The sequence below is a fragment of the Pseudomonas parafulva NBRC 16636 = DSM 17004 genome, from assembly GCF_000730645.1.
In the GTDB taxonomy this organism is placed as follows: domain Bacteria; phylum Pseudomonadota; class Gammaproteobacteria; order Pseudomonadales; family Pseudomonadaceae; genus Aquipseudomonas; species Aquipseudomonas parafulva.
In genome coordinates this window covers 1-57,671 of the sequence record NZ_BBIU01000006.1, presented here as the reverse complement: position 1 = coordinate 57,671, position 57,671 = coordinate 1, and the positions used below count along the sequence as shown (strand labels likewise).

Here is a 57,671-nt window from a genome sequence, read left to right as displayed (position 1 = left end):
CTTGGCTCGACGGCCAACTGCGTCGCCTCACCGACGAGATTGACCGCGACGAAAAGCGCCAGCGTGCCCTGCTCGCCCTGCAAAAGGATGCAGCGCAGCTGACCCAGCAGCTACACGCCGCTCAAGAAGCCCAGCAGCAGGCACAGCGCCACCTGGCCGAGCAGCACCAGGCACTGGCCGCTGACCAGCAGCAGCTGGAGCAAGGGCTGAGCGACCTGGCCAGCGTGCTGCCTACCAGCACCGTGAAAGCCCTGCAGGAAGACCCCGCCAATGCCTTCCTCGTCCTCGACCAGCAGATTGCCCAGCGCCTGGAGCAGGTCGAGCGGCGCAAGGACGAACAGCAGGACCTGCAAACCCGCCAGGCCGAACTCGACAAGCTGAACGACCAGCAGCAAACGCGCATTGCGAGCCTGCAGCAGCAACAGCAGAAATTCGCCAGCCTGGATGCGCAGCGCCAGCAAGCCCAGGCATCGCTGAGTGAATTGCTAGCCTCCCACACCAGCGCTGAGGCCTGGCAGCAGCACATGGAAACCGCGGTGGAGCACGCCCGGGCGCTGGAGGCCGAAACCGCCCAGCGCCTGCAGGCCCTGCGCACCCAAGGCGTGCAGCTGGCCAGCGAACTTGGCGCCAACACTCAACAGCACCAGGCCCTCGAGGCGGAAACCCAGGCGTTGCAAACGCAGATCGAGCAGTGGCGCGGCGCCCATCCCGAGCTGGACGACAGCGGGCTGGAACGGCTACTGGGGATGGACGATGGGCAAGTCGATGCCTTGCGCACCCGTTTGCAGGCCTCTGAGAAGGCCGTTGAGCAGGGTCGTGTGCTCCAGCAGGAACGCCAACAACGCCTGCAACAGCATGCCGCGCAGATGGCGGTGGACAGCGCTGCCGAGGCGCTTGAACAGGCTTTGGGCGACGTGCAACAGCGTTTGGCCAGCCACGAACAGCAGTGCGCCGAACTGCGCGGGCAACAGGCCGATGACCAACGCCGTCAAGAGGCCCACCAGGCGCTGGCCGGGCAGATCGAGCAGGCCCGCCAGCAGTGGCAACGCTGGGCCCGGCTCAGCAGCCTGATCGGCTCGGCGTCCGGCGACGTATTCCGCAAGATCGCCCAGGGCTACAACCTCGACCTGCTGCTGCACCATGCCAATGCCCAGTTACGCCAGTTGGCGCGTCGCTACCGGCTCAAGCGTGGTGGCAGCGCGTTGGGCCTGCTGGTGCTCGACACCGAGATGGGTGATGAGCTGCGCTCGGTGCATTCGTTGTCAGGCGGTGAAACGTTCCTGGTGTCGCTGGCCCTGGCCCTGGGGCTGGCGTCGATGGCGTCCAGCACCTTGCGTATCGAATCGCTGTTCATCGATGAGGGCTTTGGCAGCCTCGACCCTGAGTCCCTGCAACTGGCCATGGATGCCCTCGATGGCCTGCAGGCCCAGGGCCGCAAGGTGGCGGTCATTTCCCATGTGCAGGAAATGCACGAGCGCATCCCGGTGCAGATCCAGGTTCGCCGCCAAGGCAATGGCCTCAGCGACGTAGAAGTGTGCGGCTAACGGCTAGGGAATGAACTTCAGGTCCGAGGGTGCGGGCTGGTGCAGTGTCTGCACCGCCTCGCCCAGCGTGCCGCTGAGCGGGTCGCGGTGCAGCACCACGATCTCGTTGCTTTTCTGGTTGGCGACCAGCAGGAAATTGCCGCTGGGGTCCAGGGTGAATTCACGGGGGTGGTCACCCTCTACGGAGCGGCGCTGCACCAGCGCCAGCCGACCATCATCCTTGCCCACCGCAAACACCACTATCTGGTTCACCGTGCCGCGATTGCTGACGTACAGGAACCGACCGTCGGCTGACAGGTGCAAACCGCCAGCGGCCTTGGCTGCTGCCTCAGGCCGCTCGGTCAATGGCAGGCGCTGGCGTTCCACCAGCGCGCCTTTTTGCACATCGAACACCACCACCTCGGCGCTCATCTCCAGCGTCAGGTAGGCATGGCTGCCCTTGGCATCGAATACCAGGTGACGGGGGCCGCTGCCGGGTGGCAAGGCAGCTGCCGGGGGAATGGCGGGGGACAAGGGGTGGCCCTGGCTGGCGCCGTCGTAGCGGTAGATGAACACCTTGTCTGCGCCCAGGTCACTGGCATACACATGCTGGCCATCCGGTGATGGCACCAAGGCATGCACATGGGCACCGGCCTGGCGTTCGGGGTTGACGCCACTGGGCACGTGCCGCTCCTGCTGCACCGCAGGCCCGAGCTTGCCGTGCTTGTCTACAGGGAGCACCACCAGGCTGCCGCCGGTTTCGGCACTGACCGAGTAATTGCCCACGAACAGGTAGCGCTGGTCCTGGCTGAGGCTGGCGTGGGTGGGCTCGTCACCCAGGCTGGACACCTGGTTGACGAAGGTGATGGCGCCGTCGCTGCCAACGGCAAAACTGCTCACATGGCCTTGGGGCGTTTCATTGACCGCGAACAGTTGCCGGTTGTCTTCCGAGAGCACCAGCCATGACGGGCTGACGCTCTCCACCACCTGCAGTGGCGCGGGGGTAATCCTGCCGGTGGTGGTATCGAATGCGTAGCGGTAGATGCCCTTGCTGGGGCTGTCGGTGTAGCTGCCCACCAGCAGCGTAGCCGCCTGGGCATTGAGCACCATGGGCATGAGGCTAGCGGTCAGCAGTGTCTTCCAGGTCCGGTTCATGGTCGTCTTCATCCGGTGCGCGAAATGCATCCAGGCAGGTGAGCCGATGCTCAGTTTCGGCAGCAGCGATACACCAGTCGTTCCCTTCACGGGAGGCTGCGGCCACCTGATCGGCGGTGAACACCCAGCGACGGAGCTGGCGGCCATCCATGCATTCGATGGTCAGGCCGTTTTCATCGCAGGTGAAGTCGAAGGCATGCAACCCATCGATGAGGATCATGTCACAGGTGGTCAAGGCGGTTGCGAGAGCAGACATGGGGGGCACCGGGGTAAAAGGGGGGAATTATAGCCCTAATCAAGCACCGCGGATTGCGGCTTCAGGAGGCTGGAGGCTCCTGAAGTCGCCGAGATCAAGCTCCATGGCAACAGCACGTCAGTGAGCGAAGATTGACCCCCCGGCCTTGCCTGCCATTTTTTCCGGTTTTATCAGGAACCGCGCCAGGGCGGGCAGTAGCCAAAGGGCGCCAAACATGTTCCACAGCAACATGAAGGTCAGCATCAGGCCCATGTCTGCCTGGAACTTGATGGCAGAGAAAATCCAGGTGCACACACCGATGGCCAGGCACAAACCGGTGAACAGCACCGCCTTGCCGGTGGAGCGCAGGGTCTGGTAGTACGCCTCCTGCAGCGGCAGGCCGGCCCGCAGGAAGCTCTCCAGGCGGCTGTAGATGTAGATGCCGTAGTCCACGCCAATACCTACACCGAGTGCCACCACCGGCAAGGTGGCGACTTTTACGCCGATGCCCATGTAGGCCATCAACGCATTGCCCAGCACCGAGGTGAGTACCAGCGGCAACACGATGCACAAGGTGGCGGCAAACGAACGGAACGTGATCAGGCACATGATGGCCACGCAGATGTACACCAGCACCAGGATGGTCAGCTCCGCCGACTTGATCACCTCGTTGGTCGCGGCCTCGATGCCGGCATTGCCCGCCGCCAGCAGGAACTGCAGGCCCTCCTTGTCGTGGCTTTCTGCAAATGCCTTGGCGGCCGCCGTGACCCGTTCCAGGGTTTCGGCCTTGTGGTCGTTGAGGAACACCAGCACAGGCGCCAGCGAACAGTCGCCGTTGTACAACCCGTCGGCACGGGCGATGGAGTTGTTGAGCACATCCGGGTTGCGCGAGAGGGTTTCCCACTTCAGGCTGCCCTCGTTCATGCCCTTGATCACCTGCTTGGACACGGTCACCAGGGAGATGGCCGATTGCACTCCCGGGGTGTTTTCCATCGTCCACATCAATTCGTCGATGGGCGCCAGGGTCGAGTAAACCGAGCAGTGCTCTGGCGGCGTCTTGACCATGACCACCAGCACGTCGGAACTGGTGGAATAGTTGCTGATGATGAAGTGGTTGTCCTGGTTGTAGCGCGAGTCGGGGCGCAATTCTGGCGCGCCCTGGTCGAGGTCACCGATTTTCAGGTTCTGGCTGTACCACAGCCCGCCGCCGAAGGCCAACAGCGCCAGGCCCACCGACACCGGCGCCACCTTGGCACTGGCGAAGTTCGACAACAGCCGCCAGAACGGGTGTTCACGGGTAGCGTCCCGTTTGCTGCGCTCGATGGCTTTCTTGTTGATACCCACGTAGGAGATGGCTACCGGCAGCAGGATCAGGTTGGTGAACACGATCACCGCCACGCCGATGGAGGCGCCAATGGCCAGCTCGCGGATGACGCCGATATCGATGATCAGCAAGGTGATGAAGCCCACGGCATCGGCCAGAATGGCGATCATGCCGGGCAGGAACAGCTGCCGGAAGGTGCGCCGCGCCGCCGTCAGGGCATTGTCGGCGTCGCTGGACTGCAGGGCGATGCCGTTGATTTTCTGCACCCCGTGGGAGATGCCGATGGCGAAGATCAGGAACGGCACCAGCATCGAATAAGGGTCCAGGCCAAAACCCACTGCATGCATCAGGCCGAGCTGCCAGACCACCGCCACCAAGGTAGTGACAAGCACGGCAATGGTGCTGCGGATGCACCAGGTGAACCAGTACAGCAGTACCCAGGTGATCGCCAACGCCACACCGAAGAACATGACCACCATCACTAACCCATCGATCAGGTCGCCGACTTTCTTGGCGAAGCCGACGATGTGAATCTTCACATTGGGGTTCTGGGCCTGGAACTTGTCGCGGATCTTTTCTTCAAGCTGGTGCGAGAACTGCTGGTAGTCGAGCTTGACCTGGCGGCCTGGGTCCTGCGGGTCCGGGTAGCTTTCGAGCAAGGGCACGTCGACGATACTCGACCTGAAGTTGTTGCCCACCAGCCGCCCAACCTGCCCGGAGCGCAGCACGTTGTCGCGCAGTGTATCGAGGCTGGCCTGCGAGCCGTCGTAGGTGTTGGGGATCACTTCGCCACCGGAGAAGCCCTCTTCGGTGACCTCACTCCAGCGCACGCTGGGGCTCCACAAAGACTTGAGCCCGGCACGGTCGACACCCGGCAGGTAGAACACTTCGTCATGGATCTGCCGCAAGGTCTCCATGTAGGCCTTGTCAAAGATGTCACCCTCGACCGCCTCCACGGAAATCCGCACGGTGTTACCCAGGTTCGCCAGGTCGTTGCGGTGCTCCATCATCTGCTCGATGAATGGGTGCTGCAGCGGGATCATCTTTTCGAAACTGGTGGAAGGGCGGATCTGCGTGGCCTGCCAGAACAGCAGGATGCTGACCAGCACGCACAAGGTAATGACCACGGGCCGGTTGTTGAAGATCAGGCGCTCGAGCAGTGTGGCCTTGTCCTGATGGTGCGGCTGCATGGGCAGGCTCTCCTTGCTGTTCATGGGCGCACCTCGCGGGGGGCACCGTCGGCGCCTTCGGCATTGGCCAGGTGCACACCACCCTGCCCTACCAGCAGCAGCCCGCCCTCGCCCGCAGCGCTGACGCCAGACAGGGCGATACGGTCGGCTCGGTTGTAGACCGTGAAGCGCTGGCCATCGTCGGTGCTGCGCAGCACGCTGCCGCCATTGCCCACCAGCACCACGGTGCCGTCATCCAGCAGTGTGGCGCTGGCCAGGCCGAACTGCAGCTCGCCACGGGCGGCTTTCAGTTCGATGGGCTGCCAGGTGTCGCCGAAGTCGGTGGAGCGGAACAGGTTGCCGCGCAGGCCGAACGCCAGCAGGGTACGGGGTTGCGCCGTACCAATCACGCCAAACAGCGACCCCTCGTAAGGGCCCTGCACCTTCGCCCAGCGCTGGCCGTTGTCTGCCGAGCGGTACATGCCGCCCTGCTCGCCGACAATGAACAGGCCGGCTTCGCGCACCTGGGTGATCGCGTTCAGGTGCAGCTGATCGGGGTTGTCGAGGCGCTCAGCCACATCCTGCCAGTGCTGGCCGCCATCGGTGGTTTCGAGGAATGCACCGTAGGCACCCACGGCGAACCCGTGCTGGGCATCGGTAAAGGCGACATCCAGCAGCGGGGCTTCGCGCGCCAAGTCTTCGAACTGCTTGCTCCAGGTGGCGCCGCCATCGGTACTGGCAAGAATCTGCGCATCGTGGCCTACCGCCCAGCCCCGCTTGTCATCGAGAAAAAACACGGCTGTAAGCAATTGCCGGGTCGGCACGCGGGCCTGGGTCCAGGTGGTGCCCTGGTCGTCCGAGAACAGGATATGGCCCCGATCACCGACCACCACCAGGCGCTTGCCGGCGTGCGTGGCATCGATCAGCAGGCTTTGAGTGGCCTGGGCCGACTCGGTGGAATATTCCTCGGCGGGGGCGGCAGTAACGGCGCCTGCCCCCCACAGCATCATCACTAGCGCACCCGCAATCGGCTTCAAGCTCATCCCTGCCCCCGTCGTTGTTATTGTTGGGTGGATCTGTGCGTTGCAGGCGCCGTGCAGCAGTTCGGGCCGAGGCCTGCAAGGGTTTGCGTGGATCGTAGGAGGGGGGGTGGCGGGGATGCAACGGGGGGGACGTTATGTTTTGTTAATTGCCCCCACACAAACCCCGTCATGCCCTGATTGGCATAAAAGGGTTTGCGCGGCGGGGGCACGGTTCAGGCCAGGCTCTTGCTCACCACTTCATACACATCACTGGACAGCTCACCAGAGGCGAGAATCCGCTGCAGCTCGGCCTTCATCAGCGCCTGGCGGGCGGCGTCGTACTTGCGCCAGCGGGTCAGCGGTGCCAATTGGCGCGAAGCAATCTGCGGGTTCAGCGCATTCAGCTCGATCACCAGATCCGCCAGGAAGCGGTAACCCGAACCGTCGGCAGCATGGAAGTTGACCAGGTTCTGCCCGGCAAACGCCCCCACCAGCGCGCGCACCTTGTTCGGGTTTTTCAGGGTGAACGCCGGGTGCTGCATCAGGGCTTTCACGCGTGCCAGGCCACCTGGCAAGGTGCTGCCTGCCTGCACGCTGAACCACTGGTCCATGACCAGCGGGTTGTCCTTGAAGTGTTCGGCGAACGTTTCCAGCGCCTTGGCCCGCTCAGCCTCGAACGGTGAGTTGACCAGCACTGCCAGTGCCGTCAGGCGTTCAGTCATGTTGTCACAGTGCTCGAACTGCTCGAGCGTAACCTGCAGCACCTCGGGCCGGCCAGTCTGCATCAGGTACGACAGGGCAATGTTCTGCAGGCTGCGGCGGGCGAAGTGCTCGGCAGAGGCAACGTACGCCGTGCGCCGGGAGATTTCGCGGTTCGCCTGGTAGCGCGCCCACAAGGCATCGAACAGCTGCTCGGCGATCTGCTGGCGCGCATATTCGCGTGCGGTATGAATGGCGTCCACATCCGCCACCTGGCTGATCTCGGTCAGGTAGGCCTCACCAGGGAGCGACAGCATTTCAGCCACCATGGCCGGGTCCAGCGAGGCGTCGCCCAGCACGGTGCCCAAGGCAGTGATCAGCCGTGGGTCCAGCGTCAAGGCTTCACCGCGCTGATGCTGGCCGATCAGTTCCTGCAGTACCTGCACCGACAACTGCTGGCCGGCCTCCCAGCGGTTGAAACCGTCGCTGTCGTGCTGCATCAGGAACATCAACTGGTTACGATCGTAGGGGTAGCTGAGCTTGACCGGCGCGCTGAAGCCTCGCAGCAACGACGGCAGTGGCTTGGCCTGTACGCCCTGGAAGGTGAAGGTCTGTTCGGCCTCGGTTACTGACAATACCCGCGTGGTGCCGCCCGCCGCAGGTTCCCCGGCCAGTTGCAGGGGCAGGTCGTTACCCTGGGCATCCAGCAGGCCCAGCTCGACCGGGATCACGAACGGCAGCTTCTCGGCCTTGTCCGGCGTCTGCGGGCAGCTCTGGCGGAAGGTCAGGCTGTACGTCTGCGCGGCGGCATCGTAGGCGTCGGTGGCCTCCACCCGTGGTGTACCGGCCTGGCTGTACCAGCGCTTGAACTGGGCCAGGTCTACCGCGTTCGCGTCCTCCATCGCCTTGATGAAGTCGTCGGTGGTCACCGCCTGGCCATCGTGACGCTCGAAGTACAGGTCACTGCCCTTGCGGAAGCCATCTGCCCCCAGCAAGGTACGCACCATGCGCACCATCTCCGCGCCCTTCTCGTACACCGTAAGGGTGTAGAAGTTGGAGATCTCGATGAAGCTGTCAGGGCGCACCGGATGGGCCATGGGGCCTGCGTCTTCGGCGAACTGGTGGGTGCGCAGGTAGGCGACGTCCTCGATACGCTTGACCGTGCGCGAGTTCATGTCGGCACTGAACTCGGCATCGCGGAACACCGTGAAGCCTTCCTTGAGCGACAGCTGGAACCAGTCACGGCAGGTGACACGGTTGCCCGACCAGTTGTGGAAGTATTCGTGGGCAACCACCCCTTCAACCCGCTGGTGCGCAGCATCCGTGGCGGTTTCGGCACGGGCCAGCACGCAGCTGGAGTTGAAGATGTTCAGGCCCTTGTTTTCCATGGCGCCCATGTTGAAGTCGTTCACGGCGACGATCATGAAGATGTCCAGGTCGTACTCGCGGCCGTACACCTCTTCATCCCAGCGCATGGATTTCTTCAGGCTGACCATGGCGTGGTCGCACTTGTCGATGTTCTCCGGCTCCACGTAGATGCGCAGGGTCAAGTCGCGGCCCGACTGGCGGGTGAAACTGTCCTCCACGCACCACAAGTCACCTGCCACCAGCGCGAACAGGTAGGCCGGTTTCATGAACGGGTCTTCCCAGGTGGCCCAGTGGCGGCCATCTTCTGCCGGGCCGCTGCCCACCGGGTTGCCGTTGGACAGCAGCACGGGGTAGCGGTGCTGCTCGGCAATCACCGTGGTGGTGAAGGTGCTCATGACATCGGGGCGGTCGAGGTAGTAGGTGATCTTGCGGAAGCCCTCGGCCTCGCACTGGGTGCAGAACATCTTGCCCGACTTGTACAGGCCTTCCAGCGCGGTGTTGCTCTCGGGGTGGATCTTGACGCTGGTGTCGAGGGTGAAACGCTCGGCCTTGGGCTGCACGGTCAGGCTGTCGGCGGCCAGCTGGTAATCACCTGGCTGCAACGCTTCGTCGTCCAGGGCTGCGCGCAGCAGTTCAAGCTGCTGGCCGTCGAGCTGCAAGGGCGGCAGGCCGGCGCCCTGCGCCGGGTTACGGCGCATCACCAGTTGCGCATGCACCAGGGTGTGGTCCTCGAACAGCTCGAAGGTCAGGTGCGTCTCGTCGATCAGGTAATCGGGCGCCTGGTAATCCTTGAGGTAGATCACTTGGGGTTGTTCGGTACGCATGTGCAGGTCCTTTTTACTGGAGCACGGCCAACTGATAGGCCGTGTACTTGCGAATATTGATCACGCCGGTATCAAAGATCAGGTACTGGCCCTTGATACCCAGCAGCGTGCCTTCAACGACCGGGTCTTTGTCCAGGTTGAAGCTGACGATCTTTTGCGGGTAGGCCTGTACCGGGTAGTTCATGTGCACCACTTCAGCATCGGTGAGCGGCTGAATGGCCTGCAAGCCGAAGCGCGCCTGCAGCTCGGCCAGGCCAGGCGCGCACGCCTCCAGCACCTGATCACGCACCGCCGGCAGGTCGAGCACCTCGGCATTGCCCTTGAGCAGTGCCCGCCAATTGGTGCGGTCAGGCACCTGGCTGCGCAGCAGGTCTTCGACCAGCCCCGACTGCTGGCGGGTCGCAACCCGCAGAATCGGCAGTGCCTGGCTGGCACCCTGGTCGAGCCAGCGGGCGGGCAGTTGAGTGGCGCGGGTGATGCCAACCTTGATGCCGGAGGAATTGGCCAGGTAGACCACGTGATCGGTCATGCAGAACTGCTCGCCCCAGGAGGGTTCGCGGCAGGTGCCTGCGTCGTAGTGGCAGCGCTCCGGCGCCATGATGCAGATGTCGCACTGGGCCAGCTTGGTCATGCACGGGTAGCAGTAACCCTGGCTGAAGCTGGTCTTGGTACGCTTGCCACAGTGGCTGCAGTGAATGGCGCCCAGGTACTCAAGGCGCACCCGCTGACCGATCAGCGGGTTGACCGGTACCTGGGTATCGCCCAGGCGAAAGCTGTACTGCACAACGGGGGCTGCAAGGCTGACAGCCATCTTGCTCAACGAGCCACGAGCGAGTTCGATCAATGTACCGAGTCCGACTTGAACAGGATGTTAGGGACAGGCGCGGACTTGGACGCGCATTCCTGCGGGCCCATGTAACCGGTACGCTGGTCCTCGGGCAGGTTTTTGATCTCCCAGGCGATGACCGCCTGCAACGACAGTTCTTTCTGTTCGGCGGTCAGCTTGCGCCCGTCGGACCATTTGCCGATTTCCACGGCCAGCTTCAGGCTTTCGTAGATTTCCGGTGTGATGTTTTCGATCATTTGCGCGAAAGTGGACATAGTGTCTCCTGATTCAAGCCGACAGTTTACGCCGGGCCAGCGCCCCGCCCAAGAGCCCGGTCAGGCATCCGATGAGCAACCCGCCCACGTGTGCCGCGTTGGCGATCTGGCCGAGGCCGAGCGTACCGACCACGCCGGTGAGGCATACCACCAGCCAGATGAGCATCATCACCAGAACGCCCTTGGGCAGGGCGAAGAAACGGTTGGGCGCCAGCCACTGGTACAACCAGATGTGCCCGAGCAGCCCGTACAGTACCCCTGACAAGCCGCCGAACAAGCCTGGCCCGCTGGTGAAGTGCTGTGCCAGGTTGGACACCACGCTGAACAGCAGGGTAAGGCCCAGCAGGGCCCCTGCCCCCTGGCGCAGCTCGATGCGTTTGCCCAGCTCCCAGAACCACAGGCTGTTCATGGCAAGGTGCAGCACACCGAAGTGCAGCAGCATGGGCGACACCAGCCGCCACCACTGGCCTTGCGCAAGGCCTTCGGCCAGCGGGCGGAAATACAGGTAATCACCCTGCACCCGGAAATCGAGGAAGGTGAACCAGCGCAGGGTGGTGAAGTTCTCGCCAAGGCCGGTCAGCCCGGCAACCACCAGGCACAGCAGCAAGGTCAGGGCGGTGACCTTGCAGGCCTTGGCCTGGGCAGCCAGGGATGGCTGTGCGGGCGCTCGTTCGCCTGCATCTGGCCCGTCGGCAGGGTCGGCCAGTTGCAGATCGGCATTGCCGTCCGGGTAGCGCTGGTACAGCTGTTGCACTTGCTCGGCCAGGGTATCGGGCGCCCAGAGTACCTGGCTCTCACCCTCCTCGCTGACCCGGTGCGGCACCTGCAGACGCTGCAGCAACTGGATGAAGCCGCTGAGGTCCACCGCCAGCGGCAGGCGCATCACTTCGATAATGTTCATTGGCTTGCCTGTGGTCGGTCGACATCCACCCACACGAACTTGTGCGGGTCGATACGGGTTTCGTCATCCAGCCGGTAGGCGACCAGCTTGCCGTACAGCACTGCACTGTAGTCGAGGCAGGCCAGGTTGCTGCGAATCGGCGCCGGGCGCCCGCTGCGCCAGTAGTGGCCGACGAACAGCAACGGCTCGTCCTCGGCATACCGCAACAAGGCGTTTTTCTGGCTGTGGCTGAGCGGCGTGCTGGCCACTTCGGCGGGCAGGGCATCGGGCTGGAACACGATGTCGCCGTAGGTTTTCGGGTCTTCTTCCCAGAACTTGGTACGGAAGAAGGCGCGTGTCAGGCCATCGCCCCCGGTCAGGGTAAGGCCGTCAGGCAGGCGCATGTCCGTACCGCGCAGCAGCCGGTTGCAGACATTGGCGGCAAAGCTGCCGCTCACCGCCGAGGCCTGGAGAAAGTGCTGGTCGATGCGACCATCCGGGTACTGCTGGCGCAGGGGGTCGATCAGGCTGGCGTCCCAACAGGCATGCACCAGGCGAAAACGGCCGGCGTCGATGAACAGGGGCAACTGATAGAACCAGTTGACGAACGCGTGCCAGTCGCCGGGGTGCTGGGCAAACTGGGTGAGGGTTTCGTCGATGAGGCGCGCATGGCGGGGTGTGTGCTCACGCACGAACGCCTTGCCACTGCCCGGCAGCGCCGGGGTCACCCAGCCCAGGGCGCTGTATTCGTGGTTGCCCATGATGCAGAACGCCTGCCCCGCCTCGACCATGCCATGGACGATATGCAGGGCCTCGCGAATGCGTGGGCCGCGGTCGACGATGTCGCCCAAGAACAGCGCCTGGCGCCGCGGGTGGCGCCATACGCCGCCGATGCGCTGGTAACCGAGGGTATCGAGCAAGCGTTCCAGGGTGTGGGCACAGCCGTGAACGTCACCGATGATGTCGAAACTGCGCGCCGGATCGAGCATCAGTCGTCCCTGCCCCCCAGGCGGCTGCCCCAACCGAGCTTGGTACGGCAGACCTCGTAGTAATTGTGGCCCAGGGGGTGGATCAGACGCAGTTTCTGCGGCTTCTTGCTTACGGTGATGGTGTCACCCGGGGCACAGGTGAAGTGGTTTTGCCCGTCGCAGGACACCTGCGGGTAGATCTGCAGGTCCTTGGCCACCACAATCTTCAGTTCGCTGTTGCCATCCACCACGATGGGCCGCCCAGACAGGGTATGCGGGTACATGGGCACGATCACGATGGCATCGAGCTTGGGGTGCATGATCGGGCCGCCTGCCGACAGCGCATAGGCCGTGGAGCCGGTAGGCGTGGCCACGATCAGGCCATCGGCCTTCTGGCTGCAGACGAACTGGCCATCGATGTAGATCTCGAACTCGATCATGCGGGTGGACTTGCCAGGGTGCAGCACCACATCGTTCAGGGCATCGCCCTGGCCGATGGCTTCATGGTGCCGGCGCACCTCGGCCTGCAGCAGGAAGCGGTTTTCCACCAGGTAGTGGCCATCGAGCACTTCGGCCACCTTCTCTTCGAGCTCGTCGGGGCGGATGTCGGTGAGGAAGCCCAGGTTGCCACGGTTGATGCCCAGTACCGGAATGTTGTGGCGTGCCAGCGCGCGGGCCGCGCCTAGCAGGCTGCCATCACCACCCACCACGATCACCAGGTCGCAGACCTCACCCAGCAGCTTGCGGGTAGACGTTTGCAGGCCATGGCCGGGCAGCACTTCTGCAATGGTGTCTTCGAGGATCACGTGCAGGTGGCGCTCGAGGAGAAACTGCTTCAGCCGGCGGATAGTGTCGAGCACCTGCGAGCTGCCAAGGCGACCGATGATACCGATATTGCGAAATTGCTCCATGGGGCTCCTGCAAGGCTCTGCGACGGGTGACGATGCAGCGATTATGGGCGAAACCACAGGGCAGCAGCAAACCGGCTATGCTCGCAGCATGATGCCATTTGCCCAGCTTGAACACCTGCCACGCCAGTTACGCCGCCCTGCCGTCCGCGACCTGGCCTGGACGCTGCTGTCGCCGCCGCTGCTCAGCGCCGCGCCTTGCCCCCAGCGCCATCCGCTGGCGGGCAGCCTGTGGGTGGACCATCCGCAGCAGCTCGAACATTGGCTGCGGGCACTGGACGCCGACGATGGCCCTCTGCAGGCATGGCTGGCAACCCTGACCAGCCGCCGCCTGGGCATGTATTACGAGCGGCTCTGGCAGTTTGCCTTGCACCATGCGCCAGGGGTGGAGCTGCTGGGTGCCAACCTGGCCATTCGCGAAGGGGGGCGCACACTGGGCGAGCTGGATGCAGTGGTGCGCGACCGCGACGGGGTGCACCACCTGGAACTTGCCATCAAGCTGTACCTCGGCCCGGAGGGAGCTGGCACTGACCGTGACGGCTGGCTGGGGCCAGGCTGCCATGACCGGCTGGGAAGCAAACTCGCCCACCTCGGGCATCACCAGCTGCCCATGTCGGCCAGTGCCCAGGGCCGGGCCAGGCTGGACAGCCTCGATGTGGGCGCGCTGCAGGCGCACGTGTGGATGGGCGGGTACCTGTTCTACCCATGGCCCGCGCACGCCGAGCCGCCTGAAGGGGCAAACCCGCACCATTTGCGCGGGCGCTGGGTGCGGCGCCCGGCGTGGTATACCCAAGCAGGTGACTGTTGGCAGCCATTGCCACGCCACGCCTGGCTGGCACCTGCGCGGGCGGAGGCCACCGATGTCTGGGGTACGGCGCGCTTCGCGGCCTGGTTGCACCTGCTGCCTGTCCATGCACCCGCGCAATTGCTGGTGCGCTTGGTGCCGGATGGCAACGGTGCCTGGCAGGAGGCCGAGCGCGTGTTCGTGGTGCCAGAGGGTTGGCCGTGCGCGCCGGCCGCTTGAGTAGCGATGCCCGACTACACAATTTTCACGGATTTGAAGCAAAGATCTGCCTGAGGTTGCCGGTACACTGGCACCCGAGCGCCATCAAGAGCGCCACCCCCGACCTGACGATGAGGAACACGCATGGTTTCATCCACTCCGGCGCCCCACTACGCGCGCGCGTCCATACTCCTGCACTGGCTGATGCTGGTGCTACTGGCTGCCGTCTATGCCTGCATCGAACTGCGCGGCCTGTTCCCGCGGGACAGCGCCGAACGCAACCTGATGAAAGACCTGCATTTCATGCTCGGCCTCAGCGTCTTCGTGCTGGTCTGGCTGCGCCTGGCCATGCGCCTGGTACACCCTACGCCGCCCATCCTGCCCAAGCCTCCCGCCTGGCAGACAGGCCTTGCACACCTGATGCACCTGTTGCTCTACGTGCTGATGATCGGCATGCCGTTGGCCGGCTGGCTGATCCTCAGCGCGGCCGACAAGCCTGTGCCCTTCTATGGGCTGGAACTGCCGCACCTGGTAGGCGCGGACCCCGACCAGGCCAAGTTCATCAAGGGCTGGCACGAACGTATCGGCACCTGGGGCTACTGGTTGATCGGCCTGCACGCCGTGGCCGGGCTGTATCACCACTACATCAAGCGCGATAACACCCTGTTGCGCATGCTGCCCTACAAATAACCCCGGCGCCCCTGCAGCCCCCCGGTATGCACGAAGACCAGCCGCGTGCCGGGGGCGAAGTAGCCGGCCTCTACCTTATCGCGCAACGCCAGCAACGCCTTGCCTGTGTAGAGGGCTTCCAGGGGTACGCCAGTGGCCTGTTCGCTGGCTTCGATAAAGGCCAGCAATTCGTCATCAAACTTGCCGAAGCCGCCACGGCACGCCTCATGCAACAGGTAGCCATGGTCGCCAGCCAGCGCCTGAACTGCCTGCGGCACGCCATACCCCAAAGGTACCGCCAGTGCCCCATGCACAGTGTGCCCCCCCGCCTCCGCCAGCACCAGGCCGGCCAGCGTGGTGCCCGTACCGGCAGCCAGCCACCAGGCGTCATAGCCGGCCCAGCCTATCGCCGAAAGCCCCGCATGTGCCTGCTGCATAATCAGCGCACAACCTTCGGCCCCCGCCAACCCACCGCCGCCCTCGGCAATGCAATGCCAGCCTGGGTACTGCGCCTGCCAAGGCGCCCAGAAACCAGGCTGGTGCCGTGCGCGGTAACCCTCGTAGCCCAGCCAGTGCAATTGCATACCCAAAGCCTGTAGATCGCGCACGGTGGGCGTGTCTTGCGGCTGGCCACGCAGCAGGCCAGCCGTGGCAAAACCGAAACGCCTGCCGGCAGCCGCCAAGGCGTGCAGGTGATTGGAGTGGTTGCCGCCCAGGCTGATCAGCCCCGGGGCCGCGCTGGCGTTGGCTTGCGCCAAGTGATGGCGCAGCTTGAACCATTTATTGCCGCTGATCAGCGGGTCGATCAGGTCAAGGCGCAACACAGCGACCTGCACCCTGGCACTGGCCAGCCAGGGCAGGTGCAGCGGTTGCAGGGGGGCTTGGGGGAGCTCGAAGCGCATGGGTCAAAGCCGCGCCGCCAACCTGGACCCTTGGTCGATCGCCCGCTTGGCATCCAGCTCTGCCGCCACGTCGGCGCCGCCAATCAGGTGCACCGACTGCCCTGCTGCCAGCAGCCCCGCCTGCAGTTCACGCAGTGGCTCCTGCCCGGCGCAGATCACGATATTGTCCACCGCAAGCACCTGGGGTTCGCCGTCTGCTACCCGCACGTGCAGGCCAGCGTCGTCGATGGCCAGGTACTCGACACTGTTCAACATCTGTACGTGCTTGTTCTTCAACCCGGCACGGTGGATCCAGCCGGTGGTCTTGCCCAGGCCGTCGCCTACCTTGGTCTTCTTGCGCTGCAACAGATAGACCTGGCGCGCCGGGGCGTGAGGCTCGGGCTTGATGCCTGCCACGCCGCCTCGCGCCTGCAGGTGCGTGTCGATGCCCCATTCCTTCCAGAAGGCCTCCCGGTCCTGACTGCTGGCCACACCTTGGTGCACCAGGTACTCGGATACGTCGAAGCCGATGCCCCCCGCACCGATGACCGCGACAGCCCTGCCCACCGGCTTGCGCTCCAGCAGCACGTCCAGGTAACTGAGCACCATCGGGTGTTCGATACCCGGGATGGCTGGCGTACGGGGCGCAATCCCCGTGGCCAGGATGATTTCGTCGTAGCCGCCCGCCAGCAGCGTCGATACATCAACGCGGGTGTTCAACTGCAGGTCAACGCCTGTACTACGCACCTTGTTGCCGAAGTACCGCAGCGTTTCGTAGAACTCCTCCTTGCCGGGCACCCGCTTGGCCACGTTGAATTGCCCGCCTATTTCACGGGCGGCGTCGTACAGCGTCACTGCATGCCCCCGCTCGGCGGCGACGGTGGCCGCTGCCAGGCCGGCCGGGCCTGCGCCCACCACGGCAATACGTTTGGCCGTTTGCACCGGCAGGTAGTTGAGTTCGGTTTCGTGACAGGCACGTGGGTTGACCAGGCAGCTGGTCAGCTTGCCGCCAAACGTGTGGTCCAGGCACGCCTGGTTGCAGCCGATACAGGTGTTGATTTCGTCCGCACGGCCCGCGGCTGCCTTGTTGACGAATGCCGGGTCCGCCAGGAATGGCCGCGCCATGGACACCATGTCTGCGTCACCCTCGGCCAGCACCCTTTCGGCCACTTCCGGTGTATTGATGCGGTTGGTGGTAATCAACGGGATGCCGACCGCCCCCCGCAGTTTGGCGGTAACCTTGGTGAATGCAGCGCGTGGGGCCTTGGTGGCAATCGTCGGAATGCGCGCCTCGTGCCAGCCAATACCGGTGTTGATCAACGTGGCGCCAGCCCGCTCGATGGCCTTGGCCAGTTGCTCGATTTCTTCCCAGCTACTGCCGCCTTCGACCAGGTCGAGCATGGACAGGCGGAAGATGATGATAAAGTTCGGGCCCACCGCCGCCCTTACCCGGGTGACGATTTCCACCGCCAGGCGCATGCGGTTTTCGTAGCTGCCACCCCAGCGGTCGGTGCGGTGATTGGTGTGGGCGGCCAGGAACTGGTTGATGAAGTAGCCCTCCGACCCCATCACCTCTACGCCGTCATACCCGGCACGCTGGGCCAGGACCGCGCAATTGACGAAGTCAGCGATCTGCTTCTCGATACCTGCCTCGTCCAGTGCTTGGGGTTTGAACGGGTTGATCGGCGCCTGGATCGCGCTGGGTGCCACCTGCCGCGGGCTGTAGGCATAGCGCCCGGCATGCAGAATCTGCAGGCAGATCTTGCCGCCTGCAGCATGCACCGCCTCGGTCACGATACGATGATTGTCGGCCTCTTCCTCGGTGCTCAGCTTGGCGGCACCGGCGTAAACCCCGCCCTCATCGTTGGGCGCTATACCGCCGGTCACCATCAAGCCGACACCGCCCCGGGCACGCTCTGCGAAGTAGGCAGCCATACGCTCGAAGCCACCCGGGCGTTCCTCCAGGCCAGTGTGCATGGAACCCATCAATGCACGGTTGGGCAGCGTGGTGAAGCCCAGGTCCAGCGGGGCCAGCAAGTGCGGGTAAAGGTCGGTTGCCATGGTTCGATTCCCAGGTGATCACGGTATGCGGGTACTTCGCCTTTGGCGGCACCGCTGTTGTATGCCCCCGACATTAAACAGCCGTTTGAACAGGCTCAATGACTGAAACTGACAAGTTATTGATCCTGACGTACAGCAGGGCTAATCTAAGCCTCCCCTGCTCTGAAGGCACCTTACAGCTTCATGCGAAAAATTCTGGCAAGCGCCCTGGCGCTGGTGATGGTTGCCGCCCTGTGCGGGTACGGTTTCTGGACGCAACAACGCCCGGAGGGCCATTACCTCTCTGACCTGCGCATTGAACTGGCGGTCGACCAAGGCGTGCCCGGCGACCGTGGCAACCTGCTTGGCGTTGAACCACTGCTTTATCCAGGTGATTACCAGAACCTGCAACGTCTGCACCGCAAACTTGCCGCCTATCTGGAGCAGGCACGCGCACTGGGGTTGGTGAATGCCAGAACGGTGGTGGTGCTGCCCGAGCACATTGGCACCTGGTTATGGGCACGGGGCGAGAAGAACGAGCTGTACCAGGTGACGCAAAGCCGTGAGGCCCTGCAATGGCTGGAACTGAGCAACCCGCTGCGCTACGGCCTGGCCATGCTTGCCGCCGAAGGCGATGACCGGCGCGCCGATGCGCACCTGCGCATGAAAGCAGAGCAAATGGCAACGGATTACCAGCAGCTGTTCGGCGGCCTGGCCAGGGAGTTCGGTGTCACCCTGGTAGCCGGGTCCATCGTACTGCCAGCGCCCTATGTCAAACAGGGCGCTCTGCATGCCGGGCGCGGCCCGCTGTTCAACAACAGCGTCGTGTTCGCAAGCGATGGCTCCCTGCTGGGCGAGCCTCAGCGCCAGCAGTATCCAGACAGCGAGAGCCGCCGCTACATCCACAACGGTCGGCAACAGCCCCTGCACGTTGTACAAACCCCGGCCGGCCGGCTGGGGGTGCTGCTGGGCAGCGACAGCTGGTACCCGCAAACCCACCAACAATTGGCCAGCCAGGCTGTGGAGCTGGTGGTGAACCCGGTGTACCTGCCGGGCAAGGGCAGCTGGCAATCACCCTGGCGGGGCAACCGTCATCAACCGGCGGCGACACACCTGCCGCTCAGGCGCGGGGAGGTCAGCGAGCAAGTGGCCTGGCATCGCCTCACCGACACTACGGGGCCGATGCTCGGCAGCATGAGCGTGTTCATGCGAGGTCAGTTCTGGGAGCAAGGGACGGATGGCCAGGGTTTTGCACGCCAGTCTGGGCAATTGTTCACCGGCGCTCCCAGTGCCGGCGCCCGCCTGCTCAACCTATGGCTGTAGGTGTATGGCCCGCCCTCGCGTGAGGCTTGGCGACCTGTCGGTAGGGTTCGTGCAGCCGTTGGCCGAAGCCGTCAGGGCGCTGGGCCATGACCCCGAACCACTCCTGCGCCGCTATGGCCTGGGGCCAGCCCGCCTGGCCGAAGCCGGTGCTCGCCTGTCGATCCCGCGGTACATGCACCTGGGTCACGCGGCCATAGAACTGTGCCAGGAGCCCGCACTGGGGCTGCACATGGGTTTGCGCAGCCGGCTGGCCCAGGCAGGGCTGGCTGGGGTGACTGCGGCTCAAGCCCCAACGCTGGGTGAGGCGGCACGCACGCTGCTGCGCTTCGAACCCCTGTATGCCGCCAATTACCGTGGGCACTCGAGTTTTCATGAAGACGCCAGCGGAGCATGGCTGCGTTTCTATTCCATTAGCCCCTACAACGCCTACAACCGCTTCGTGGTGGACTCTCTGCTTGCGGGTTGGCTGGCTCAACTGGCTGACCTGGCCGGCAAGCCTGTGCAGGCGGAGCGGTTGGAAATCGAGTTTACCGCACCCGCCTACGCCGGCCAGTACCAGGTGTTGTCCAGCACCCCGGTGCAATTCGGCGCTGCATACAACCAGCTAAGGCTTGGCCAGCAAACCTTGCGCCTACCCAACCCTGGGCACTGCCCGAGCACCTGGCAGCATTTGCAGCAGTTGTGTGAAGCCCAACTGCTGCAACTGACACGCGTGCGCAGCCTGGGCGAGCGTATTACCCACCTGCTCGGGCCGCTGCTCAGTGGGGGCCGTGAACCGGAGCTGGATGAGGTGGCCGTTGCGCTGCAACTGCCCACTTGGACGCTGCGCCGCAGGCTGGCCGAAGAAGGGACACGTTTCAGGGACTTGCTGAATGAGACCCGACGCGACCTGGCAGAAACCTACATACGCGATACAGAATTGGCCTTCGGGGAGATTGCCTATCTGTTGGGGTTCGCATCCGCCGAAGCCTTCCAGCGCGCATTCAAGCGCTGGACGCAGCTCACACCGGGGGAGTTTCGCCGCAATCAGCGGCGAGTCGTCTAAAGCTCGGTGGCGTCGTCTGCCGGTTCCGAGGTGTCCAGTTCATACGCCTGGAATTCGAGAAGTTCTTCCTGATAGTCGTCCATAGCTCTGCGTCCTGTTCTCATGATGTCTGTGTCGGTGCCGTCTTCAACCTAAGCAGGTGGGATGAAGAAATGATGACAAGCGTTTGAGAGATAAACGTAGCAGGTGTTCAAAAACTTATCGCAGGCCGTCTGTAACCGGGCATGTGCGCGGACTGCCGTGCTGAGCCACAACTAGCCAGCATCACTGGGCTGGCGTTGTCGCCTCGACTGGCTCGACCGCAGGCTGCACCTCGATGGGCGTGGTTTCAGCCGGCGGAGCCACCGGCTGCGACCCTTGGGTATCATCCGCCGCAGGCACCGCTGCCGGCGGGTTTACCGGCTCGCTCGCCGGCGCAGCAGGCGCTGCCTCCTGCAATGACGCTGGCGCAGCGGCGGGCGCCGCAGGCTGCTCAGGCAGGCCCAGAACAACCGCTGGTTTTTCAGCCTTCACCGGCGCTTCCTCCGCTTTGGCCTTGCTGACCTTGGCGGGCTTGGGTTTGGGTTTGGGCAGGTAGCTTTCTACCAGGGCAAAATAGCGGTCATAGAACTGCGCAGCCGTGACCGTCTCGCTTGCCACCTTCACCATCGAATCGTCACTGGACCCGATCGGCATCGACACAGAACCCAATACCCCAACACCCAGGCTTGCGGAGGTATTGGACTTTTTCAGGGCATACCGATCCTGCAGGGCGTTGGCGAACATGGTGGAGTGCTGGTCGTCACTGGCATCCGGGGCACAGGTGACGTTGAAGCTGATCTGCAGGTGGTTATCGCTGTTCTGCTGAAAGCTCTTGTTGCCCACCACCTGGTTCGCGCCACTGCTGGTGATGATATAGCCCTGGCTCAGCAGCGCCCTTCGCGCCGCCTCGCACGAGCTGGCATCGCCTACCGGAAAGCTGCGCGAGAACGTGCCCGAGTCGTCAAAGTTCTCATGCTCGTACACAGCAGCCTTTTTCGACGTGCAACCGGCCACACCGGCCAGCACAACGGCCAGCCCGAGCGCAGCAAAGACGGAAGATCTGGTCATTGCGGATTCCGGGTATCTCGACAGGGTGCCTATTGTGCAACACAGCGGGCAGGCACTGGAACCGCTGAAGGGTGAAGACTTGGTCAGGTTTCGGTAAAGGTGCATAAAGCCTGCAGCCAGCCCCATAAACGAAAAAAGCGACCCAAAGGTCGCTTTCACGTTGCTTAGAGGCGTTCATGGGGCCTCTGGGCGAAGATGGCGCAGCGGACGGGACTCGAACCCGCGACCCCCGGCGTGACAGGCCGGTATTCTAACCGACTGAACTACCGCTGCGTATCGTTCAGGCTTGCGCCCGATTGAAACTGGGATCAGCCCAAGGCGCTTGGCCTTGTGGCTTCAGACCGGTGCAAAGCACCCATCTGGTACTGGAAAATGGCGCAGCGGACGGGACTCGAACCCGCGACCCCCGGCGTGACAGGCCGGTATTCTAACCGACTGAACTACCGCTGCGCAGTGCGTTCCTCTCTGGCGTTAGGCCTCTTGCGAAACCTGAAGCGTCAGGAACTTCTCAGGAAGTGGTGGGTGATGACGGGATCGAACCGCCGACCCTCTGCTTGTAAGGCAGATGCTCTCCCGGCTGAGCTAATCACCCTCGCGATGTTGCCTGTTGCGTTTGCTTCGCTGAGGCCGCGAAATTTACGCAGGTGATGAAGCTAAGTCAATAGCCCCATTGGTTTTTTTCTCAAGAATGAAAGCTGCCAACCCCACTAGGCGTAAATCATCTTGCGGGTCATGCCGCCGTCAACCACGAACTCCTGCCCGGTGACGAACGCCGCCTGGCGTGACAGCAGCCAGGCCACCAGCGCGGCCACATCCTCGACCGCCCCTACCTTGCCGGACGGGTGTTGGGCGTGGTCTGCCTCGGTCAGTGGCTCGGCACGGCGCTGGGAGGGATCGCGGGCGTCAATCCAGCCGGGGCTTACCGCATTGACGCGTATTTCCGGGCCCAGGCTGATAGCCAGAGCATGGGTAAGCGCAACCAGGCCGCCTTTGCTTGCGGCGTAAGCCTCGGTGTCAGGCTCGGACTGCCTGGCCCTGGTCGACGCCAGGTTGACGATTGCCCCATTGTGCGCGCGCAGGTACGGGGCACAGTGCTTGGCCAACAGCATGGCGCCGCTCAGGTTCACCGCCAGTACCCGGTTCCATTGGGCAAGGCTCAGGCTTTCCAGGGTCTGGTTGTGCGGGTTGGCAATAGCCGCGTTGCACACCAGCGCATCCAGACGGCCAAACTGCCCCAGGACCTGGGACACGCCGGCGCTCACCTGTGCCTCGTCTGCCACATCCATTGTGATGAACCAGGCGTTGTCCCCAAGTGCCTTGGCCACCTTGGCGCCCCGTGGCCGGTCCACGTCGCTGAGCACCACCTGCCAACCTTCGCAGATCAACCAGGCGGCAATACCCAGGCCGATGCCGCGAGCGGCACCGGTAACCAGGGCAACACGGCCATTATGGCCGGGGGGAGCACCGCTGATTTCCATTACAACACCGCCAGCCCACGCGCCAGGTCAGCCTGCAGGTCGGCCACGTCTTCCAGGCCCACCGCAACCCGGATCAGGCTGTCGCGGATGCCCGCCGCCTCACGTTCCTGCGGCGTCAAACGCCCGTGGGAGGTGGTAGCCGGGTGCGCGATGGTGGTTTTGCTATCGCCCAGGTTGGTGGTGATGGACACCATCCGGGTGGCATCGATGAAGCGCCAGGCGCCTTCCTTGCCACCCTTGACCTCGAAGCTGACCACCGCACCGAAACCGCTCATCTGGCGTTTGGCCAGTTCGTGTTGCGGGTGGCTCGGGAGGCCAGCGTAGTGCACCTTCTCGATGCCGTCCTGCTGTTCCAGCCACTCGGCCAATGCCTGAGCGCTTTCACAGTGCGCGCGCATGCGCAGGCGCAAGGTCTCCAACCCCTTGGTGAAGATCCAGGCGTTGAACGGGCTCAGTGTCGGGCCTGCAGTGCGCAGGAAACCCACCACTTCCTTCATCTGCTCGGCACGGCCGGCCACCGCCCCGCCCATGCAACGGCCCTGGCCATCAATAAACTTGGTGGCCGAATGGAACACGATGTCGGCACCTAGCTTCAATGGCTGCTGCAATGCCGGTGTGCTGAAGCAGTTGTCCACCACCAGCATGGCGCCTTTGGCGTGGGCGATCTCGCTGAGGGCAGCGATGTCGACCAGTTCAGCCAAGGGGTTTGAAGGCGATTCAACGATCAACAGCTTGGTATTGGCCTTGATGGCCGCGTCCCAACCGGAAAGATCCACCAATGGTACGTAGTCCACCTGCAAGCCGAAGCGTTTGAAGTACTTCTCGAACAGGCTGATGGTGGAGCCGAATACGCTTTGCGACACCAGCACGTGGTCACCGGCACTGCACAGCGACATCACCACGGCCAGGATAGAGGCCATGCCGGTAGAGGTTGCCACGGCCTGCTCGGCGCCCTCCATGGCCGCTAGCCGTTCCTCGAAGGCACGCACCGACGGGTTGGTATAGCGCGAGTAGACATTGCCCGGTGTCTCGCCAGCGAACCGGGCGGCAGCGTCGGCCGCCGTGCGGAACACATAGCTGGAGGTGAGGAACAGCGCTTCGCTGTGCTCAGCCTCCGGTGAACGGTTTTGACCGGCGCGCACCGCCAGGGTGTCAAAACCGACACCCTCCAGATCGCTGTCCAGTCGCCCGGCATCCCATTGATCGGTCATGCCATCGCTCCCTGAAATCAGTTGTTATAGAGGTCGATGATTGCGCTGACAGCCTGGGTCTTGACCTTGGCCAGGTCGTTACGGGCCTGCTCGATGCGGTCAAGGTAGGCTTCGTCGATATCGCCGGTGACGTACTCACCGTTGAATACCGCGCAATCGAAATGCTCGATCTTGATCTTGCCGCCACCGACCGAATCGATCAGGTCCGGCAGGTCCTGATAGATCAGCCAATCGGCACCGATCAACTCGGCCACCTGCTCGGTGGTACGGTTGTGGGCGATCAGTTCGTGAGCGCTCGGCATGTCGATGCCGTAGACGTTGGGGTAGCGAACAGCAGGCGCTGCAGAGCAGAAGTACACATTCTTGGCCCCGGCTTCGCGCGCCATCTGGATGATCTGCTTGCAGGTGGTACCACGTACGATCGAGTCATCGACCAGCATGACGTTCTTGCCGCGGAATTCCAGCTCGATGGCATTGAGCTTCTGGCGAACCGATTTCTTGCGGGCCGCCTGGCCGGGCATGATGAAGGTACGGCCGATGTAACGGTTCTTGACGAAGCCTTCACGGAACTTCACGCCCAGGTGCTTGGCCAGTTCCAGGGCGGCAGTACGGCTGGTGTCAGGGATCGGGATGACCACGTCGATGTCATGTTCAGGGCGCTCGCGCTGGATTTTTTCCGCGAGTTTTTCACCCATGCGCAGGCGCGCCTTGTACACCGATACACCGTCCATGATGGAATCCGGGCGGGCCAGGTACACGTGCTCGAAGATGCAAGGCTGCAGCTTTGGCGCCTCGGCGCACTGCTTGGTGTACAGGCGGCCATCTTCGGTGATGTAAACCGCTTCACCCGGTGCCAGGTCGCGAATGAGGGTAAAGCCAAGCACGTCCAGGGCCACGCTTTCGGAGGCGATCATGTACTCGACGCCTTCGTCGGTGTGACGCTGGCCGAACACCACCGGGCGAATGCCGTTGGGGTCGCGGAAGCCGACGATGCCGTAACCGGTGATCATCGCCACCACGGCATAACCGCCCACGCAGCGGCTGTGCACATGGGACACGGCCGCGAACACGTCTTCTTCGGTAGGCTGCAGCTTGCCACGCACTGCGAGCTCATGGGCGAACACGTTGAGCAGCACTTCCGAATCGGAATTGGTGTTGACGTGGCGCAGGTCCGACTCGTAGATCTCCTTCGCCAACTGCTCGACGTTGGTGAGGTTGCCGTTGTGGGCCAGGGTGATGCCGTACGGCGAGTTGACGTAGAACGGCTGGGCTTCGGCCGAAGTCGAGCTGCCCGCAGTGGGGTAGCGCACGTGGCCGATGCCGATGGTGCCCACCAGACGCTGCATGTGGCGCTGCTGGAACACATCGCGCACCAGGCCATTATCCTTGCGCAGGAACAACCGGCCGTCATGGCTGGTCACGATACCGGCAGCGTCCTGGCCGCGGTGCTGGAGGACCGTAAGCGCGTCATACAGCGCCTGATTGACGTTCGACTTACCGACGATACCGACGATGCCACACATGCGACGCAACCCCTACTTTGACGAAACTTGAGTGAAAAGCCCTCAAGGCCTGGCTGGCCCGAGCAACTGTTCCTTGAACGGAAGGTCAGCGGGTGTGCTGACCCCGGCACTGGACATCCACTGGCTGGTGAAACCTAGAATCAGGTTTTTCGACCAGTCAGCGACCAGCAAAAACTGTGGTATCAGGCGTGACTCCTGCCACCAGGTGTCTTGTTGCACTGGCCCCAGGCTCAGCAGCCCGATGGCCACCACTACCAGCAAAGCCCCACGGGCAGCGCCAAAAGCCATGCCCAGAAAACGGTCCGTACCCGACAGCCCGGTGACACGAATCAGCTCGCCGACCAGGAAATTGAGCATTGCCCCGACCAGCAGGGTAGCCACGAAAAGTATGCCGCAGCCGGCAATGACGCGCATCGACGGCGTCTGGATATAGCTTTCAAGATACACCGCCAGCGATCCGCCGAACATCCAGGCGACCGCACCGGCAACGATCCATATGAGCAGGGACAGGGCTTCCTTGACAAAGCCGCGCTTGAGACTGATCAGTGTGGAGACGGCGATGATCGCAATGATCGCCCAATCAACCAGGGTAAATGCCACGGCGCTGCCTGCAGACGTTTGAGGCGGCGCATTTTACCAGAGCGGCGGGCTGGGGTTAAGCGGAATGTCGGACGATTCCGCCCACCACGGCAGGAGGGAGCGCAGCACGCGATGGGCCGCAAAGCGGCCCGACCCGCACAGCTTGAAGCAAATCAACCACGCTCAGGCTGGAACCGCACCACAATGCCCTTGAGGCTGTTCTGACGGTTTATGGCGTCGCGAGTACGCTCGGCCTCGGCACGCTCGATCAACGGGCCAACGAACACACGGTTCAGCCCACCCGCTGCGCGGATATAGGCGTTGTATCCCTGGCTGCGCAAGGTCTGCTGAAGCTTCTCCGCCCCTGCGCGGTTGGACAGGCTCGCCAACTGGATGGACCAACTGACCGGCAACCCGTTCACGTCGATCTTGGAGGGCGCAGCCCCTGGCACTGGCTTGGAAGCCGTGGCGGCTGGCGCTGCCGAAGCGGGCGCCTTGGGCTCAGGCTTTGCAGTGGCAGGCACTGGAGCTTGCGCCGGTGCCTGCACAGAAGGCGTGATGGGCTGGCGCGGCGCACTGGCAGGCGCCGTGGACTCATCGACGACCACGGGTGGCTGCTGCGTTTCGTCCGGGACGGGCTGGGGCTCAGGCACCGATACAGGGTCTACCTTAACCTCTGGCTGCGAAGGCATGGCCGGCGCCTGTGGAGCCTCCACATGCACCTGGCGCAACTCATCTTCGCGGGAAAACAGCATCGGTAAAAAAATCACTGCCAGCGCCACCAGCACCAGCGCACCGATCATGCGCTGCTTCATTCCTTTATCCAGCACTGCCATCTATTCCACCCTCCTGGGCGCGTCGCTCCAGCCATTCCAACGCCTGGGCAACACAGAAAAACGAACCGAACAGCAGTACCTGATCACCTGCCTGGGCCTTCGCGCACTGCCCCTCAAGGGCAGCGTCGACACTGGCATAGGACTGCACGGCTGCGCCGAGGTTCGTCAGTGCCGCAGCCAACGCTGCAGCTGGCCTGCTACGCGGGGTAGCGAGCGGGGCAACCGCCCAGTCGTCTACCAGCCCGTGCAGAGGCGCCACAACGCCCTCCAGGTCCTTGTCGGCAAGCAGCCCGAACACCGCCAGGCGGCGACCGGCCAGGGGCCGGGCTGCCAGGCGACGGGCCAGGTACTGGGCGGCATGCGGGTTATGCCCGACATCCAGCAGCAACTCCACCTGCCTACCCTGCCAACTGACTGTGCGACGGTCCAGCCGCCCGGTGATGCGTGTAGCGAGCAGCGCCTGGCGGATCACCGCGCCATCCCAAGGCAGGCCTGTCAGCAGGTAGGCCTGCAAGGCAAGCGCCGCGTTCTCCATGGGCAAGTCGAGCAGCGGTAAGCCATCCAATGCTACCTGGGTACCCTCAGCAGTGGTGCCGCGCCAGCGCCAGCCATCCTCTGCGACGCCCAGGTCGAAGTCCCGACCGCGCAGCAGCAGCGGCGCGCCCAACTCGGCGGCCTTGTCCAACAACGGCTGTGGGGGATCGAGATCACCACACACGGCCGGCTTGGCAGCACGGAAGATGCCGGCCTTTTCAAAGGCCACCAACTCGCGGGTATCCCCCAGGTAATCAACATGGTCAACGCCGATACTGGTCACCAGCGCAAGGTCTGCATCCACCACGTTGACCGTATCCAGGCGCCCACCCAGGCCAACTTCGAGCACTACGGCATCCAGCTGCGACTGGCGGAACAACCAGAACGCGGCCAGGGTGCCCATTTCAAAGTAAGTCAGGGAGGTGTCGCCCCGCGCTGCTTCCACAGCCGCGAACGCTTCACACAACTGCGCGTCGCTGGCTTCCTGGGCGTCGATGACGACCCGCTCGTTGTAACGGAGCAGGTGCGGCGAACTGTATACCCCTACCTTCAGCCCCTGGGTACGCAGCAACGATGCGACAAAGGCGCAGGTTGACCCCTTGCCGTTGGTGCCGGTTACCGTTACCACCCGCGGTGCCAGCTTGCCCAGCGCCAAGCGGGCAAATACCGCTTGCGAGCGTTCCAGGCCCATGTCGATGGCCGACGGGTGCAACTGCTCGAGATAGGCGAGCCACTCGCCCAGGGATCGTTGTGTCATCACGCGACAGCAGCCGCCTCAAGCGCTTGTTCAGGGGTGGCCTGGCCGGTCATCTGCGCCAGCAGACGGGCGAGGCGTGGGCGCAGGTCGCCGCGGGAGATGATCAAGTCGATTGCACCATGCTCCAGCAGGAACTCGCTGCGCTGGAAGCCTTCTGGCAGTTTCTCGCGCACGGTCTGCTCGATCACACGAGGGCCGGCGAAGCCGATCAGCGCTTTTGGCTCGCCAACAATGACATCGCCCAGCATCGCCAAGCTGGCCGACACACCGCCATACACCGGGTCGGTGAGCACCGAGATGAACGGGATGCCTTCTTCGCGAAGACGGGCCAGTACCGCCGAGGTCTTGGCCATCTGCATCAGCGAGATAAGTGCCTCCTGCATGCGGGCACCGCCCGATGCCGAGAAGCAGACCATCGGGCAGCGGTGCTCCAGGGCATAGTTGGCTGCCCGCACGAAACGCTCGCCCACCACAGCACCCATGGAACCGCCCATGAACGAGAATTCGAAGGCGCTGACCACGATCGGCATGCCCATCAGGGTGCCGCTCATGGAGATCAGTGCGTCTTTCTCACCGGTCTGCTTCTGGGCCCCGGTCAGGCGGTCCTTGTACTTCTTGCCGTCACGGAATTTAAGGCGGTCAACCGGCTCCAGATCGGCGCCCAATTCGGCGCGGCCTTCGGCATCGAGGAAAATATCAATGCGTGCACGGGCGCCAATGCGCATGTGGTGGTTGCACTTGGGGCAGACGTCGAGGGTTTTTTCCAGCTCCGGACGATACAGCACGGCCTCACAGGCTGGGCACTTGTGCCACAGGCCTTCAGGCACCGAGCTCTTCTTCACCTCGGAACGCATGATCGAAGGGATCAGTTTGTCGACTAACCAGTTGCTCATGCTTTCTTTCTCCAGTATCGGCGGGTGGGGGCCAGCGTGGCCGGCCTGCCCTGCCCTTTGAACTCAAATGCTTGTTTGAAACGCTGGGGCAGCGGCCGTCGGGTATTACCCACGGCACTGCCCCGTTGAAAAGTCGATTGACCGCCCGCTATCGGGCGACCGCCCCGCAGGGCCGCGATAGCTATGGACGATGGCGCGCGGCCAGCCGTCACATCCGCTCAAGCCTGTTTCACCGCGCGCACGAACGCCTCGATCTTTGCCGCGTCCTTGATACCCTTGGCCTGCTCTACCCCGCCACTGACGTCGACGGCGTAGGGGCGCACCTGAGCAATGGCCTGCCCCACGTTTTCCGGGGACAGCCCACCTGCCAGGATGATCGGCTTGTTGAGCCCGGCAGGCACCAGGGACCAGTCGAACGCCTCGCCCGTGCCACCCGGAATACCTGGCACATAGGTGTCCAGCAAGATGCCCTGGGCAGCAGCATAATGCTGGCAGGCCACCTGCAGATCGTCGCCCGGGCGCACCCGCAATGCCTTGATCCATGGACGATTGTGGCCAGCACAGTCCTGCGGGCTTTCGTCGCCGTGGAACTGTAGCAGGTCCAACGGTACCACTTCGAGGATCTCGCTCAGCTCGCAGCGCGATGCATTGACGAACAGCCCAACCGTGGTCACAAACGGCGGCAGCTCGGCGATGATCGCCCGCGCCTGGCGTACGTCTACAGCGCGCGGGCTCTTGGCATAGAACACGAAGCCGATGGCATCGGCGCCGGCTTCTGCCGCCGCCAGCGCGTCTTCGATGCGGGTGATACCGCAGATCTTGCTGCGAACGATGCTCATGGACAGCGACCCTGTTAACACGGTGAAAGGCCGAATGTTAGCAAATGCCCTAGCGTGCGTCAGTCTGCCAATGCCTCATAGCCTGTGAGAAAGTGTGGGCCGATATAACGCTGCGGCAGGGCGAACTCATCGGGGTACTCCACCTGCACGAGGTAGAGCCCGAACGGGTGGGCTGTGACGCCACCATGGCGGCGGTCACACCCCTCCAGCACCTCACGCGCCCACTCCACCGGGCGCTCCCCGGCGCCAATGGCCATGAGCACACCCGCGATATTGCGCACCATGTGGTGCAAAAACGCCGTAGCGCGCACGTCCAACACGATCATCTGCCCGTGACGGGTAACGCGCAGGTGATAGATGTGCTTGATCGGCGACTTGGCCTGGCACTGGCTGGCACGGAACGCGCTGAAGTCGTGCGTGCCCAGCAAGCTCTGCGCGGCTTCGGCCATGCGCTGCACATCCAGTGGCCGGTGGTTCCAGGTGACCTCCTCGGCCAAGTGCGCCGGGCGGATGGGGTCGTTGTAGATCACGTAGCGATAACGCCGGGCGCAGGCCTTGAACCGGGCATGGAAATCGGCCGGCATGGGCCTGGACCAGACCACACTGATGTCGTGGGGCAAGTTGAAATTGGTACCCATGGTCCAGGCACGCTCGTCACGCACCGCACGGGTGTCGAAGTGCACCACTTGACCACAGCCGTGTACCCCCGCATCGGTACGGCCGGCGCATACAACCGAAATCGGTTCGTTGGCGACTTTCGACAAGGCTTTTTCAAGCGCTTGCTGGACACTTGGCACGCCACTGGCCTGACGCTGCCACCCGCGATAGCGGGCACCTTTGTATTCCACGCCAAGGGCAATACGGGCGTAGCCTTCGGCCGCCGATTCTGCGGCAGCGGTGTCGATGATGTCCAAGAAACTGAAACCTGTAGAAAGACTAAATAGCGGCGATTATAACGACAACGGCAGCCTGGGAGGGCTGCCGTTACGGGTAAAACCGGCCGGGCGGTGCTGCCCCGGCCAACTCGGCGCGCTGTCAAACCAGGCGCGACAGCATGTCTTCGGCCTCTTCACGCTGGCGCTGGTCACCATCCTTTACCACCTCATCAAGGATGTCGCGCGCGCCCTGGTGATCACCCATGTCGATGTAGGCGCGAGCCAGGTCAAGCTTGGTCGCCACCTCGTCGGCCCCCGAGAAGAAGTCGAAGTCCAGGTCATCCACGGGCTCGGGCTCTGGATTGGCCGCAGCATCCTCAGCGGTGAAATGGGGCTCCAGCGAGGGCGACTCCAGGCTTTGCGACAGCTTGTCCAGCTCCGCGTTGACGTCATCGAGTTCCGACGCGAAGCTGTTCGCCGCGGGCGAGTCGTCGTCCTGCAGTGACAATGACAGGTCGAAGTCCGAAGGCAGGTCGAACTCGGACACCGGGTCGAACTCTGGCGCGCTGTCGAATGCCTCCAACTCGGCTGCCACGTCGACCGGCGTATCGCCTGGGCCGGCTGGCGCGCCAGGTGCATCGATATCCAGATCGAAATCGGACAGGTCCGCCGCGGGTTGCGCAGCAACCTCAGCCTTGGCCTGGGCCAGCATCGCTTCGAAGTCATCGTCTGCGCCGGCCTGCTGCTCGTCCAGGCTCAAGTCGAAACTGCTGTCCAAAGCCTCGGGGTCCGACGCCTCGAGGGTGGGTACTTCGTCGGGAGCCTGTGGTTGGGCTACAGGCGCTTCTGTCGGTGCCGGCTGCTCATCCAGAAGCCCCTGAACATATTGCTCGTCCATCTTGGCGGCCAATGCGGCGGCCCCCAGGCCAGCGGCGGCCAGTGCGATCATCGCCGGGTAGCGCTCTTTGAGCCTGGCCACCTCTGCCGTATTGGTGGTATTGGCCGGCAGCTTATGCTCCTGCTCCACGAATGCGTTCTGGTCACCCTGGCGGGCATACACTTCCATCAGCTTAAGGCGCAGGTCGTCACGCCCAGGGGCGGCGGCAATGGCAGGCTCCAGCAGCTCGGCCGCGCGGTTGAGGCGGCCTTCTGCCAGGCACTGTTCGACCTGCACCAGTACAGCGGCGTATGAATCGGCCACCGGCTCCGGTGCCGCCGGTTTTTCCGCCGCGGTGGCAGCCGCTGCGGAGGCAGCCACCACAGCCGGGGACAGGGTCACGGTTGGCGGTGAAACCTCGACACCTTCAAGGCTGCCAACATCGGGGTCAAAGCCCGCAATCTGCTCTTCCTCCAGCGCCCGCGCCATGCGCAGGTGTTTTTCGGCCTCCTGCTGCGCCTTGCGCCGACGTGCCAGCAGCCACAACAGAAGCGCCAACACCAGCAGCGTCGAGCCGGCGATCAACCATAGCAGCCAACGGTTACCGAGGATCTGCTCCAATGCATCGGGAGCAGCTGGCGCGTCAGCCTGAGCGGCCGGGGGCGCCGTATCGGCTGCGGCAGGGGCCGGCTCGATCACCGGCTGTACTGCAACAGGTGGCTGGGTTACAGCAGCGGTACTCGCGGCGTCGGCGACAGGCTGCACGGGTGCGGCAGCGTCCACCGCGGGCTGGGCCGGCGTGGCAGCATCGGCCGCAGGGGTGGCTGCCCCTTGAGCCTCAAGCCTGGCCAACTGGTCGTTCTTCAATTCGATAAGACGCTGAAGTTTGTCCAGCTGGCTTTGCAGGTCCGTCATGCGGCTGTGCAGCTCTTCGTTGTCACGACGGCTCGTGTCCAGGCTCTCCTGCGCCACGGCCAGTTTGTCGTTCAACGCCTTGGCCTGACTCGCGCCGGCCTGGTTGCCCGGGCTGACCAGGCGCAGATTGTCGCCTTGGGCAATCGCCGCAGGCGCGGCGCCGGCGGTACCACGGCGGGTCGCGTCCAGCTGGCGGGCACGGGGACCCAGCCGGCGCCCCTCACGCCAGGCTGCATATTGTTCGGCAACCTCGCGGTTGGCCTCGCCCTGGGGAATGCTCTGAACCTGCTGCGAGTCCGGCAGGCGCAGCACCTGCCCCACCTTGAGCTGGTTGATATTGTTGCCGATGAACGCATCCGGGTTAAGCACCTGGATCGCGATCATGGTCTGCTGAATGGAGCCGCCCTGTGCGTTGCGCGCGGCAATCTGCCAGAGGGTATCGCGGCGCTGGGTAGTGTAACTGCCGGCCGCAGTGACCGCGGGCGCTACATTGCCGGGCGCCGCCTGCCCACCCTGGGCCTTGGCCTGGTCGAGCATCACGCTGTAATCGCGCAGCAGACGGCCTTGGGGCCACATCACCTGCACCAGAAACTTCACCACAGGGCCGGGCATGGGCTGGCTGGACGTCACCCGCAGCACGCTTCTGCCGTTTGGGTTGATCACCGGGGTAAAGGTGAGATCTTGCAGCCCACTGGCAAAAGGCACGCCAGCCTTGGTGAAATCCTCGGCGGGCGCCAGACTGGGCGCCACTTCGGCAGCGGTGAGGTCGCGTACATCGAGCAGTTCGATCTCGGCATCGAGCGGCTGGTTCTGCGCCGACTTGAGGGTCAGTTCCCCCAGGCCCAAGGCATTCGCCATGCCAGACGACAGCGCCGATGCTGCAGCCATGGCCAGAACCAGTTTGCGAATTCGAAGCATGAACTCTTCCCTTGTATGGATCGTCCCGAAACGTGCAGGCGAAGCTGAACAGACGTGCTCGCCAGTATCTTTTACAGCCTGTCTTTAATCAACAATTGCGCTATTTGCACCGCGTTGAGCGCGGCGCCCTTGCGCACATTGTCGGTGGTCAACCACAGGTTGAGTTGCTGCGCATCATCAATACCCTGGCGTACACGTCCAACATAGACCACGTCCTGGCCCACTGCGTCCCCAACCGGGGTCGGATAATCATCACGCTCCACCAGTTCGACGCTATGCGCCTCGTTCAACGCCTGGTTGACCGCGTCAAGATCGACCGCACCACGGCTCTGCACTGCCACATTGAAGCTATCGCCGAAAAACACCGGTACTTGAATACAGGTAACCGAGAGTTTCAGGTCGGGAAGGCCCAGCACAGCCCGCAGCTCCTGCACCAGGCGGCGCTCAACGGCGGTATGGCCCTGGTCATCTGGGGTACCAACCTGAGGCAGCAGGTTGAACGCCACCTGCCTGTCGAAGAACCGTGGCTCCAGAGGGCGAGCGTTCAGCAACTCGGCTGTTTGCCGCGCCAGTTCGCTGACCGCTTCGCGCCCTTGGGCAGACACCGCCAGCGACGCCACCACCTGGACGCGCTCGATGTCCAGCAGGTGCCGAAGCGGCGCTAGCGTGGTCGCAACGGCGACCGCCGCCGAACAAGGGCTGGTGATGAGTGCCGGGGTGCTGCCCCCCGCCAACTGCTCGGCATTGGCCTCTGGCACAACTGGCAGCGCGCCGACCAGCGCGCCAGACAAGTCGATTACCGTGCAGCCCGCTTGCACCGCCTTGCGGGCAAATGCCTGGCTGACCGTGGCACCCGCCGCGAAGAACGCCAGTTTGACCTGGGCGAAATCGAAGCTGTCGACTTCACGCACCTTGAGCTTCCTGCCGGCGAACATCACGCTGCTACCTGCCGACTCCATGCTGGCCAGCAGGTGCAGGGTGCGTACCGGGAAGTCCAGCTCTTCGAGGACCTGTACAAGCGTTTCACCGACGCTGCCGGTGGCGCCCACAACGGCGATATCCAGGGGTTGGCTCATGTTTGGTCCTCACGGGTAAAGGGGCGGCACTTTACTGCGAATCAGTGGCGCAGCATACCCAAACCTTAATTCACCCCCCTGCAAAGCCTGGCACCTGATAATTATGCCAGTACCCCCCTTTATGCCTGCACCTTAACGTGGTCATCAACAATGGCTAACGTCAGGGATACCCCCAATGATTGCTTGCTCGATATCAAGGCTTGCGCGCTGCCTCACGATTGCAGGGGCAAGCCTGCTTGCCTGGCCGGCTGCGGCACAGGATAACCTGCAGCCGGCACCCACGCTGCGCAACGATTTACAGGGCCCCCTGGCGGGGGAAGTGGATTTCGCACAGACCCATGTAGTAGCGGCCACCCGCCGCATTTTCGACCCACTGTTGGTCCCGGATAAAAGCGCGCTGGTCATGTTCAGGCCACACGCCTCAATGACCGATGTTGAACTGGTTATCGAGGCGGATGGCAAGCGAAGCACCGTGTTGATGAGCCGCCCAGAGGCACTACCCGCGGCAGCTACCTATGATCAGGAGAACACATTTTCCGGGAACATTATCGAAGGTAGCTATCCGCCGTATCGAAGCGGGACATTTTCCTACCAGATCCCCTGGAATCTCTTCAGGCCCGAGACAACACTCAGCTTTCAGCAAGCTGGCCGGGCCGACATGAACGGCACATTGCCGGCCTCAAAGTTTGTGTTCATGACGCCAGAAAGCAATGGGCTAGCCTTGATGAATATCAAAGGCTGTATCTTCAAAGACCGGTCCAACTGCAAAACCACACTCGACCAGTTCGACGGCGAACTGCAGCCGCTCACTGCCCGTATCGCCGCTCGCGAAATGCTCTCGGAACTGCCCACCCAGCGGCTGTACCTGGGTACCGGCATGGCCTATTGGCCCAACATCATTGCCATCGGCCCCGACGGCAAGCCCCACGTATACAACCAGAGCAACGGTATGCAATGGGCTGAATTTGGCGACAAAACGCTGCCTTCCAAAGTAGGCATGGGTAATTACTGGCGGGCGGCATCGAACCTGGGCGACAAAAAACCGGGGTTCCCGGTAGCAATTACCGGGCAACTGCTCGATGCGCCGGATGGCATGCCGGTGCTTCCCCCGGGCATAGCTGCAAGTTGCGGTGGCAACAGTTGCAACTACCCAGCCATCCCAGATGGTTACTGGCACGAAACGGGTCATGGCCTAGGGCTGCCGCATGACACCCCCGGTCGTTATGAAGACTGGGCTTATCGCGCTTACGACAACATCTTCCTGCCCAACACCCACCCGGATCCACAACGTTACAGCCTGCCCGTGGACTACTTGGGCAAACATTATTTCGGGCATGTATTGGGCTCGCTTGCGGCCGCGCCCTGGCACCCTAGCACGGCATCCGCGCCATTGATCGATGAGTTCGAGACCCTTGGCCAAGGCTCGAGACGATCAAGCTGGAAACGCTACATCGCCCCTTATACGCACCAGCAGACCCTGGTGGTCCAGCGGCGTTTCGGCACCCTCCCCGATAACCTTGAGTATGCAGGGGTGCGCGACGACCACCGCCCGGCGCAGGCAGCCAACGCGGCCATTACGGCTACAACCTCCACGTTGGCTGCACGGAAAGAAGCCAGCCTGGACAACGGCATTGCCCCTAGCGCCCAGCCCGCGCTGCTGACAACCCATGGCGCCGAGCCTGAACCTATCGAAACCGGCGTACCGGTACATACGCTTGTCACGACCTTCTCGAGCCCCGACCACAACCAGGACGGCATCAACCAGATCTATCCAGCCATCATCAGCAACTTCGGCAATGTCTTCAGCCCTGCCACGACCACCACATTGAGCGCCAGCACCAACGCTATCGACAGCACCGCCCATAGGCTGGTGACTTACGGCGGTCGCTGCCTGGCGGCTCAGGGCACCCGCCTTGTGCTGCAGGGTTGCGCCGATGGCAGCAGTGCGCTTCAGGTAGAACGTGTCGCACCCGCAAATGCTGACGAAACCAAGCTTGCCCCTGTGCTGGTAATCCGTAATAGCACCGGCCAGTGCCTGGACTACTCCCTCACGTTTCGCACCTGTGAGGTCTCGGATACTCAAGTGCGCTGGCGCGGCCGACAAGACCTGACAGGGAGCCCGCAAGCGGTAAAACTGCAGGAGGGCCAACGTGGGCTGTTCATCACCCCCACAGGCGCGGACGGCGTGGAACTGATGGCCGACAGTAATGGCAACGCGCTCGACCACTTGCAGCCGGGTGAAGACCAAGCGCCCCACAACTATCGGATCGACATTCACTACAGCGACAACAAGACCGAATCGCACCCGCTGTACCATGCGCCGATGCGCAAGGATTCGCTCAGGACCGCTGTATTCAATGTCAGCTCTGGGCGCGAACCGGTCAAGGCGGTGCTCAAGGTGGACGACATTACCGTGCAGGAGCGAGCGCTGGAGCGCAACACACTACCGGGGGTCATCGCCATGGGTGCCGAACATGGGGAGCAGATACCCCAGGCTTGGCCACCTACTTGGCTGTATTCCGATGAAAAGAGCGCCTGCCTGGCAGCCACGGCTGACGGCATCAAATACACGGCATGCGACGCGCAGGCTGTGTGGCGACTGCCCAAGAAGAATGCTTACCCTCGACAGTTCGACAGTTTTGAACCCGTGTCGATTACCGGTCTATGCATCAATGTCGCATTGCGCCCAGATGAATGCAGATTTCCCGCGAACGACACACTGTGGCGGACGCGAGAAGACCTTGAACACGGCCCGTCAGAAATCTACCTGCAGGAACCTCTGACCGGGCGTTTTATTACGCCGTCCGCCGCCAGTGACAGGGCCACACTCGCAGCCTTGCAAAAGGATCAGAAACTGAGAAAAGTTCCGCTTCCCAGGTTTACCCTGTGCCAGCAAAACCAGTGCATGGCCACGGTTGGCGACAAGGCTGCCATGGTCCCAAGCAACCAAGGCGGGCCATCGAAAATCTGGTATATGGTCAGTACGTCCAGCACACCATTTCCGTTCATGATGTCCACCGTACTATTGATGAACTCGGACGGGCTGTGCCTCAACGACCGCTTATCGTTACAGGCCTGCAGCGATTTGCAGACCAAAAAACTGTTCTGGCGGGTAAAGCACAGCCCGAAACCTTTGGTCCCCCAAATGGCCATCCAACAGGAAAACAATGGCCTCTACCTGACCCCCGACCCATCCGGCACCCTCTCGTTGCAACAGCGCGGTGAAGACGCTGAGCCTGACTTTTCGTACACGCTCCTCCCAAACTGACCGCAATGTGCGCTTAATGAAAAACGCCCCGCCTGGGAGAACCAGGCGGGGCGATTTGAATGAGCCGCAGTGCAGTAGCGATTACCGCTCCAGCAGAATCCGCAGCATGCGCCGCAGTGGTTCTGCAGCCCCCCACAGCAGCTGGTCACCCACGGTGAAGGCACCCAGGTACTGGGAGCCCATGTTCAGCTTGCGCAAACGGCCAACCGGAATGTTCAGGGTGCCGGTGACGTTGGTCGGGGTCAGCTCCTGCATGCTGATCTCGCGCTGGTTGGGCACCAGCTTCACCCAGGGGTTGTGCTGGCTGATCATGCCTTCGATGTCGGCGATCGGCACGTCCTTGTTCAGCTTGATGGTCAGCGCCTGGCTGTGGCAGCGCATGGCACCGATACGCACGCAGATACCGTCGACCGGGATCGGGCTCTTGAACCGGCCCAGAATCTTGTTGGTCTCGGCCTGTGCCTTCCACTCTTCGCGGCTTTGGCCGTTAGGCAGCTCCTTGTCGATCCACGGGATCAGGCTGCCGGCCAGGGGCACACCAAAGTTTTCCGCCGGGTACGCGTCGCTGCGCATGGCTTCTGCCACCTTGCGATCGATGTCCAGAATGGCGCTGGCCGGGTTGGCCAGGTCGTCGGCCACCGCGGCATGGGTAGCGCCCATCTGCTTGATCAGCTCACGCATGTTCTGCGCACCGGCACCCGAGGCTGCCTGGTAGGTCATGGCGCTCATCCACTCCACCAGGCCAGCTTCGAACAGCCCACCCAGGCCCATCAACATGAGGCTGACGGTGCAGTTGCCGCCAATGAAGTTCTTGGTGCCAGCGTCCAGCTGATGATCGATGTGCTTGCGGTTGACGGGGTCGAGCACGATCACCGCGTCATCCTGCATACGCAGGGAAGATGCAGCATCAATCCAATAGCCCCGCCAGCCGGCTTCACGCAGCTTGGGGAAGACCTCGTTGGTGTAGTCGCCGCCCTGGCAGGTCAGGATCACGTCGAGGGTCTTGAGCTCTTCAATGGAGTACGCATCCTTGAGCGGAGCGGTCTCCTTGCCCACGCTGGGGCCTTGGCCACCAATGTTGGAGGTGGTGAAGAACACGGGCTCGATAAGGTCGAAATCCTGCTCCTCCAGCATCCGCTGCATGAGCACGGAACCAACCATGCCGCGCCAACCGATCAGACCTACACGTTTCATCGCAACTACACCTTTGCTAAAAGTGGGCCGCCATCGGGATTGGGGATGACGGGCCAGAGAGATTACAGATTCCGCAGCGCTGCGACTACTGCGTCGCCCATTTCCTGCGTACCTACCTTGCGGCAGCCTTCGGAGAAGATATCACCGGTGCGCAGACCCTGGTCCAGGACCAGGCTGACTGCCTTCTCGATGGCATCGGCTGCAACTGCCTCGTCGAAGCTGTAGCGCAGCATCATCGACACCGAGAGAATGGTTGCCAGCGGGTTGGCGATGCCCTGCCCGGCGATGTCCGGTGCCGAACCGTGGCATGGCTCGTACATGCCCTTGTTGTCGGCATCCAGCGAGGCCGAGGGCAGCATGCCGATAGAACCGGTGAGCATGGAAGCTTCATCCGACAGGATGTCGCCAAACATGTTGTCGGTGACCATCACGTCGAATTGCTTCGGTGCACGAACCAGCTGCATGGCAGCGTTATCGACATACATGTGGCTCAGTTCTACATCCGGGTAGCCCTTGGCCACGTCTTCGACCACTTCACGCCACAGCTGGCTGGAGGCCAGAACGTTGGCCTTGTCGACCGAGCACAGCTTCTTGCCACGTACACGGGCCATGTCGAAGCCGACACGGGCAATGCGACGGATTTCGCTCTCGCTGTAAGGCAGGGTGTCGTATGCCTGGCGCTCGCCGCCCTCCAGCTCGCGCTGACCACGCGGTGCGCCGAAATAAATGCCGCCGGTGAGCTCACGAACGATAAGAATGTCCAGGCCCGACACGATTTCCGGCTTCAGCGACGAGGCATCGGCCAGTTGCGGGTAGAGGATGGCCGGGCGCAGGTTGGCGAACAGCCCCAGCTGCGAGCGAATCTTCAGCAGGCCGCGCTCAGGGCGGATATCACGCTCGATCTTGTCCCATTTCGGCCCGCCAACGGCCCCCAGCAATACGGCATCCGCCTTGCGGGCACGCTCCAGGGTTTCATCTGCCAGCGGTACACCGTGCTTGTCGATGGCGGCACCACCGATCACGTCATGGGCCAGGGTAAAGCCAAGCTGGAACCGGTCGTTGGCCAGCTCCAGCACCTTGACCGCCTCTGCCATGATTTCCGGGCCGATACCGTCACCTGGAAGAATCAGAATCTGCTTGCTCATGCTTTCCTCTATCCAATCTTGAGGCGCAGCCAGGCGGCTGCGCCGAACTGTTACTGCTGACCGGCAGCCAGCGAACCTGGCTTTATCAGTCAGGCGTCACGAAAAAGCCACGGCTGGGCAGCGCGATGCTTGCCTTCGAACGCCGTAATGGCATCGCTATCCTGCAGGGTGAGGCCGATGTCATCCAGCCCGTTGAGCAGGCAGTGCTTGCGGAAGGCATCAATCTCGAAATGCAGCACCTTGCCGTCCGGGCGGGTCACTGCCTGTGCCTGCAGGTCGATGGTCAACTGGTAGCCTGGGTTGGCCTCAACTTGGCGGAACAGCTCGTCCACCTCCTCATCGCTGAGGATGATCGGCAACAGACCGTTCTTGAAGCTGTTGTTGAAGAAGATATCGGCAAAGCTCGGCGCAATGATGCTGCGGAAGCCGTATTCGTCCAGCGCCCAGGGCGCGTGCTCACGGCTGGAGCCGCAACCGAAGTTTTCCCGGGCCAGCAACACGCTGGCGCCCTGGTAGCGGTCGTGGTTGAGGACGAACTCCTGGTTGACCGGGCGCTTGCTGTTGTCCTGGTAGGGCTGGCCCACATCCAGGTAACGCCATTCGTCGAACAGGTTGGGGCCAAAGCCCGTGCGCTTGATCGACTTCAAGAACTGCTTGGGGATGATCTGGTCGGTATCGACGTTGGCGCGGTCCAACGGGGCAACCAGGCCGATGTGCTGGGTAAAGGCTTTCATGCTGCGCTCCCTTGGATCAACTCGCGGACGTCGATGAAATGGCCAGTGACCGCTGCCGCGGCCGCCATGGCCGGGCTGACCAGGTGGGTGCGCCCGCCAGCGCCCTGACGGCCTTCGAAGTTACGGTTGGAGGTGGATGCACAATGCTCGCCACTCTCCAGCCGGTCGGGGTTCATCGCCAGGCACATCGAGCAACCGGGCTCACGCCATTCGAAGCCAGCCTCGAGGAAGACTTTGTCCAGGCCCTCGCGCTCGGCCTGGGCCTTGACCAGCCCGGAACCCGGTACAACGATGGCCTGCTTGACCGTCGCTGCCACCTTGCGCCCCTTGGCGATTTGCGCAGCCGCCCGCAGGTCTTCGATACGCGAGTTGGTGCAGGAGCCGATGAACACGCGGTCCAGACGGATGTCGGTGATCGCCTGGTTAGCGGTGAGGCCCATGTACTTCAAGGCCCGCTCGATCGAGCCGCGCTTGATCAGGTCGCTTTCGGCCGCAGGGTCGGGCACGCGCTGGTCCACAGCCAGTACCATTTCAGGCGAGGTACCCCAGCTGACCTGCGGCTTGATCTGGCTGGCATCCAGCTCGACCACGGTATCGAACACGGCATCATCGTCGGAAACCAGGTCTTTCCAGGCCTCCACGGCACGGGTCCACTGCTCGCCCTTGGGCGCATACGGGCGGCCTTCGACGTAGGCGACGGTGGTGGCATCGGTAGCCACCAGGCCGACACGGGCACCTGCCTCGATGGACATGTTGCAGATGGTCATGCGGCCTTCCATCGACAATTCGCGGATGGCGCTGCCGGCAAACTCCATGGCGTGGCCATTGCCACCGGCCGTGCCGATCTTGCCGATCACGGCCAGGACGATGTCCTTGGCGGTGACGCCGGCAGGCAACTGGCCTTCGACGCGCACCAGCATGTTCTTCATCTTCTTGGCGACCAGGCACTGGGTGGCGAGCACGTGCTCCACCTCGGAAGTGCCGATGCCATGGGCCAAGGCACCGAAAGCGCCGTGGGTAGAGGTGTGCGAGTCACCGCAAACCACCGTCATGCCTGGCAAGGTGGCACCCTGCTCCGGGCTGATGACGTGGACGATGCCCTGGCGCTCGTCATTCATCTTGAATTCGACGATGCCATATTCGTCACAGTTCTCGTCGAGGGTTTGCACCTGCAGGCGCGATACCTGGTCGACGATGGCGTCGATCCCACCCTTGCGCTCCGGCGTGGTCGGCACATTGTGGTCAGGGGTGGCGATGTTGGTATCGATGCGCCACGGCTTGCGCTGGGCCAGGCGCAGGCCTTCGAAGGCCTGAGGCGAGGTAACCTCGTGGATGATGTGGCGGTCGATGTAGATCAAGGACGAGCCGTCATCACGGCGCTTGACCTCATGGGCTTCCCAGAGTTTGTCGTAGAGCGTTTTGCCAGCCATCAGACTGTTCCTCATCAGCGTCTTTCTATGCCAAAAACCCCTTGGCTTGTATGGACGATGCTATGGGGTTAGATTGAATAACTCAAATTCATAATTTTTATCCTTTGGATAACCACAAGGAATCCAAACATTGGATCTGGCCAACCTCAGCGCCTTCATCGCCATCGCAGAAACCGGCAGCTTTTCAGGTGCCGGGGAGCGCCTGTTCCTGACCCAGCCGGCCATCAGCAAACGCATTGCCGGGCTAGAGCAGCAACTGGACGTGCGGTTGTTCGACCGCCTTGGCCGTGAGGTGACCCTGACGGAAGCCGGGCGCGCCTTACTGCCTCGGGCCTACCAGATCCTCAGCGTGCTTGATGATACCCGACGTGCACTGACCAATCTGTCAGGCGAAGTCGGTGGTCGCCTGACCCTGGCCACCAGCCACCATATCGGCCTGCACCGCCTGCCCCCGCTGCTGCGGGCTTTCACGCGCAAGCATCCAGCCGTGGCGTTGGATATTCAGTTCCTCGATTCAGAACAGGCCTACGACGAAATACTCCATGGCCGCGCCGAGATTGCAGTAATCACGCTCGCTCCAGAGCCACATCACCTGGTCAGGGCGGTACCGGTATGGGAAGACGCACTGGATTTCGTCGCCGCCCCCGAACACCCGCTGGCCAACAACCACACCGTCACCCTCGCCGATGTTGCCCGCCACCCGGCTGTGTTCCCCGGCGGCAATACTTTCACCCACCACATCGTCCAGCGCCTGTTCGAAAGCCAGGGCCTGACCCCCAACATCGCCATGAGCACCAACTACCTGGAAACGATCAAGATGATGGTTTCGATCGGCCTGGCCTGGAGCGTTCTGCCGCGCACCATGCTGGACGGGCAGGTGGCACCCATCGCCCTGCCCGGCATTCAGCTGTCGCGCCAGCTAGGCTACATTCTGCACACGGAGCGTACCCTATCGAACGCGGCCAAGGCGTTCATGGCCCTGCTCGATAGCCACGCAGGGCCCGCCTGAGGCGCCGGCAGCCCGGCATTACCCTCGAGGATGCGTCACAAGCCAAAGGTCTGGTAACCATGCCCAAATCAGCGAACCGTTTAATGCGCCTGCCAAGGATCCCTGCGGCCGACCCTCAGGAGTCGGAACAGGCCTGGCAGAATGCGCCGCAGTTGCTGGCTGCGCTCAACGGGGCGCGCCTGGGCGCTTGGCTGTGGGACATCGAGAGTGGCCGGGTGAGCTGGTCAAGAGGCACCCAGGCTCTGTTCGGCTTCGACCCATTACGCGCGTTGCCCGACGATATCGACTACCTCGACCTGCTACCGGAAGAGGACCGCGCCCGCACCCGCCAGGCGTTTCAGGCTGTGTTCAATGGCGAACCGGTGGAACGCGCCATGCGGCACCGCATCCGCTGGCCGGATGGCAGCCTGCATTGGCTGGAGATCAATGGCAGCCTTACCCACGACCAGCATGGCCGGCCGCAGATGATCGGTGTGGTACGGGAAATTACCCGTCAGCGCGAGCGCGAAACGGCCCTGGTCAACTCGGAAAAGCGCCTTGCGACGCTGTTTCACCTTAGCCCCAATGCCATTTTGCTGACCCGTCGTCACGACGGCATGATCTTCGAGGTGAACCGGCACTTCGAAGACACGTTTGCCTGGCCAGGCAACCAGGTGGTCGGTAAAACCAGCCTGGAACTGGGCCTGTGGGCTAACCCAGAGCAACGCCAGCAAATGCTGGAGGCCACCCGCCTGAGCAGTGGCCCGCTGATCATGGAAGTGCAGTTTCGCGCCAGCAACGGCAGGGTTCACGACGGTATTCTGTGTACTCAGGGCATCGAACTCGAGGGCACCACCTTCCTGCTCAGCACCTTCCTGGACACCACCGAGCGCAAGCGCGCCGAACTTGCACTGAAGGACAGCCAGGAACGCCTGGACCTGGCACTGGATTCGGCGCAGTTGGGCACGTGGGACTGGCATATCCCCAGCGGCATGCTCTATGGCTCGGCACGGGCAGCGCAGCTGCACGGTCTGCCCCCTACCCCTTTTCACGAATCCTTCGACGCTTTTTTCGAAGGGGTGCCCGAGCAGGAGCGCAGCTCCATGCGCCAAGCCTATCGCAGCCTGCGCGAAGGCCCTGCGGGCAATTACCAGATCACCTACCGGGTGCAATTGGACAACGGTATCTCACGCTATATCGAAAGCCGCGCCCGGCTGTATCGCGATGAGCAGGGCAACCCGCTGCGCATGGCCGGCACACTGCTGGACATCACCGACCAGGTGGAGCGCGAACAGCGCCTGAGCGCTTCGGAAGAGAAGTTCGCCAGCCTGTTCCAGGTAAGCCCCGACCCAATCTGCGTGACCCGCCAGGACACCGGGCAATTTATCGAGATCAACCCCGCCTTCACTCACACCTTCGGTTGGGGCGCCGAGCAACTGATCGGCCGTACCGCAGAAGAAATCGGCTTGTGGGGCGAGTCCGTGCAGCGGGCGCAGCGCATCGAACGGGTTATCCGCGAACAAGCCTTGAGCAATGTAGCGGTGGTGGTCAACCACCGTCATGGCGAGGCGCTGACCTGTGTGATCTCAAGCCGCCTGATCACGGTAGACGACCAGCCCTGCAGCGTGACCACCCTGCGCGATATCACCCAGCAGCAGCGGGCCGAAGCTGCGCTCAAGGCCAGCGAAGAGAAGTTCGCCAAGGCCTTTCATTCAAGCCCTGACGCAATCACCATCACCGAGTGCCAAAGCGGGCGTTACCTGGAAATCAACGACGGGTTCTGCCGGCTGACCGGTTACAGCGCCACCGAAGTGGTCGGCCGTACCGTATTCGAGATCGGTATCTGGGCCGATGCCAACCAGCGCAGCTCATTGCTGGCCGAGCTGCGTGAACACGGACGGGTGCATCATCGGGAGATGCTCGGGCGCAACAAGTGCGGCGAATTGCTGACGGTAGAGGTGTCGGTAGAACCGATCATTCTCAACGAAGAAGAATGCCTGCTGATGACAGCCCGCGACGTCAGCCAACTGAAGAACGCCCAGGCGCAGATACGCCACCTGGCCTACCACGACCCACTGACCAATCTGCCCAACCGGGCCTTGCTGATGGACCGCCTGAGCCAGCAGATCGCCCTGCTCAAACGCCACCACCTGCGCGGTGCCCTGTTGTTTCTGGACCTGGACCACTTCAAGCACATCAACGACTCGCTGGGCCACCCTGTTGGCGACACCGTGCTGAAGATCATCACCGCGCGGCTGGAGGCCAGCGTGCGCCTGGAAGACACCGTAGCGCGCCTGGGCGGGGACGAGTTCGTGGTACTGCTTAGCGGGCTGGAGGGCAGCCGGGAAACCGTTGAAGAAAAGGTCCGGGAACTGGCCGACACCTTGCGCGAGCTGCTGGCCCAGCCCATGTCACTGGACGGCCAGCGGTTGCAGGTAACACCCAGCATCGGCGTGGCACTGATCCCGGACCACGGCACTACCCCGGCAGATTTGCTCAAGCGCGCCGACATCGCGCTGTACCGGGCCAAGGATTCGGGCCGCAACACCACACAGGTGTTCCAGGCCACCATGCAGAAAGCCGCCAGCGAGCGCCTGCGCATGGAAAACGACCTGCGCCTGGCACTGGCACGGGGCGAAATGGCGCTGCATTTTCAACCGCAGGTGGATGCCCGCGACAACCGCATCGTCGGTGCCGAAGTGTTGTTGCGCTGGCATCACCCACAGCTGGGCCAGCAGCCGCCCAGCCAGTTCATTCAGGTGCTCGAAGAGAGCGGTCTGATCCTGGAGGTGGGCAACTGGATCCTCGACGAAGCCTGCGATGCCTGCGCGCGCATGCTGGCGGATGGCCTTATAGATGCCCGTGATTTCAGCCTGTGTGTCAACATCAGCCCCAGGCAGTTCCGCCAGAACGACTTCGTCGGGCGGGTTTTACGCAGCCTGAATGACTTCAAGGTGCCTAAACAGATACTGAAACTGGAGATCACCGAAGGTATTGTCATCCAGAACCTCGAGGACACCATCAGCAAGATGCGTGAGCTGAAGGCTTATGGCGTCAGCTTCGCCATGGACGATTTCGGTACAGGCTATTCCTCACTGACTTACCTCAAGCGCCTGCCGGTGGATGCGCTGAAAATTGACCAGTCATTCGTGCGCGACGCGACCGTTGACCCCAACGATGCCGAGATCGTCCGCGCCATCGTGGCCATGGCGCGCAGCCTTGGCCTAGCGGTCATAGCCGAGGGCGTAGAGCTCAGCGAACAACTGGAATTTCTGGAGCAGCTGGGGTGCCACCTCTATCAGGGGTACCTGTACAGCCGCCCCTTGCCGTTGGCAGAGTTCCGTCAGATGCTGCTGGAGGCGCCTGCTGTCTATTGACGCTTGCAACGCAAGAAAGGCACCCGAGGGTGCCTTTCTTGTCAGTAGCGCCTGTTAGTTCAGCGCTGGCTGTTCGCCATTGATCGGGATGCGCTTGGCCTTGGCTTCTTCAGGCACGATACGCAGCAGGTCGATGCTGAGCAGGCCGTTGGCAAGGCCCGCTGCCTTGACCTCGATGTGGTCGGCAAGCCTGAACGACAGCTTGAAGGCGCGCTGGGCAATACCTTGGTGCAGGTAGGTCACTTGGGCAGCACTGTTGTCGCGCTTGCCGCCAGTGACGGTGAGCACACCTTTCTCTACCTGAAGGTCCAGGTCTTCTTCCTGGAAGCCGGCGGCCGCAACCACAATGCGGTATTGGTCTTCACCGTGTTTTTCCACGTTGTAGGGTGGGTAGCTGCTACCCGCATCGTTGCGCGCCGCCGACTCGAACAGGTCGTTGAAACGGTCGAAGCCCACGGAGTGGCGGAACAGGGGAGCAAGCGAGAAAGCGGTGGTCATGGTCATAACTCCTGAGTTTTCAGCAAGTAGGTCATTACGCGACCCGACTTCGGCATCGCGTACTCAAGAGATAGGGCCTGGCAAACAGCTTTCAAGGGGAGCCTGAAAAAAATCTGCTCTGCCCTGCGCTTCAAGCGACGCACGCATCCACCGGTTGCTGCTCGGCACCGATAAGCCGGCTAATGCGGGCGCAGTCGTCTTCACGGCGCAGCTCGGCAAACAGAACGACCGCTTCCGGGTAGTTGCGTGTAAGCATGGCCAGCCACTGTTTCATGCGCCCGGGTGCATAACGTGGCGACAGCTTGGCCTGCGCCTGGCGCCAGAACTCGCGTAGCAGCGGCAGCAGTTGCTCCCAGCTCATCGGTTGGTAATGCTGCCCGGCACGCGCTGCCGCAATCTGCAGCCCCAGGTCGGGTCGCGACACCAGGCCGCGGCCCAACATGATGTTTTCGGCACCACTGACCTCGCGGCAACGCCGCCAGTCATCCACCGTCCAGATCTCACCGTTGGCGAACACTGGCACCTTTACCACATCCTGCACGCGAGCTACCCATTCCCAATGCGCAGGCGGCTTGTAGCCCTCAACCTTGGTACGCGCGTGCACCACCAGGTGAGTCGAGCCGCCTTCGGCCAGCGCCATGGCGCACTCCAGCGCACCGTCCGGGCTGTCGAAGCCCAGCCGCATCTTGGCAGTGACGGGAATGTCTGCAGGTACCGCGCGGCGCACTTCACGCACGATGGCATGCAGCAACTCTGGTTCCTTGAGCAACACGGCACCGCCACGCGACTTGTTCACCGTCTTCGCTGGGCAGCCGAAGTTGAGGTCGATCACCGGCGCACCCAATTCGCAGGCCAATGCCGCGTTATCGGCCAGGCAGGCAGGGTCCGACCCCAGCAGTTGCACACGCATTGGCACCCCAGCGGCGGTGCGCGCTCCCTGGCGCAGCTCAGGCGCCAGTTTGTCGAAGGACGATGGCGGCAGCAGGCGGTCGCATACGCGTATGAATTCGGTGACGCACCAATCGATACCGCCAACGCGGGTAAGCACGTCGCGCAGGATGTTGTCGACCAGCCCCTCCATAGGGGCCAGGGCAATTTGCATGTGAGGGTCTCGATGGAAAAAGGCGGCAGTCTAGCAAATATCGCAGGCCATTCAGGCACCGGTCAGCGCCGGGCCATAACCTTCCAGGAACTCAGCCGGCATGCGCCGGGGTTTGCCACTGGACAGCTCGATACAGGCAAACGTGGTCTGGGCTCGCAGCAAGGTCGTGCCATCCTGCGGGCGCCATAGCTGAAAGCGGCGGGTCATGCGCAGGCGCTGGTCCCAATCGATGATCCACGTCGCCAGTTGCAGTGCATCATCCTCGTAGGCTGCGGCCAGGTAATCGATTTCGTGGCGCACCACCGCCATCGCCCGGTCCAGGCGCCGATACTCGGCCAGATCCAGGCCCAGACGCTGGGAGTGGCGCCAGGCGCAGCGCTCCAGCCAGGTGACATACACCGCATTGTTGGCATGGCCGAGGCCATCGATGTCTTCGCTGCCAACATGCAGATCGATGATGAAGGGTGCAGGCAGGTCCCAACTCATGTTCAGTTCCCGGACGCAAAAAGGGAATTTAGCAGTGATCGGCGGGCGAATGTCCAGCGTTGTACGGGCACACGCCTGGATCGCTGAGCTTGAATGCAAGCATTTTTCGAGGGCAAAAACAAAAGGCCCATTCAATATTCGAATGAGCCTTAAAAGTCCCGCAAAACGCGGGTAAACATGGCGTCCCCTAGGGGACTCGAACCCCTGTTACCGCCGTGAAAGGGCGGTGTCCTAGGCCACTAGACGAAGGGGACGTAACCTTCGCAAAGGCCCGCTCGCGCAGACCCCGGCAGAATTGGTGGAGCTAAGCGGGATCGAACCGCTGACCTCCTGCATGCCATGCAGGCGCTCTCCCAGCTGAGCTATAGCCCCGAAACAAAAGACTCATCAATAGGCGATGAGCCTTTTAAAGCCCTGCAAAACGCAGGAAAAGTGGCGTCCCCTAGGGGACTCGAACCCCTGTTACCGCCGTGAAAGGGCGGTGTCCTAGGCCACTAGACGAAGGGGACGTAACCTTCGCGAAGACCCGCTGGCGCGGACCCTGGCAGAATTGGTGGAGCTAAGCGGGATCGAACCGCTGACCTCCTGCATGCCATGCAGGCGCTCTCCCAGCTGAGCTATAGCCCCAGATTTTTAGCCTCGCGGCCCAGTGAAGCGCTAGGCATCACTTGTGCAAAACTGGCGTCCCCTAGGGGACTCGAACCCCTGTTACCGCCGTGAAAGGGCGGTGTCCTAGGCCACTAGACGAAGGGGACGAACCTTCTTACCGCCAGTACCGGCTTGCTGGAGCCTGTACTGCTTGCCAGCCATGAGCTGCCAAGAGGAATTTGGTGGAGCTAAGCGGGATCGAACCGCTGACCTCCTGCATGCCATGCAGGCGCTCTCCCAGCTGAGCTATAGCCCCACAATGTCGCTTTGAACAGAATCGCTGGCTGGGTGCCTGGCGCTTCATTTCGTTCATCGCTGTGGACGGGGCGCATATTAAGTTCGGATCGTAGACCTGTCAAACGAATTTTTGAAAATATCCAAAAGTTTTTTCACAGATAACAATCACTTACCGCAATGGACTGGACGCGGGTGCAGCTTTCACGTGGGAACGAGGTGTTTAGGGGCGTCGCTGGGCGACGCATCGCGAGCTACGCTCGCTCCTACGGGCCAGGGTATGGCAGCAGTGGAGCGAGCGATGCTTGCGACCATTGGCGCTGTCAGGCGATTGTAGCCAACAGTTTTTCCCACTCCTTGTTTTCTTTCTTCGAAACGCCACCCAGCAAGTCCAACGCTTGGCGCAAGCGATAACGCGTCAGGTCCGGGCCGAGGATTTCCATGGCATCGAGTACCGACACTGAACTGGCCTGCCCGGTGATGGCGGCGAACATCAGCGGCATCGCGTCACGCAGTTTCAGTTCCAGGGCCTCGACCACGGCCTGGATGCAGCCCGTAATGCGCTCCTTCTCCCACTGACGCAGGCTTTCGAGCTTCCACAGGATCAACTGCATCACCTGGCGCACCTGGTCGGCCGACAGCTTTTTACTCTCGAACAGCTTGGCGTCGAGCTTCAGCGCACCTTCGAAGAAGAACCCGCCCAGTGGCACTACCTGGCTGAAGGTTTCTACGCGCCCCTGCACGTGCGGGGCAATCTTCATCATGTAGTCGCTGTTGAATGCCCACTGCTGCAAACGGGCAGCGAAGGCCTCGACCGGCAATTCACGCAACCACTGGCCGTTGAGCCAGGACAGCTTTTCGATGTCGAAGATCGGGCCACCCAGCGACACGCGCGACAGGTCAAAGTGTTCAACCATCTCGGCCAGGGAGAACTTCTCGCGTTCGTCCGGCATGGACCAGCCCATACGGCCCAGGTAGTTGAGCATGGCCTCCGGCATGAAGCCCATACGCTCGTAGAACGTGACCGAAGTCGGGTTCTTGCGTTTGGAGAGCTTGGATTTGTCAGGGTTGCGCAACAACGGCATGTAACAGAGCTTGGGCTGTTCCCAACCAAAGTATTCGTACAACTTGATCAATTTGGGTGCGGATGGCAGCCACTCTTCACCCCGCAACACATGGGTAATACCCATCAGGTGGTCATCCACCACGTTGGCGAGGAAATACGTGGGCAGGCCATCGTTTTTCATCAGCACCTGCATGTCCATGCGGTCCCACGGGATCTCGACGTCGCCGCGCAGCATGTCGGGCACCACGCACACGCCTTCGCTCGGCACCTTCATGCGGATCACATGCGGCTCGCCTGCCGCCAGGCGCCGCTGCACCTCATCGGCGCTTAGGGCCAGGGCACGGCCATCGTAGCGCGGGGTTTCACCACGGGCCTGCTGCTCTGCACGCATCTGTTCCAGCTCTTCGGCGGTACAGAAGCAGTAGAACGCATGGCCTGCGTCGACCAATTGCTTGGCATAGCGGGCGTAGATCTCGCCCCGCTCGCTCTGGCGATACGGGCCGTGCGGGCCGCCGACGTCCGGGCCTTCGTTCCACTCGATGCCGAGCCAGCGCAGGGCGTCGAAGATCTGCTGTTCCGACTCGCGCGTTGAGCGCAGCTGGTCAGTGTCCTCGATGCGCAGGATGAACTCGCCGCCATGCTGCTTGGCGAAGCAGTAGTTGAACAGGGCGATGTAGGCGGTGCCGACATGGGGGTCGCCGGTCGGCGATGGCGCGATACGCGTGCGTACGGTGGTCATGGAGGGTCTCGAACGAAAGATGAAACAAAGGCCGAATGTTAGCAGGTGGCAGCCATCGGGCTCCAGCGATGGCGCGCACGCGGCTTGCCCAGAGCAAGTGCAAATGCCAAGCGCGGCGGCAGGCCATCAGCGATAGGCGGACAGGCGCGGCGCCGTTTCCCAGGGTCAGCTGACGATCAGCCGCTCCCGCAACTGGGTGATTTCGTCACGAAGTTGCGCTGCAGCCTCGAATTCCAGATCGCGGGCAAGCTGCATCATTTTTTCCTCAAGCTGCTTGATACGCTTGGTGATCTCACCCGGCGTGCGCAGTTCGGCTTCGTAACGGGCGCTCTCCTCCGCCGCCTTCGCCATCCCCTTGCGCTTCTTGCTGCGCGCGCCCGGCACCGTGGCGCCTTCGAGGATGTCGGTGATGTCCTTGACGACCCCTTTCGGCACGATGCCGTGGGCCTCGTTGAACGCGATCTGCTTCTCACGACGGCGCTCGGTTTCGTCAATGGCACGCTGCATGGAACCTGTGATGTTGTCGGCATACAGAATTGCCCGACCATTGAGGTTTCGTGCGGCGCGGCCAATGGTCTGGATCAGCGAGCGCTCCGACCGCAGGAAGCCTTCCTTGTCGGCATCGAGGATGGCTACCAGCGACACCTCGGGCATGTCCAGGCCCTCACGCAGCAAGTTGATGCCCACCAGCACATCAAAGGTGCCCAGGCGCAGGTCGCGGATGATCTCGACCCGCTCGACCGTGTCGATGTCCGAGTGCAGGTAACGTACCCGTACATCATGATCGGCCAGGTAGTCAGTGAGGTCCTCGGCCATGCGCTTGGTGAGTGTGGTTGCAAGTACGCGCTCACCCAGGGCCACACGTTTATGTATCTCGGACAGCAGGTCGTCGACCTGCGTGAGGGCGGGCCGTATCTCTACCTGAGGGTCGACTAGGCCCGTAGGGCGAACCACCTGCTCCACCACCCGACCGGCATGTTCGGCCTCATAAGGCCCGGGCGTGGCAGAGACGAAAATGGTCTGCGGGCTCACGCTTTCCCATTCGTCAAAGCGCATCGGGCGGTTATCCAGCGCCGATGGCAGGCGGAAGCCATATTCCACCAAGGTTTCCTTGCGCGAGCGGTCGCCTTTGTACATGGCCCCTACCTGCGGAACACTGACGTGCGACTCGTCGATGACCAGCAGGGCATCCGCCGGCAGGTAGTCGTAGAGTGTGGGGGGTGGCGCCCCGGCCGGCCGCCCCGACAGGTAGCGCGAGTAGTTCTCGATGCCATTGCAATACCCCAGTTCCAGGATCATCTCCAGGTCAAAGCGGGTGCGCTGCTCCAGGCGTTGCTCCTCGACCAGCTTGTTGCCCTTATGCAGAAACTCGAGGCGCTCACCCAGTTCCTCCTTGATGCCCTCCACCGCCTGGAGCAACGTTTCCCGCGGGGTGACATAGTGGCTTTTGGGGTAGAACGTGAAGCGCGGCAACTTGCGCAGTACCTCACCGGTCAGCGGGTCGAATGCGGCGATGTTCTCAACCTCGTCATCGAACAGTTCGATGCGAATGGCTTCAAGGTCAGATTCAGCAGGGAAAATGTCGACCACGTCGCCACGCACACGGAAAGTGGCACGGGCAAAATCCATTTCGTTGCGGGTGTATTGCAGGTCAGCCAGGCGGCGCAGCAGCGCGCGCTGGTCGAGCTTGTCGCCGCGGTCGATGTGCAGCACCATCTTCAGGTACGTTTCAGGGCTGCCAAGGCCGTAGATGCACGACACGGTGGTGACGATAATGGCGTCGCGCCGCTCGAGCAGCGCCTTGGTCGCGGAAAGGCGCATTTGCTCGATATGGTCGTTGATCGACGCGTCTTTCTCGATGAACGTATCCGACGAAGGTACGTACGCTTCGGGCTGGTAATAGTCGTAGTAGGAGACGAAGTACTCGACGGCGTTATTGGGGAAGAATGCCTTGAATTCGCCATACAACTGGGCGGCCAGGGTTTTGTTGGGCGCCAGCACCAGCGTAGGGCGCTGCACCTGCTGAATGACGTTGGCAATGCTGAACGTTTTGCCTGACCCGGTCACCCCCAGCAACGTCTGGTGCGACAGGCCCGCTTCGATGCCTTCGACCAACTGCCGTATGGCCTCGGGCTGGTCGCCGGCCGGCTGGAAACGGGTGACGAGCTGAAACTCGGACATGTCGAACCTCGCGGTGCTGCACTGTAAATTTAGCCAGTAGTCTATACCCAAATGGGCCTGCCGGGGGATGCTTTGAAGGTGGAACGGTGACCCCGTGTAACGGTGGACCCGGCAATCGGATCAAGAGTCGAAATTTTTTTTGCGCAAACAGGCGCAAAAGGTGCGCCAGAGTGTCGCGGCGACCGCGCGGGATCACTATACTGACTCCCCGTTTGTGCACCGCTTCAGTGCATTCGGCTGGAGCGTGTACGCCCTATCACCTCCTATCCGAGCCAAGGTAACAATGAGCCTGTTTTCCGCTGTCGAGCTGGCACCCCGCGACCCCATCCTGGGCCTCAATGAAGCGTTCAATGCCGACCCACGTACTGACAAGGTCAACCTGGGCGTAGGCGTGTATTGCAATGAGGAAGGCCGCATTCCGCTGCTGCGTGCCGTGATCGAAGCCGAGACCCAACGTGCCGCCCAGCACGCCTCTCGCGGCTACCTGCCCATCGATGGTATCGCCACTTACGACCAGGCCGTGCAGAAGCTGCTCTTCGGCGCCGAATCCTCACTGCTGGCCGAAGGCCGCGTGGTCACCGTGCAAGCGGTGGGCGGCACCGGCGCGCTGAAAATCGGCGCCGACTTCCTCAAGCGGGTTGCCCCGGGGGCAGTGGTAGCCATCAGTGACCCTAGCTGGGAAAACCACCGCGCGCTGTTCGAGTCGGCGGGCTTCCCTGTGCAAACCTACCGCTACTACGACGCACCTACCAACGGTGTAGACCGCGCCGGCATGCTCGAAGACCTGGCCAACCTGCCAGCGGGCTCTGTCGTGGTGTTGCATGCCTGCTGCCACAACCCGACCGGTGTGGACCTGACCCTGGACGACTGGAAGCATGTTCTGGAAGTGGTCAAGGCCAAGGGGCACGTACCGTTCCTGGACATGGCCTACCAGGGCTTTGGCGACGGCATCGCCGAAGATGCGTTCGCGGTGCGCCTGTTCGCCGAGTCTGGCCTGGAATTCTTCGTGTCCAGCTCGTTCTCCAAGTCGTTCTCGCTGTACGGCGAGCGCGTCGGCGCACTGTCCATCGTCACGGCGTCCAAGGACGAAAGTACGCGCGTGCTTTCCCAGGTCAAACGGGTGATTCGCACCACCTACTCCAACCCGCCAACCCACGGTGCCACCATCGTTGCCACCGTACTGAACAGTGCTGAACTGCGCCAGATGTGGGAAACCGAACTGGCCGAAATGCGTCAGCGCATCCATGGTATGCGCAAGCAGATGGTCGAATTGCTGGCGCAGTACGGCGCCAAGCGTGACTTCAGCTTCGTTGGCCGTCAGGTGGGCATGTTCTCTTACTCCGGCCTGACTGTTGAGCAGGTGACTCGCCTGAAGAACGACTTCGGCATCTATGCGCTGGACACAGGCCGCATCGCGGTAGCCGCGCTCAACCAGAGCAACATCCACGTGGTTACGAAGGCTATTGTAGAAGTGCTGTAACCGGTTGATTTTACAGGGGGTTGCTTGACTTCCTCCTGGCAATGAGTAAGATACGCGCAGATTCCGCGATAGCTCAGTCGGTAGAGCAAATGACTGTTAATCATTGGGTCCCTGGTTCGAGTCCAGGTCGCGGAGCCAGATAAAAAAGCCCCCGTTGCGCAAGCAGCGGGGGCTTTTGCGTTATTGGGTCAACACCGTGTCAATCGGCCTGGCCGATGGGGTAGAACACGCCCCCGCTCCACACGCCCAACCATTGTTCACCTGACAGCACCTGCGGTACGGCGAGCTCGACCAACTGGTAGAACACATTGCGATGGACCAGCGCCTCGAGGTTATCGCGCATCAGCACATAAGGTGAAGGCGCCTGGGTAACGGGGTCGGTAACCACGCGCAAAGGGTTGGCCGGCCCCACGTCCACCTGATCTTCCACATTGCTGGTAAAACGCAGCACCTGTTGCTCGCCCTCACCCAGCACCTCCAGCGCCACCACCACAAAAGGTGCGTCATCCACCTGGATGCCCACCTTCTCTACCGGCGTGACGAGAAAATAGTCATCACCCTCGCGACGGATAATGCCGGAAAACAACTTCACCATCGGTTTGCGGCCGATAGGTGTGCCCATGTAGTACCAGGTGCCATCGCGGGCAATGCGCATATCGATATCGCCGCAGAAATCCGGGTTCCACAGGTGCACCGGTGGCAGGCCCTTGCTACTGGGAATCTGCGTCAGGAGATCGCTGGCTTTGCCTGACTCACTCATCACATTGCCTCATCGGCTCATGCCCAAAAGGCTACGAGCGTACTCGCGCATTGGCGCGCCAAGCAAATCCTGCGGGGTCTGATCGTGGAACGTCAACAAACCGCCACGGCTCTTGATGCGCACCGTGTCGATCAAATAGCGCGTGTTGGTTTCCAGCAGCATCATCTGCACCACACCGCTGTCCCAGCCAAGGCGGTCGACGGCCTGCTCGTCGTACCACTCATCCCCATTGCCAATGCGGTCGTCCGTGCGGGCGAACCGGGTGTACAGCACATAGTCGGCGCCCACCGAGCGCGCCTGCACGATGGCCTCTTCCAGGCCAAGGGGGCGGTCGGCCCGACGCACCAGCGGGAAGTATTCGACAAAGCTCTTGAATGCTTCATCCGCCACGGCGTTCTGGCGAGGCACGGGGCCTTTGCCGGGCGGCACAAAGGCCCCCTGGCCAATGAAAATGAAGGAGTCGGGCTGCAGGCGGATGGACAAGGTACGGCGGGTGTCGCTGTGATCCAACAGGCCGGCGTCGCTCATGTGGTAGCGCACGCCTTCCCCCATATCGCTGACATTCATGCACCCGCCCAACGCCGTAAGCGTTAGCAGCAAGACCAGGCTACGCATCATTCCTCCAGTGGCCGGTGACGAAAAACCGGCGAATAGCTGGCGGATGCAGCTTTTGCGCCAGCTTTGCTCTACGTCATAGCCGGCTACCGACGGCTTTAACCGCAGGTGCAATCAGCTGGCGGGCTCTGGGTCGCGTTTGCGCTTGTTGCCCATACGCACGCCGATATCCATCAGGAACTGGAAGAAGCCTTCCTGATCTTCCAGCACATTGCTCCAGAACGGCGAGTGGTACAGGGCCACGGCACCATGCACCAGTGCCCATGCCGCGCAGTAATGGAAGTACGGCGGCACGTCTTCAAGCTTGCCTTCGCTGATGCGGCCTTTGATCAGTTGTGTGAGGCGGTCGAAGTTGGACGCCCGGATACTGTGCAGTTGCTCGACCATCTCCGGCACCTGGTTGCCCTTGACCACCTTTTCTTCCAGGCGATCGAACAGTCGGTAACGTTGAGGGTCGCGCATGCGGAACTCAAAATAGGCACGCGACAGGGCCTCTTTGTCACGGTCTACATCAGCGGAATGCAGCAGCTCATTGAGGTCGCGCTCGTAGTCGAGCATCAGGCGCAGGTAGATCTCCGCCTTGGACTTGAAGTGCTTGTAGATCGTACCTTTGCCGATGCCTACGGCGTCGGCGATCATCTCGACGGTGACGCTGTCTTCACCCTGCTCGAGAAACAGCTTGAGGGCGGTGTCGAGGATTTCCTGTTCGCGACGGCGAAACTCACGGACCTTACGAGGTTCTTTCTGCATGGGAAGGACTGGCTGACAATCGAAGCGGATTATTATGCCTAACTTGCATGAAATTGCACGGATCATCCGTGGTTTTCTGTGTTTTCGGGTGCCTGCGGCCATGCCGAGCGGGAGCACTTGGGGGCTGGCGTATTCCAAATCTGTTTAAAAAACGATCAACTTCGACTGGCGCTGCGTCAAACCTGGCCAATACTAGAGGTGTCGGCCCGGCGCATCCCCCCAAGTGGCGTGCCGATAAAGGTGCTCAGGGACCGCGTACCTTTGTTTTACTCCTAATGGTCTTAACCCGGATTCCTCCCCCAGAACCCGGGTTTTTTTTGCCGGCGGCCCAAGCCCGCCCAAGCCGCTCGCCTCAGCGAGACCTAGCTCTGGATCTTGATCTGGCTGTTGATCTGGCTGTTGATCTGGCTGTTGATCTTGATCTTGATCTTGATCTTCG

45 protein-coding genes and 10 tRNA genes (1 of these 55 running past the window's edge) are annotated in these 57,671 nt (G+C 62.4%); 10 read left to right on the top strand and 45 right to left on the bottom strand.

Annotated features, from left to right (window positions below; genetic code table 11):
- On the top strand, positions 1-1,544 hold the final stretch of the coding sequence (locus tag PPA02S_RS04645; RefSeq protein WP_028632395.1) for an AAA family ATPase. 2,101 nt of this gene lie to the left of the window's left edge; 1,544 of the gene's 3,645 nt are visible here — the last part of the coding sequence; its start codon lies beyond the left edge, outside the window; it ends in the stop codon at positions 1,542-1,544.
- Positions 1,545-1,547: 3 nt separating this feature from the next.
- Here PPA02S_RS04645 and PPA02S_RS04640 read toward each other — a convergent pair whose 3' ends face one another.
- The 10 genes from PPA02S_RS04640 to PPA02S_RS04595 all read right to left on the bottom strand — a co-directional run bounded on the left by PPA02S_RS04640 (position 1,548) and on the right by PPA02S_RS04595 (position 13,179).
- A complete protein-coding gene (locus PPA02S_RS04640) occupies positions 1,548-2,678 on the bottom strand; it encodes a lactonase family protein (RefSeq protein WP_028632394.1) in 1,131 nt (376 codons plus the stop codon).
- On the bottom strand, positions 2,644-2,934 hold the full coding sequence (locus tag PPA02S_RS04635; RefSeq protein WP_028632393.1) for a DUF5629 family protein: 291 nt from the start codon (positions 2,932-2,934) through the stop codon (positions 2,644-2,646). The genes PPA02S_RS04640 and PPA02S_RS04635 overlap by 35 nt, the downstream gene beginning before the upstream one ends.
- A 117-nt stretch (positions 2,935-3,051) precedes the next feature.
- The gene (locus tag PPA02S_RS04630) at positions 3,052-5,427 is read right to left on the bottom strand and encodes an efflux RND transporter permease subunit (protein ID WP_028632392.1); all 2,376 of its coding nucleotides are present in this window, start codon (positions 5,425-5,427) and stop codon (positions 3,052-3,054) included.
- Between the two features lie 20 nt (positions 5,428-5,447).
- The gene (locus PPA02S_RS04625; protein WP_245614637.1) at positions 5,448-6,416 is read right to left on the bottom strand and encodes a WD40/YVTN/BNR-like repeat-containing protein; all 969 of its coding nucleotides are present in this window, start codon (positions 6,414-6,416) and stop codon (positions 5,448-5,450) included.
- Positions 6,417-6,661: 245 nt separating this feature from the next.
- Complete coding sequence (gene pepN / locus PPA02S_RS04620; RefSeq protein ID WP_028632390.1) at positions 6,662-9,319, bottom strand: aminopeptidase N; 2,658 nt, start codon at positions 9,317-9,319, stop codon at positions 6,662-6,664.
- Between the two features lie 13 nt (positions 9,320-9,332).
- Positions 9,333-10,163, bottom strand: a complete 831-nt coding sequence (locus PPA02S_RS04615) for a DUF2797 domain-containing protein (protein ID WP_028632389.1) — start codon at positions 10,161-10,163, stop codon at positions 9,333-9,335.
- On the bottom strand, positions 10,160-10,420 hold the full coding sequence (locus tag PPA02S_RS04610) for a YeaC family protein (RefSeq protein WP_028632388.1): 261 nt from the start codon (positions 10,418-10,420) through the stop codon (positions 10,160-10,162). Before PPA02S_RS04610 ends, PPA02S_RS04615 begins: the two co-directional genes overlap by 4 nt.
- A gap of 13 nt (positions 10,421-10,433) precedes the next feature.
- Positions 10,434-11,321 (bottom strand): rhomboid family intramembrane serine protease, encoded by an 888-nt coding sequence (locus tag PPA02S_RS04605; protein ID WP_028632387.1) that lies wholly within the window; start codon positions 11,319-11,321, stop codon positions 10,434-10,436.
- Positions 11,318-12,289, bottom strand: coding sequence for a metallophosphoesterase (locus tag PPA02S_RS04600; RefSeq protein WP_028632386.1), 972 nt, complete (start codon positions 12,287-12,289; stop codon positions 11,318-11,320). The genes PPA02S_RS04605 and PPA02S_RS04600 overlap by 4 nt, the downstream gene beginning before the upstream one ends.
- Positions 12,289-13,179: an NAD(+) kinase gene (locus PPA02S_RS04595; RefSeq protein ID WP_028632385.1), complete on the bottom strand. Its 891-nt coding sequence runs from the start codon at positions 13,177-13,179 to the stop codon at positions 12,289-12,291. The genes PPA02S_RS04600 and PPA02S_RS04595 overlap by 1 nt, the downstream gene beginning before the upstream one ends.
- A gap of 43 nt (positions 13,180-13,222) precedes the next feature.
- Between PPA02S_RS04595 and PPA02S_RS04590 the strand changes: the two genes are divergently transcribed.
- Positions 13,223-14,200 (top strand): DUF1853 family protein, encoded by a 978-nt coding sequence (locus tag PPA02S_RS04590; protein ID WP_028632384.1) that lies wholly within the window; start codon positions 13,223-13,225, stop codon positions 14,198-14,200.
- A gap of 123 nt (positions 14,201-14,323) precedes the next feature.
- Positions 14,324-14,869, top strand: coding sequence for a cytochrome b (locus tag PPA02S_RS04585; protein WP_028632383.1), 546 nt, complete (start codon positions 14,324-14,326; stop codon positions 14,867-14,869).
- Here the strand turns inward: PPA02S_RS04585 and PPA02S_RS04580 are convergent.
- On the bottom strand, positions 14,860-15,750 hold the full coding sequence (locus tag PPA02S_RS04580) for a 1-aminocyclopropane-1-carboxylate deaminase/D-cysteine desulfhydrase (RefSeq protein ID WP_028632382.1): 891 nt from the start codon (positions 15,748-15,750) through the stop codon (positions 14,860-14,862). The genes PPA02S_RS04585 and PPA02S_RS04580 overlap by 10 nt on opposite strands.
- A 3-nt stretch (positions 15,751-15,753) precedes the next feature.
- On the bottom strand, positions 15,754-17,790 hold the full coding sequence (locus PPA02S_RS04575) for an NADPH-dependent 2,4-dienoyl-CoA reductase (protein WP_028632381.1): 2,037 nt from the start codon (positions 17,788-17,790) through the stop codon (positions 15,754-15,756).
- A gap of 183 nt (positions 17,791-17,973) precedes the next feature.
- On the opposite strand from PPA02S_RS04575, the gene PPA02S_RS04570 reads away from it, so the two are divergent.
- Both PPA02S_RS04570 and PPA02S_RS04565 read left to right on the top strand, forming a co-directional pair.
- A complete protein-coding gene (locus tag PPA02S_RS04570; RefSeq protein ID WP_028632380.1) occupies positions 17,974-19,092 on the top strand; it encodes a nitrilase-related carbon-nitrogen hydrolase in 1,119 nt (372 codons plus the stop codon).
- 4 nt (positions 19,093-19,096) lie between these two features.
- Complete coding sequence (locus PPA02S_RS04565) at positions 19,097-20,137, top strand: AraC family transcriptional regulator (protein WP_028632379.1); 1,041 nt, start codon at positions 19,097-19,099, stop codon at positions 20,135-20,137.
- A gap of 264 nt (positions 20,138-20,401) precedes the next feature.
- Here PPA02S_RS04565 and PPA02S_RS04560 read toward each other — a convergent pair whose 3' ends face one another.
- The 15 genes from PPA02S_RS04560 to PPA02S_RS04490 form a co-directional block, all read right to left on the bottom strand.
- Positions 20,402-21,226: a DUF2242 domain-containing protein gene (locus tag PPA02S_RS04560; RefSeq protein WP_028632378.1), complete on the bottom strand. Its 825-nt coding sequence runs from the start codon at positions 21,224-21,226 to the stop codon at positions 20,402-20,404.
- 196 nt (positions 21,227-21,422) lie between these two features.
- Positions 21,423-21,499: transfer RNA gene (locus PPA02S_RS04555), tRNA-Asp, on the bottom strand.
- A gap of 100 nt (positions 21,500-21,599) precedes the next feature.
- Positions 21,600-21,676, bottom strand: a tRNA-Asp gene (locus PPA02S_RS04550).
- 66 nt (positions 21,677-21,742) lie between these two features.
- A tRNA-Val gene (locus tag PPA02S_RS04545) sits at positions 21,743-21,818 on the bottom strand.
- A 115-nt stretch (positions 21,819-21,933) separates the two neighbouring features.
- On the bottom strand, positions 21,934-22,704 hold the full coding sequence (locus PPA02S_RS04540) for an SDR family oxidoreductase (protein WP_028632377.1): 771 nt from the start codon (positions 22,702-22,704) through the stop codon (positions 21,934-21,936).
- A complete protein-coding gene (locus tag PPA02S_RS04535) occupies positions 22,704-23,915 on the bottom strand; it encodes an O-succinylhomoserine sulfhydrylase (protein WP_028632376.1) in 1,212 nt (403 codons plus the stop codon). The genes PPA02S_RS04540 and PPA02S_RS04535 overlap by 1 nt, the downstream gene beginning before the upstream one ends.
- 17 nt (positions 23,916-23,932) lie before the next feature.
- Positions 23,933-25,438, bottom strand: coding sequence for an amidophosphoribosyltransferase (gene purF / locus PPA02S_RS04530; RefSeq protein WP_028632375.1), 1,506 nt, complete (start codon positions 25,436-25,438; stop codon positions 23,933-23,935).
- Positions 25,439-25,480: 42 nt separating this feature from the next.
- The gene (locus PPA02S_RS04525) at positions 25,481-26,038 is read right to left on the bottom strand and encodes a CvpA family protein (RefSeq protein ID WP_028632374.1); all 558 of its coding nucleotides are present in this window, start codon (positions 26,036-26,038) and stop codon (positions 25,481-25,483) included.
- 152 nt (positions 26,039-26,190) lie between these two features.
- Positions 26,191-26,853: an SPOR domain-containing protein gene (locus PPA02S_RS04520; protein ID WP_028632373.1), complete on the bottom strand. Its 663-nt coding sequence runs from the start codon at positions 26,851-26,853 to the stop codon at positions 26,191-26,193.
- Positions 26,837-28,144, bottom strand: coding sequence for a bifunctional tetrahydrofolate synthase/dihydrofolate synthase (folC, locus tag PPA02S_RS04515; RefSeq protein WP_028632372.1), 1,308 nt, complete (start codon positions 28,142-28,144; stop codon positions 26,837-26,839). Before folC ends, PPA02S_RS04520 begins: the two co-directional genes overlap by 17 nt.
- Positions 28,144-29,037, bottom strand: a complete 894-nt coding sequence (gene accD / locus PPA02S_RS04510; RefSeq protein WP_028632371.1) for an acetyl-CoA carboxylase, carboxyltransferase subunit beta — start codon at positions 29,035-29,037, stop codon at positions 28,144-28,146. Before accD ends, folC begins: the two co-directional genes overlap by 1 nt.
- A gap of 218 nt (positions 29,038-29,255) precedes the next feature.
- Positions 29,256-29,876 carry a phosphoribosylanthranilate isomerase gene (locus PPA02S_RS04505; protein ID WP_028632370.1) on the bottom strand — a complete coding sequence of 207 codons (621 nt, stop codon included), beginning with the start codon at positions 29,874-29,876 and terminating at the stop codon, positions 29,256-29,258.
- 59 nt (positions 29,877-29,935) lie between these two features.
- Positions 29,936-30,790, bottom strand: a complete 855-nt coding sequence (truA, locus tag PPA02S_RS04500; RefSeq protein WP_028632369.1) for a tRNA pseudouridine(38-40) synthase TruA — start codon at positions 30,788-30,790, stop codon at positions 29,936-29,938.
- Between the two features lie 121 nt (positions 30,791-30,911).
- Positions 30,912-33,461: a FimV/HubP family polar landmark protein gene (locus tag PPA02S_RS04495; protein ID WP_028632368.1), complete on the bottom strand. Its 2,550-nt coding sequence runs from the start codon at positions 33,459-33,461 to the stop codon at positions 30,912-30,914.
- Between the two features lie 71 nt (positions 33,462-33,532).
- Positions 33,533-34,537, bottom strand: coding sequence for an aspartate-semialdehyde dehydrogenase (locus PPA02S_RS04490; protein ID WP_028632367.1), 1,005 nt, complete (start codon positions 34,535-34,537; stop codon positions 33,533-33,535).
- 175 nt (positions 34,538-34,712) lie between these two features.
- Between PPA02S_RS04490 and PPA02S_RS22355 the strand changes: the two genes are divergently transcribed.
- The gene (locus tag PPA02S_RS22355) at positions 34,713-37,805 is read left to right on the top strand and encodes a TagA domain-containing protein (RefSeq protein WP_050577083.1); all 3,093 of its coding nucleotides are present in this window, start codon (positions 34,713-34,715) and stop codon (positions 37,803-37,805) included.
- A gap of 81 nt (positions 37,806-37,886) precedes the next feature.
- Here PPA02S_RS22355 and asd read toward each other — a convergent pair whose 3' ends face one another.
- The 4 genes from asd to leuC all read right to left on the bottom strand — a co-directional run bounded on the left by asd (position 37,887) and on the right by leuC (position 42,308).
- Positions 37,887-38,999 (bottom strand): aspartate-semialdehyde dehydrogenase, encoded by a 1,113-nt coding sequence (asd, locus tag PPA02S_RS04480; protein ID WP_028632366.1) that lies wholly within the window; start codon positions 38,997-38,999, stop codon positions 37,887-37,889.
- Positions 39,000-39,061: 62 nt separating this feature from the next.
- The gene (gene leuB / locus PPA02S_RS04475; RefSeq protein ID WP_028632365.1) at positions 39,062-40,144 is read right to left on the bottom strand and encodes a 3-isopropylmalate dehydrogenase; all 1,083 of its coding nucleotides are present in this window, start codon (positions 40,142-40,144) and stop codon (positions 39,062-39,064) included.
- Between the two features lie 89 nt (positions 40,145-40,233).
- The gene (gene leuD / locus PPA02S_RS04470; protein ID WP_028632364.1) at positions 40,234-40,878 is read right to left on the bottom strand and encodes a 3-isopropylmalate dehydratase small subunit; all 645 of its coding nucleotides are present in this window, start codon (positions 40,876-40,878) and stop codon (positions 40,234-40,236) included.
- Positions 40,875-42,308, bottom strand: a complete 1,434-nt coding sequence (gene leuC, locus PPA02S_RS04465) for a 3-isopropylmalate dehydratase large subunit (protein WP_028632363.1) — start codon at positions 42,306-42,308, stop codon at positions 40,875-40,877. The genes leuD and leuC overlap by 4 nt, the downstream gene beginning before the upstream one ends.
- A 130-nt stretch (positions 42,309-42,438) precedes the next feature.
- Between leuC and PPA02S_RS04460 the strand changes: the two genes are divergently transcribed.
- Positions 42,439-43,317: a LysR family transcriptional regulator gene (locus PPA02S_RS04460; RefSeq protein WP_028632362.1), complete on the top strand. Its 879-nt coding sequence runs from the start codon at positions 42,439-42,441 to the stop codon at positions 43,315-43,317.
- 59 nt (positions 43,318-43,376) lie between these two features.
- The gene (locus PPA02S_RS04455) at positions 43,377-46,673 is read left to right on the top strand and encodes a sensor domain-containing protein (protein ID WP_028632361.1); all 3,297 of its coding nucleotides are present in this window, start codon (positions 43,377-43,379) and stop codon (positions 46,671-46,673) included.
- Between the two features lie 54 nt (positions 46,674-46,727).
- Here PPA02S_RS04455 and PPA02S_RS04450 read toward each other — a convergent pair whose 3' ends face one another.
- The 11 genes from PPA02S_RS04450 to uvrB all read right to left on the bottom strand — a co-directional run bounded on the left by PPA02S_RS04450 (position 46,728) and on the right by uvrB (position 53,627).
- Entirely contained in the window at positions 46,728-47,171 is a 444-nt protein-coding gene (locus PPA02S_RS04450) for an Hsp20 family protein (protein WP_028632360.1), read from the bottom strand.
- A gap of 130 nt (positions 47,172-47,301) precedes the next feature.
- The gene (locus PPA02S_RS04445) at positions 47,302-48,273 is read right to left on the bottom strand and encodes a tRNA dihydrouridine synthase (protein ID WP_028632359.1); all 972 of its coding nucleotides are present in this window, start codon (positions 48,271-48,273) and stop codon (positions 47,302-47,304) included.
- A gap of 51 nt (positions 48,274-48,324) precedes the next feature.
- A complete protein-coding gene (locus tag PPA02S_RS04440; RefSeq protein ID WP_028632358.1) occupies positions 48,325-48,759 on the bottom strand; it encodes an acyl-CoA thioesterase in 435 nt (144 codons plus the stop codon).
- A gap of 178 nt (positions 48,760-48,937) precedes the next feature.
- Positions 48,938-49,013, bottom strand: a tRNA-Glu gene (locus PPA02S_RS04435).
- Positions 49,014-49,055: 42 nt separating this feature from the next.
- Positions 49,056-49,131: transfer RNA gene (locus PPA02S_RS04430), tRNA-Ala, on the bottom strand.
- A gap of 61 nt (positions 49,132-49,192) precedes the next feature.
- Positions 49,193-49,268 (bottom strand) — tRNA-Glu (locus PPA02S_RS04425).
- Between the two features lie 42 nt (positions 49,269-49,310).
- A tRNA-Ala gene (locus tag PPA02S_RS04420) sits at positions 49,311-49,386 on the bottom strand.
- A gap of 52 nt (positions 49,387-49,438) precedes the next feature.
- Positions 49,439-49,514 (bottom strand) — tRNA-Glu (locus PPA02S_RS04415).
- Between the two features lie 73 nt (positions 49,515-49,587).
- A tRNA-Ala gene (locus PPA02S_RS04410) sits at positions 49,588-49,663 on the bottom strand.
- A 301-nt stretch (positions 49,664-49,964) separates the two neighbouring features.
- Positions 49,965-51,446 (bottom strand): glutamate--tRNA ligase, encoded by a 1,482-nt coding sequence (gltX, locus tag PPA02S_RS04405; RefSeq protein WP_028632357.1) that lies wholly within the window; start codon positions 51,444-51,446, stop codon positions 49,965-49,967.
- A gap of 165 nt (positions 51,447-51,611) precedes the next feature.
- The gene (gene uvrB / locus PPA02S_RS04400; protein ID WP_028632356.1) at positions 51,612-53,627 is read right to left on the bottom strand and encodes an excinuclease ABC subunit UvrB; all 2,016 of its coding nucleotides are present in this window, start codon (positions 53,625-53,627) and stop codon (positions 51,612-51,614) included.
- 283 nt (positions 53,628-53,910) lie between these two features.
- Between uvrB and PPA02S_RS04395 the strand changes: the two genes are divergently transcribed.
- Complete coding sequence (locus PPA02S_RS04395) at positions 53,911-55,107, top strand: amino acid aminotransferase (protein WP_028632355.1); 1,197 nt, start codon at positions 53,911-53,913, stop codon at positions 55,105-55,107.
- A gap of 62 nt (positions 55,108-55,169) precedes the next feature.
- Positions 55,170-55,245: transfer RNA gene (locus PPA02S_RS04390), tRNA-Asn, on the top strand.
- Between the two features lie 61 nt (positions 55,246-55,306).
- On the opposite strand, the gene PPA02S_RS04385 is transcribed toward PPA02S_RS04390, so the two are convergent.
- From PPA02S_RS04385 to PPA02S_RS04375, 3 genes are all read right to left on the bottom strand, one after another.
- Entirely contained in the window at positions 55,307-55,867 is a 561-nt protein-coding gene (locus tag PPA02S_RS04385) for a DUF1285 domain-containing protein (RefSeq protein WP_028632354.1), read from the bottom strand.
- Positions 55,868-55,876: 9 nt separating this feature from the next.
- The gene (locus PPA02S_RS04380; protein WP_028632353.1) at positions 55,877-56,482 is read right to left on the bottom strand and encodes a DUF4823 domain-containing protein; all 606 of its coding nucleotides are present in this window, start codon (positions 56,480-56,482) and stop codon (positions 55,877-55,879) included.
- 114 nt (positions 56,483-56,596) lie between these two features.
- Positions 56,597-57,232, bottom strand: coding sequence for a TetR/AcrR family transcriptional regulator (locus PPA02S_RS04375; protein ID WP_028632352.1), 636 nt, complete (start codon positions 57,230-57,232; stop codon positions 56,597-56,599).
- Positions 57,233-57,671 lie beyond the last annotated feature (439 nt).

Coding starts and splice junctions, on each gene's coding strand:
- leuC (WP_028632363.1), bottom strand. CDS start 42,308: ATGGCTGGCAAAACGCTCTACGACAAACTCTGGGAAGCCCATGAGGTC.
- PPA02S_RS04630 (WP_028632392.1), bottom strand. CDS start 5,427: ATGCAGCCGCACCATCAGGACAAGGCCACACTGCTCGAGCGCCTGATC.
- PPA02S_RS04450 (WP_028632360.1), bottom strand. CDS start 47,171: ATGACCACCGCTTTCTCGCTTGCTCCCCTGTTCCGCCACTCCGTGGGC.
- PPA02S_RS04600 (WP_028632386.1), bottom strand. CDS start 12,289: ATGCTCGATCCGGCGCGCAGTTTCGACATCATCGGTGACGTTCACGGC.
- leuB (WP_028632365.1), bottom strand. CDS start 40,144: ATGAGCAAGCAGATTCTGATTCTTCCAGGTGACGGTATCGGCCCGGAA.
- PPA02S_RS04505 (WP_028632370.1), bottom strand. CDS start 29,876: ATGAGCATCGTTCGCAGCAAGATCTGCGGTATCACCCGCATCGAAGAC.
- PPA02S_RS04635 (WP_028632393.1), bottom strand. CDS start 2,934: ATGTCTGCTCTCGCAACCGCCTTGACCACCTGTGACATGATCCTCATC.
- PPA02S_RS04560 (WP_028632378.1), bottom strand. CDS start 21,226: ATGACCAGATCTTCCGTCTTTGCTGCGCTCGGGCTGGCCGTTGTGCTG.
- PPA02S_RS04575 (WP_028632381.1), bottom strand. CDS start 17,790: ATGGCAACCGACCTTTACCCGCACTTGCTGGCCCCGCTGGACCTGGGC.
- PPA02S_RS04440 (WP_028632358.1), bottom strand. CDS start 48,759: ATGAGTTGGGACCTGCCTGCACCCTTCATCATCGATCTGCATGTTGGC.
- PPA02S_RS04590 (WP_028632384.1), top strand. CDS start 13,223: ATGGGCGAAACCACAGGGCAGCAGCAAACCGGCTATGCTCGCAGCATG.
- pepN (WP_028632390.1), bottom strand. CDS start 9,319: ATGCGTACCGAACAACCCCAAGTGATCTACCTCAAGGATTACCAGGCG.
- PPA02S_RS04495 (WP_028632368.1), bottom strand. CDS start 33,461: ATGCTTCGAATTCGCAAACTGGTTCTGGCCATGGCTGCAGCATCGGCG.
- asd (WP_028632366.1), bottom strand. CDS start 38,999: ATGAAACGTGTAGGTCTGATCGGTTGGCGCGGCATGGTTGGTTCCGTG.
- PPA02S_RS04610 (WP_028632388.1), bottom strand. CDS start 10,420: ATGTCCACTTTCGCGCAAATGATCGAAAACATCACACCGGAAATCTAC.
- PPA02S_RS04565 (WP_028632379.1), top strand. CDS start 19,097: ATGGCCCGCCCTCGCGTGAGGCTTGGCGACCTGTCGGTAGGGTTCGTG.
- PPA02S_RS04625 (WP_245614637.1), bottom strand. CDS start 6,416: ATGATGCTGTGGGGGGCAGGCGCCGTTACTGCCGCCCCCGCCGAGGAA.
- gltX (WP_028632357.1), bottom strand. CDS start 51,446: ATGACCACCGTACGCACGCGTATCGCGCCATCGCCGACCGGCGACCCC.
- PPA02S_RS04455 (WP_028632361.1), top strand. CDS start 43,377: ATGCCCAAATCAGCGAACCGTTTAATGCGCCTGCCAAGGATCCCTGCG.
- PPA02S_RS04445 (WP_028632359.1), bottom strand. CDS start 48,273: ATGCAAATTGCCCTGGCCCCTATGGAGGGGCTGGTCGACAACATCCTG.
- PPA02S_RS04595 (WP_028632385.1), bottom strand. CDS start 13,179: ATGGAGCAATTTCGCAATATCGGTATCATCGGTCGCCTTGGCAGCTCG.
- PPA02S_RS04570 (WP_028632380.1), top strand. CDS start 17,974: ATGCGAAAAATTCTGGCAAGCGCCCTGGCGCTGGTGATGGTTGCCGCC.
- leuD (WP_028632364.1), bottom strand. CDS start 40,878: ATGAAAGCCTTTACCCAGCACATCGGCCTGGTTGCCCCGTTGGACCGC.
- folC (WP_028632372.1), bottom strand. CDS start 28,144: ATGACACAACGATCCCTGGGCGAGTGGCTCGCCTATCTCGAGCAGTTG.
- PPA02S_RS04385 (WP_028632354.1), bottom strand. CDS start 55,867: ATGAGTGAGTCAGGCAAAGCCAGCGATCTCCTGACGCAGATTCCCAGT.
- accD (WP_028632371.1), bottom strand. CDS start 29,037: ATGAGCAACTGGTTAGTCGACAAACTGATCCCTTCGATCATGCGTTCC.
- PPA02S_RS04540 (WP_028632377.1), bottom strand. CDS start 22,704: ATGGAAATCAGCGGTGCTCCCCCCGGCCATAATGGCCGTGTTGCCCTG.
- PPA02S_RS04395 (WP_028632355.1), top strand. CDS start 53,911: ATGAGCCTGTTTTCCGCTGTCGAGCTGGCACCCCGCGACCCCATCCTG.
- purF (WP_028632375.1), bottom strand. CDS start 25,438: ATGTGTGGCATCGTCGGTATCGTCGGTAAGTCGAACGTCAATCAGGCG.
- PPA02S_RS04490 (WP_028632367.1), bottom strand. CDS start 34,537: ATGAGCCAACCCCTGGATATCGCCGTTGTGGGCGCCACCGGCAGCGTC.
- PPA02S_RS04535 (WP_028632376.1), bottom strand. CDS start 23,915: ATGACCGATCAATGGGATGCCGGGCGACTGGACAGCGATCTGGAGGGT.
- PPA02S_RS04605 (WP_028632387.1), bottom strand. CDS start 11,321: ATGAACATTATCGAAGTGATGCGCCTGCCGCTGGCGGTGGACCTCAGC.
- PPA02S_RS04520 (WP_028632373.1), bottom strand. CDS start 26,853: ATGGCAGTGCTGGATAAAGGAATGAAGCAGCGCATGATCGGTGCGCTG.
- PPA02S_RS04380 (WP_028632353.1), bottom strand. CDS start 56,482: ATGCGTAGCCTGGTCTTGCTGCTAACGCTTACGGCGTTGGGCGGGTGC.
- PPA02S_RS04375 (WP_028632352.1), bottom strand. CDS start 57,232: ATGCAGAAAGAACCTCGTAAGGTCCGTGAGTTTCGCCGTCGCGAACAG.
- PPA02S_RS22355 (WP_050577083.1), top strand. CDS start 34,713: ATGATTGCTTGCTCGATATCAAGGCTTGCGCGCTGCCTCACGATTGCA.
- PPA02S_RS04580 (WP_028632382.1), bottom strand. CDS start 15,750: ATGCGCTTCGAGCTCCCCCAAGCCCCCCTGCAACCGCTGCACCTGCCC.
- PPA02S_RS04640 (WP_028632394.1), bottom strand. CDS start 2,678: ATGAACCGGACCTGGAAGACACTGCTGACCGCTAGCCTCATGCCCATG.
- PPA02S_RS04585 (WP_028632383.1), top strand. CDS start 14,324: ATGGTTTCATCCACTCCGGCGCCCCACTACGCGCGCGCGTCCATACTC.
- uvrB (WP_028632356.1), bottom strand. CDS start 53,627: ATGTCCGAGTTTCAGCTCGTCACCCGTTTCCAGCCGGCCGGCGACCAG.